At 53.8% G+C, this 54,450-nt stretch carries 46 protein-coding genes and 1 tRNA gene; 26 read left to right on the plus strand and 21 right to left on the minus strand.

All coding sequences use genetic code 11. From position 1 onward, the window contains the following. The coding region (locus X474_RS25800; RefSeq protein ID WP_269433215.1) for a flagellin at positions 1–574 on the plus strand (574 nt) is incomplete at its 5' end. A gap of 276 nt (positions 575–850) precedes the next feature. Further along, on the plus strand, positions 851–2,611 hold the full coding sequence (locus X474_RS27095; protein WP_082464540.1) for a flagellin N-terminal helical domain-containing protein: 1,761 nt from the start codon (positions 851–853) through the stop codon (positions 2,609–2,611). Between the two features lie 101 nt (positions 2,612–2,712). Here X474_RS27095 and selD read toward each other — a convergent pair whose 3' ends face one another. The 3 genes from selD to X474_RS20750 form a co-directional block, all read right to left on the minus strand. Next, entirely contained in the window at positions 2,713–3,756 is a 1,044-nt protein-coding gene (gene selD / locus X474_RS20740) for a selenide, water dikinase SelD (RefSeq protein WP_156360868.1), read from the minus strand. A 26-nt stretch (positions 3,757–3,782) separates the two neighbouring features. Further along, a complete protein-coding gene (locus X474_RS20745) occupies positions 3,783–4,256 on the minus strand; it encodes an HAD family hydrolase (protein ID WP_044351744.1) in 474 nt (157 codons plus the stop codon). Between the two features lie 176 nt (positions 4,257–4,432). Beyond that, positions 4,433–5,146, minus strand: coding sequence for a creatininase family protein (locus X474_RS20750; RefSeq protein WP_044351745.1), 714 nt, complete (start codon positions 5,144–5,146; stop codon positions 4,433–4,435). A 125-nt stretch (positions 5,147–5,271) separates the two neighbouring features. Between X474_RS20750 and X474_RS20755 the strand changes: the two genes are divergently transcribed. Then, positions 5,272–7,764, plus strand: coding sequence for a sensor domain-containing diguanylate cyclase (locus tag X474_RS20755; protein WP_052515469.1), 2,493 nt, complete (start codon positions 5,272–5,274; stop codon positions 7,762–7,764). 148 nt (positions 7,765–7,912) lie between these two features. Here the strand turns inward: X474_RS20755 and X474_RS20760 are convergent, their stop codons facing one another. The 5 genes from X474_RS20760 to radA all read right to left on the minus strand — a co-directional run bounded on the left by X474_RS20760 (position 7,913) and on the right by radA (position 12,829). Then, positions 7,913–8,557 carry a hypothetical protein gene (locus tag X474_RS20760; protein ID WP_044351746.1) on the minus strand — a complete coding sequence of 215 codons (645 nt, stop codon included), beginning with the start codon at positions 8,555–8,557 and terminating at the stop codon, positions 7,913–7,915. A gap of 170 nt (positions 8,558–8,727) precedes the next feature. After that, positions 8,728–10,032 (minus strand): adenylosuccinate lyase, encoded by a 1,305-nt coding sequence (gene purB, locus X474_RS20765; RefSeq protein ID WP_044351792.1) that lies wholly within the window; start codon positions 10,030–10,032, stop codon positions 8,728–8,730. 168 nt (positions 10,033–10,200) lie between these two features. Further along, positions 10,201–10,830 carry a signal peptidase I gene (gene lepB, locus X474_RS20770; protein ID WP_044351793.1) on the minus strand — a complete coding sequence of 210 codons (630 nt, stop codon included), beginning with the start codon at positions 10,828–10,830 and terminating at the stop codon, positions 10,201–10,203. Positions 10,831–10,877: 47 nt separating this feature from the next. Next, positions 10,878–11,483 (minus strand): flavodoxin family protein, encoded by a 606-nt coding sequence (locus X474_RS20775; RefSeq protein WP_044351747.1) that lies wholly within the window; start codon positions 11,481–11,483, stop codon positions 10,878–10,880. 2 nt (positions 11,484–11,485) lie between these two features. Further along, positions 11,486–12,829, minus strand: a complete 1,344-nt coding sequence (gene radA / locus X474_RS20780; protein ID WP_044351749.1) for a DNA repair protein RadA — start codon at positions 12,827–12,829, stop codon at positions 11,486–11,488. Positions 12,830–13,014: 185 nt separating this feature from the next. On the opposite strand from radA, the gene trxA reads away from it, so the two are divergent. The 3 genes from trxA to X474_RS20795 are packed head-to-tail and all read left to right on the plus strand — an operon-like array spanning position 13,015 to position 15,098. Further along, positions 13,015–13,341 (plus strand): thioredoxin, encoded by a 327-nt coding sequence (gene trxA, locus X474_RS20785; protein ID WP_044351751.1) that lies wholly within the window; start codon positions 13,015–13,017, stop codon positions 13,339–13,341. Between the two features lie 30 nt (positions 13,342–13,371). Then, entirely contained in the window at positions 13,372–14,295 is a 924-nt protein-coding gene (gene trxB, locus X474_RS20790) for a thioredoxin-disulfide reductase (RefSeq protein ID WP_044351752.1), read from the plus strand. After that, positions 14,292–15,098 carry an outer membrane protein assembly factor BamD gene (locus X474_RS20795; protein WP_052515471.1) on the plus strand — a complete coding sequence of 269 codons (807 nt, stop codon included), beginning with the start codon at positions 14,292–14,294 and terminating at the stop codon, positions 15,096–15,098. Before trxB ends, X474_RS20795 begins: the two co-directional genes overlap by 4 nt. A gap of 128 nt (positions 15,099–15,226) precedes the next feature. On the opposite strand, the gene alaS is transcribed toward X474_RS20795, so the two are convergent. The 7 genes from alaS to X474_RS20830 form a co-directional block, all read right to left on the minus strand. Beyond that, entirely contained in the window at positions 15,227–17,884 is a 2,658-nt protein-coding gene (alaS, locus tag X474_RS20800) for an alanine--tRNA ligase (RefSeq protein WP_044351754.1), read from the minus strand. 54 nt (positions 17,885–17,938) lie between these two features. Then, positions 17,939–19,006, minus strand: coding sequence for a recombinase RecA (recA, locus tag X474_RS20805; protein ID WP_044351756.1), 1,068 nt, complete (start codon positions 19,004–19,006; stop codon positions 17,939–17,941). 18 nt (positions 19,007–19,024) lie between these two features. After that, a complete protein-coding gene (gene thpR, locus X474_RS20810) occupies positions 19,025–19,600 on the minus strand; it encodes an RNA 2',3'-cyclic phosphodiesterase (RefSeq protein WP_044351758.1) in 576 nt (191 codons plus the stop codon). After that, positions 19,578–20,840 carry a CinA family nicotinamide mononucleotide deamidase-related protein gene (locus X474_RS20815; protein WP_044351759.1) on the minus strand — a complete coding sequence of 421 codons (1,263 nt, stop codon included), beginning with the start codon at positions 20,838–20,840 and terminating at the stop codon, positions 19,578–19,580. Before X474_RS20815 ends, thpR begins: the two co-directional genes overlap by 23 nt. Before the next feature lie 229 nt (positions 20,841–21,069). Beyond that, on the minus strand, positions 21,070–21,522 hold the full coding sequence (locus tag X474_RS20820; RefSeq protein WP_044351760.1) for a DUF1178 family protein: 453 nt from the start codon (positions 21,520–21,522) through the stop codon (positions 21,070–21,072). Between the two features lie 341 nt (positions 21,523–21,863). Further along, entirely contained in the window at positions 21,864–22,667 is an 804-nt protein-coding gene (locus tag X474_RS20825) for a DsbA family protein (RefSeq protein ID WP_044351761.1), read from the minus strand. Positions 22,668–23,059: 392 nt separating this feature from the next. Further along, entirely contained in the window at positions 23,060–25,033 is a 1,974-nt protein-coding gene (locus tag X474_RS20830) for an ASKHA domain-containing protein (protein ID WP_231688365.1), read from the minus strand. 266 nt (positions 25,034–25,299) lie between these two features. Here X474_RS20830 and X474_RS20835 point away from each other — a divergent pair, with 266 nt between their 5' ends. After that, positions 25,300–25,668: a proteasome assembly chaperone 4 family protein gene (locus X474_RS20835; protein ID WP_044351797.1), complete on the plus strand. Its 369-nt coding sequence runs from the start codon at positions 25,300–25,302 to the stop codon at positions 25,666–25,668. Between the two features lie 9 nt (positions 25,669–25,677). On the opposite strand, the gene X474_RS20840 is transcribed toward X474_RS20835, so the two are convergent. The 5 genes from X474_RS20840 to X474_RS20860 all read right to left on the minus strand — a co-directional run bounded on the left by X474_RS20840 (position 25,678) and on the right by X474_RS20860 (position 30,718). After that, positions 25,678–25,914, minus strand: coding sequence for a DUF2080 family transposase-associated protein (locus X474_RS20840; RefSeq protein WP_156360869.1), 237 nt, complete (start codon positions 25,912–25,914; stop codon positions 25,678–25,680). Positions 25,915–26,331: 417 nt separating this feature from the next. Then, entirely contained in the window at positions 26,332–27,111 is a 780-nt protein-coding gene (locus tag X474_RS20845; protein ID WP_044351762.1) for an enoyl-CoA hydratase-related protein, read from the minus strand. A gap of 44 nt (positions 27,112–27,155) precedes the next feature. Next, positions 27,156–28,892 (minus strand): FAD-dependent oxidoreductase, encoded by a 1,737-nt coding sequence (locus X474_RS20850; protein ID WP_044351763.1) that lies wholly within the window; start codon positions 28,890–28,892, stop codon positions 27,156–27,158. Between the two features lie 43 nt (positions 28,893–28,935). After that, positions 28,936–29,631, minus strand: a complete 696-nt coding sequence (locus X474_RS20855) for a LysM peptidoglycan-binding domain-containing protein (protein ID WP_044351764.1) — start codon at positions 29,629–29,631, stop codon at positions 28,936–28,938. A gap of 202 nt (positions 29,632–29,833) precedes the next feature. Further along, positions 29,834–30,718 (minus strand): radical SAM protein, encoded by an 885-nt coding sequence (locus X474_RS20860; RefSeq protein WP_044351765.1) that lies wholly within the window; start codon positions 30,716–30,718, stop codon positions 29,834–29,836. 302 nt (positions 30,719–31,020) lie between these two features. On the opposite strand from X474_RS20860, the gene X474_RS20865 reads away from it, so the two are divergent. The 10 genes from X474_RS20865 to X474_RS20910 all read left to right on the plus strand — a co-directional run bounded on the left by X474_RS20865 (position 31,021) and on the right by X474_RS20910 (position 41,780). Then, positions 31,021–31,527 carry a chemotaxis protein CheW gene (locus tag X474_RS20865; protein WP_044351800.1) on the plus strand — a complete coding sequence of 169 codons (507 nt, stop codon included), beginning with the start codon at positions 31,021–31,023 and terminating at the stop codon, positions 31,525–31,527. A gap of 124 nt (positions 31,528–31,651) precedes the next feature. Next, positions 31,652–31,945 carry a CC/Se motif family (seleno)protein gene (locus tag X474_RS20870; RefSeq protein WP_044351766.1) on the plus strand — a complete coding sequence of 98 codons (294 nt, stop codon included), beginning with the start codon at positions 31,652–31,654 and terminating at the stop codon, positions 31,943–31,945. Positions 31,946–32,510: 565 nt separating this feature from the next. Then, on the plus strand, positions 32,511–34,250 hold the full coding sequence (locus tag X474_RS20875; RefSeq protein ID WP_044351767.1) for a carbon starvation CstA family protein: 1,740 nt from the start codon (positions 32,511–32,513) through the stop codon (positions 34,248–34,250). 370 nt (positions 34,251–34,620) lie between these two features. Continuing rightward, positions 34,621–36,207 (plus strand): ABC transporter substrate-binding protein, encoded by a 1,587-nt coding sequence (locus X474_RS20880; RefSeq protein ID WP_044351768.1) that lies wholly within the window; start codon positions 34,621–34,623, stop codon positions 36,205–36,207. 15 nt (positions 36,208–36,222) lie between these two features. Beyond that, positions 36,223–37,203: an ABC transporter permease gene (locus X474_RS20885; RefSeq protein ID WP_044351769.1), complete on the plus strand. Its 981-nt coding sequence runs from the start codon at positions 36,223–36,225 to the stop codon at positions 37,201–37,203. Beyond that, on the plus strand, positions 37,193–38,047 hold the full coding sequence (locus tag X474_RS20890; protein ID WP_044351771.1) for an ABC transporter permease: 855 nt from the start codon (positions 37,193–37,195) through the stop codon (positions 38,045–38,047). The genes X474_RS20885 and X474_RS20890 overlap by 11 nt, the downstream gene beginning before the upstream one ends. After that, a complete protein-coding gene (locus tag X474_RS20895) occupies positions 38,044–40,014 on the plus strand; it encodes an ABC transporter ATP-binding protein (protein ID WP_082464541.1) in 1,971 nt (656 codons plus the stop codon). The genes X474_RS20890 and X474_RS20895 overlap by 4 nt, the downstream gene beginning before the upstream one ends. After that, the gene (locus tag X474_RS20900; protein ID WP_044351773.1) at positions 40,011–40,625 is read left to right on the plus strand and encodes an FmdE family protein; all 615 of its coding nucleotides are present in this window, start codon (positions 40,011–40,013) and stop codon (positions 40,623–40,625) included. Before X474_RS20895 ends, X474_RS20900 begins: the two co-directional genes overlap by 4 nt. A gap of 152 nt (positions 40,626–40,777) precedes the next feature. Beyond that, positions 40,778–41,416, plus strand: a complete 639-nt coding sequence (locus X474_RS20905) for a DUF3786 domain-containing protein (RefSeq protein ID WP_044351774.1) — start codon at positions 40,778–40,780, stop codon at positions 41,414–41,416. Positions 41,417–41,573: 157 nt separating this feature from the next. Continuing rightward, entirely contained in the window at positions 41,574–41,780 is a 207-nt protein-coding gene (locus X474_RS20910) for an FmdB family zinc ribbon protein (protein ID WP_044351776.1), read from the plus strand. An 86-nt stretch (positions 41,781–41,866) separates the two neighbouring features. On the opposite strand, the gene X474_RS20915 is transcribed toward X474_RS20910, so the two are convergent. Continuing rightward, positions 41,867–42,667 carry an enoyl-CoA hydratase/isomerase family protein gene (locus tag X474_RS20915; RefSeq protein WP_044351777.1) on the minus strand — a complete coding sequence of 267 codons (801 nt, stop codon included), beginning with the start codon at positions 42,665–42,667 and terminating at the stop codon, positions 41,867–41,869. A gap of 135 nt (positions 42,668–42,802) precedes the next feature. Here X474_RS20915 and X474_RS20920 point away from each other — a divergent pair, with 135 nt between their 5' ends. From X474_RS20920 to X474_RS20960, 9 genes are all read left to right on the plus strand, one after another. Continuing rightward, the gene (locus X474_RS20920; RefSeq protein ID WP_044351779.1) at positions 42,803–43,909 is read left to right on the plus strand and encodes a LysM peptidoglycan-binding domain-containing protein; all 1,107 of its coding nucleotides are present in this window, start codon (positions 42,803–42,805) and stop codon (positions 43,907–43,909) included. A 2-nt stretch (positions 43,910–43,911) separates the two neighbouring features. After that, positions 43,912–45,384, plus strand: coding sequence for a CCA tRNA nucleotidyltransferase (locus X474_RS20925; protein WP_044351780.1), 1,473 nt, complete (start codon positions 43,912–43,914; stop codon positions 45,382–45,384). A gap of 13 nt (positions 45,385–45,397) precedes the next feature. Continuing rightward, positions 45,398–45,495, plus strand: a tRNA-Sec gene (locus tag X474_RS20930). Between the two features lie 502 nt (positions 45,496–45,997). Beyond that, the gene (locus X474_RS20935; protein ID WP_044351781.1) at positions 45,998–48,130 is read left to right on the plus strand and encodes a type I restriction-modification system subunit M; all 2,133 of its coding nucleotides are present in this window, start codon (positions 45,998–46,000) and stop codon (positions 48,128–48,130) included. Next, positions 48,130–49,188, plus strand: coding sequence for a virulence RhuM family protein (locus X474_RS20940; protein WP_044351782.1), 1,059 nt, complete (start codon positions 48,130–48,132; stop codon positions 49,186–49,188). Before X474_RS20935 ends, X474_RS20940 begins: the two co-directional genes overlap by 1 nt. Then, complete coding sequence (locus X474_RS20945) at positions 49,185–49,994, plus strand: TIGR02391 family protein (protein WP_044351784.1); 810 nt, start codon at positions 49,185–49,187, stop codon at positions 49,992–49,994. The genes X474_RS20940 and X474_RS20945 overlap by 4 nt, the downstream gene beginning before the upstream one ends. Beyond that, on the plus strand, positions 49,991–50,527 hold the full coding sequence (locus X474_RS26335; protein WP_052515474.1) for a restriction endonuclease subunit S: 537 nt from the start codon (positions 49,991–49,993) through the stop codon (positions 50,525–50,527). Before X474_RS20945 ends, X474_RS26335 begins: the two co-directional genes overlap by 4 nt. 80 nt (positions 50,528–50,607) lie before the next feature. Next, positions 50,608–51,399, plus strand: a complete 792-nt coding sequence (locus tag X474_RS26340) for a restriction endonuclease subunit S (RefSeq protein ID WP_052515475.1) — start codon at positions 50,608–50,610, stop codon at positions 51,397–51,399. Continuing rightward, positions 51,386–54,367, plus strand: coding sequence for a type I restriction endonuclease subunit R (locus X474_RS20960; protein ID WP_044351785.1), 2,982 nt, complete (start codon positions 51,386–51,388; stop codon positions 54,365–54,367). The genes X474_RS26340 and X474_RS20960 overlap by 14 nt, the downstream gene beginning before the upstream one ends. The last annotated feature ends 83 nt before the right edge of the window (positions 54,368–54,450 follow it).

The following is a 54,450-nucleotide window of genomic DNA, read 5'->3' on the forward strand; positions in this document are numbered from 1 at the left end:
CAGCTCGGCCTGGTGGGATGATGATAACGAGGAATACGAGCTGGAGATGAGCATGGATATCGGCGGCGACGCCAATCAGATGCGCATCTTCACCATCACCAGTGTCAACGGCGCCGGTAATGTCATCGACTCCACCGCAACCGTGGGCTTTTTGGGCACCCTTTCCACCCGTTTGACCGGTACATCGGTGGTCGCAAACTACCTGGGCACCGATGAGGACGACGAGTGGGTCGAGGCCCAAAACGGCAGCGGCAACACCGATTGGGACGGCCGGGACATCCGCACCCAGTCCGCAGCCCAGCTCGCCTTGGGTCAGCTGGAACAGGCCATAAACAACAAGGACGTCAAGCGCGCCGAGTTGGGAGCCTTTGCCAACCGGTTGGAGAACACCATCACCAACCTGCAGATCCAGGTGGAGAACCTGCAGGCCTCTGAGAGCCGCATCAGTGACGTGGATGTGGCGCATGAGATGACCGAGTTCACCAAAAACAACATACTCTCCCAGGCAGCCACGGCCATGCTGGCCCAGGCCAACAGCCTGCCCCAGCTCGCCCTGAAGCTCCTGGGTGGATAACAGAAAAAAAGGCGCATAAACACGCCTTGAAAGAATAAACGGGTTTTGAAAGTTACTAACAGTTCAAGGAAAAGCTGGAGACCAGGTTCCGGAACCATGGCCGGTTTCGGTCTCCGGGGTTCCTTGAAGGGCATCGGGCAGGTCTCTATCTTCCCGATGCCCTCCCAAAAAAGGAGCTAATGAATGAAGCAAGTTTTACGGGCCGGTTATCAAGGATAGAACCGACCCATCCCCGCGCCAAGGGATTATGGCGCACACTTTCCAAGGAGGGTTAACATGAGTTTGGTCGTCAACCACAACCTGATGGCCATGAATGCAGCCAGAAACCTGTCGGCCACCTACGGCCGCCTGGCTGAATCAACGCAAAGGCTTTCTTCGGGCATGAGGGTCAACTCGGCGGCGGACGACGCAGCCGGATTGGCGATCCGCGAGATCATGCGGGCCGAAATAGCGGTCCTAAACCAGGGCATCAGAAACGCAAGTGATGCCATCAGCATGATCCAGACGGCTGAAGGAGCCATGAGCGTCATCGACGAAAAGCTGATCCGCATGAAGGAGCTGGCCGAGCAGGCGGCCACCGGCACCTACACCACGGCTCAGCGTGAAATCATCAACTCGGAATATCAGGCCATGGCGGCGGAGATCGATCGTATCGCCACCGCCACGGACTTCAACGGCGTTAAGCTCTTGGATGGCAGCCTGAGGGAGTCCCACGGAGGGTCAGGGCTTAAGATTCACTTTGGCACTGGAAACTCCTCGGATGAGGACTATTACTATGTCCAGATCGGAGATATGAGGGCCACCAAGGGCACCGGCCTCAGGGTGGGAAACTCCGATTTGAGGGACACCCTGCGCACCACGGCCCTTAATGTCAGTTCTCCGGATGACGTGATGCAGGACACGGCAAGCGCCACAGACGGCTTGTTCGGCATCCGTTTTGCCTCGGACTTTGATTCCGAGAGCCCGGGGAACGCAAACTGGGACGTCTACGGCTATGTGAACATAGACGCATCCAGGGACAGTTTGAACTCCATTGTGGCTGACATAAATAAAGGCAGGCAGGCTACCGGCACCTTGACCATGACCCAGCTTACCGGCGGTGGCAGCGCCACAGACGATATCTCCACCCAGAGCCTGACCATAAACGGACAGATATTCACCTTTGCCACCGGTGCGGGCACCGGCACCTATAACGGCACCCTGGGCACCGGCGTGATCAACCTGACCACCACCAACTACTCCGCCACCTCGGTTGCCTGGGATACTGCGGCCTTCTTGAACGCGCACTCGGCCAGCATTGGTGTGCGGGCCGTGAGCGACGGAAGCACCTTGCACATGTTCGCCTCGGAATGGGGCGAGGGTGGAAACACAATTGAAACCGTCAGCGGCACCACGGCCATGGTCATGGGGCAAAAAACGCTGGAACACGGTGGCGAAGAGTTCATGACTTCCTCGGTCTACTATGATGAAAACAACGAGGAATATGAGCTCCAGATTCAGATGAACCACGGTGGTGAAGATTATCAGCTTCAGATATTCAACTTGACCACAATGAACGGCACCTCGGATATTGTGGGCGGCACCATTGCCGGCACCTCAATGGGCGGCACCTGGGGTGGTGTCTTGCCGATCAACGACGACCCCACCAGCGTGCTCTCCACCTACGGCAGTACAGACGAGGAGTCGGAGTGGATTCAGGCCCAGAACGGCAGCGGCAACACCGATTGGGACGGAGCCGATATTTTGACCCAGTCCGCGGCCCAGAAGGCCTTGGCCGGAATTGACCTGGCCATCAGAAAGAAGGACACGGCTCGCGCCAACTTGGGCGCCATCCAGAACCGGCTGGAGAACACCATCACCAACCTGCAGATTCAGGCTGAGAACCTGCAGGCCGCTGAAAGCCGCATCAGTGACGTTGATGTGGCCACGGAAATGACCCAGTTCACCAGAAACAATATCCTGGCCCAGGCTGCCACGGCCATGCTGGCCCAGGCCAACAGCCTGCCCCAGTTGGCTTTACAGCTGCTCGGCGGCTAACCTTTAAACTAAAAAACCGGCCTGATCCCCAAGGGATCGGGCCGGTTTTAAACCGTTGTAAATACCGCCTGGCCGAAAGGTCGGCAGGCAGTCACACCCTATTAAAAAGCCAGGGTGATCTGTCCCGGATGCTCGGTGGTGACGCTTCCTATCACTTCGGCCTTGATTCCCTGATCTTTGAGCCTGACAAGGGCCTTGTCCACCTTGTCCTGATCCACTCCGAACAAGAGCCCGCCGGATGTCTGGGCGTCGGCCAGAAGATCATAGCCGATTGTGTCGACTTCGCCTTTTAAGATAATTGATTTTTCGCAGAACTGACGATTGGCATGGCTGCCCAAAGGCACCAGACCCATGGAAGCCATTTCCTTGGCCTCCTCCAGAACCGGAACCTGGGGCACATTGACCACGAGCCCCAACTTGGAAGCCTTTGCCATCTCCAGGGCATGTCCCAGAAGCCCGAAACCGGTCACATCAGTGGCTCCGCTCACCCCAAAGGCCTGCATCACCTCGGCGGCGGTCCGGTTGAGCTGGGTCATGAGCTCCACCGCCTTGGTCACCGCCTGGGGACTGGCCAGCCCAGCCTTTAGTGCGGTTGCTATCACCCCTGTGCCCAAAGGCTTGGTCAGAATAAGGACCTGATCGGCTTTCAGTCCGGCGTTGGTTGTGATTTTGTCCGGATGGACCAAGCCCGTGACGCTCAAACCGTATTTCAATTCCGGGTCCTCTACGGAATGGCCTCCGGCCAAAACCGCTCCCGCCTCATGGACCTTGTCCAGGCCGCCTTTCAATATTTCGGAAAAGACCTCCGGTTCATATTCCTTGACCGGAAAACAGCATATATTCATAGCCGTTATAGGCAGGCCGCCCATGGCGAAGACGTCACTTAGGGCGTTGGTGGCCGCTATCTGGCCAAAAAGGTAGGGATCATTCACTATGGGGGTGAAAAAATCCAGGGTTTGGATAAGGGCCAGATCGTCTGAAATCTGGTAAACTCCGGCGTCGTCGGCGGTGTCCGCGCCTACTAGAAGTCTGGGGTCTGTTTCAGGTTGCAACCCCACTAAAATTTTTGCTAGGTCACCCGGACCTACTTTTGCCGCTCAACCGGCGGCCCTGGCTTTTTCAGCCAGGTTCACATCTTGGCCCATTTTAGCTTTCCCTGTTTAAACAGTTCTCAGCTTCTTAGTGTAGCCAGAAGGCGTTTGGGGTGCAAAAATAGTTTTAACGCCTGTTCCGGGCTGGTAACCACTATATCAGCCGCATTCAAAAGGGGGGCGTATATTCCTTCCGGTCCCATGACGGCCACTCCCAGGCGGGCTGCTCTAAACATGGCTTGGTCATTGGCCCCGTTTCCCAAAACTGCGGTGTTTCTTCCCCCCAACGACTGGATTAGTTGTTCCTTTGCCTGGTTTTCCCGGCCTTTTGCAATGGTTGTTACCGCTATCTCATCGGAAAACAAAGATTTTGCAGTGCCGTGGGTGTCTGCCGTGACTACATGGCAGTTGAAAAGTCCGCTCAACGCGCCTAAGGCCTTTTCAACACCGGCGGCGAGCGCCCCGTCCACACACAAAGTTCCGTTTAAATCCATAACCAGGTTTGTCAGTTCAAGCCTGCCAAATCCGGGAATATCCAAATTAAGTCCGGCCATGCCAGATCCTGTTTTCCCCGGTCCTTTTTTTAAGCACCAGTAAAGAATACTATACACCCAAGTATTCTGTGTTCAACAGCCTTTGCTTGAGGCATTTGAAAAACCTGGAGCCGGCAAACAGCGTATCTTTCCGACAGTCAGTACGCAAGCGTTACAGTAAGGCGGACCCTTTCCGGTTAGGCGGCTCTTTTTTCCAGGTCCTTTATGACCTTGACCAGGTTTTCGGCTTCCAGTTCAAAAATCTTCTCGCCTTTTTCGCGGCTGGCCTTGGTCGGGTCCCCCCAAACCCCGCCGGGCCAGTGGCCGACCTTATCCCTGACCAGGATAAAACGGGGGTAAGTGGGGTATTCCTCTTTGGCGGAACCCTTGACCAGTTCGGGCCAAAGGTGCATGGCCAGTGAGGTTTCCACTTCTCCGGCATGGGAATCGCCTTTGCACTCCAGAAACTCCGTTGCCTGGTCAAAGAGATCCAACACGCAGATTACCGCTATCTCCAGGTTGGTTTCCTTTAGCACTTCTTCGGCCGAATCCAAAAGAGCCGCCTGGTGGGTGCCCCCGGCGTGACCGGTGAGAATGGTCAGGGTTTTGATTCCTTGACCATAAAACCCTAGTGATATATCATGGATATTCATTTTCAGCGTATTTGCGCTTATGCCAACGGTGCCGGGATGCTGACTGGTGCTGCGGCAAAGGCCGTAGTTCAAAGGTGGTGCGACCAGGCAGGGGTGTAGTTCCGCTGTGCGCCGGGCGAGCATGGTGGCGTGCATGGCGTCAAGGCCCAAGGGCAGGTGGGGGCCATGCTGCTCAAGCACGCCCACCGGCAATATGGCGCTTTGGGTCTTGATCAGCGCCCGGCTGAATTCCGGCATGGTTATATTCTGCAAAAACAAGGCACTTCTCCGTGTTTATAAAAGTTTCGCGCCTTTTGGGCGTGATAGTGTTTTGTTGAAGCCAATAGTAGGCTTGAGCCCTTGGTTCTGTCAAATCAGGATAAAGGGTTTATTAAGGATGCCGCATGAATCGGCTTTTCCCCAGCATTGGCAGCAAAATGAGTTTGGGCGGCAGGTTTATCATGGCCCTTTTGGCGGCCGTGATTGCAGCCTGCCTGGCCTCAGGGGGGATCTATTGGTTTTTGTTGAAAAAGGGGGGGGCGTTCATCCCTTTGGAGCAGCGTCTCGCCAACCTCTCCCGGTTGGAAGAGATGTTGGCCGAGGCTGCCGCTAAAGGCGGCGATGCACTCGGACACCTGAAGTCCTCCCTTGACGCCCTGAAAAAATCTTCCCGGAAATTTCCCTATGATGATTTTCGCTTTTACACCCTGAATCCTGGCCGGAATAAGGATTCCTCAACCGGCTTGCCCGCAGGCCGGCTCAAACGGGAGCTTTTTGCCCGGGGTAAAGGCGTTATGCAGGCCAGGTTGGGGGATAAGGATTATTGGCTTGTATTCACCACCCTGCCGGATACAAAAAATCTGCTGGTGGGGCAGATTTTATGCACGGCTTCAGCCGATGCTTTTTTTATGCATTTTTGGCTGGCTGGCTTGGGCGGAGTTTTCCTGCTTTGCCTGTTGGCCGTTTTTTGGGGCCGGATCTGGTGGCGAAGGCAGTTTGAAACGCCTGTTTACAGGCTTATCGCCCATGGCAGAATGGCGGCTGAGCGTGACCTGGTCTGGAAGGAGGGAGCAGGCCCCATGCCGCCGCCTTTGGACGGCCTGGTCCATGTCATGGCTCAAATGACCCAAAAGGCCAGGCGCATGATCAGCCTGGCCCTGACCAGCCAGGAGAGGTTTCAAAGGCTGTTTTTAGATTCAAGGGATGCGGCCTTTATTATCAATCCCGAGGGGTGTATAGAGGAAATCAATCCCGCCGGTGTTTCCATCTTCGGCTTTGAGAACCAAGAAGAACTTTTTGAACTGAAAAACACCCGTTGCCTGTTTGCCTCTGTCAAGGAGAGACGGGCTTATCTGGATATCTTGTATGAAAAAGGTTTTGTGCAGGACTTGCCGATCAGAATGAAGCGTAAAGACGGTGAATATTTTGATGCCTTGATCACAGCCACGGCTGGAGAAACCGGTGAGTCGCGCCTGGGTTTGGTGAAAGACGTCACCTTGATGAGGCGGGCCAATGAGTCGATCAGGCAAAGTGAAGAAAGATATCGCAGGCTTTTGGCCAATGCGCCGGACATGATCTGCAGGTGGTCTGTAAAAAGAGGCCGCTTTGATTTTGTCAGCGATGCTTCTTTGACAATTTTGGGGTATGCACCTGAAGAAATAACCGCCTCCCCGGATTTGTTAAGAAAGTGCCTGCATCCGGATTGCCGGGATAAGGTGGTGGATCGCTGGAAAAAGGTGAGCAAAGGCCCGATGCATATAACCCATTCCCAAACATATCGGGTTATCCATAAATCAGGCGAGCTCCGTTGGGTCAGTGAGAGGACGACCCTTTTGCCGGATGAAGAGGGAAACGCCGATCTTATGGAAGGTCTGCTTACTGATGTTACCCTGCAGAAACAGATCGAGACCGCTTTGATTGAGGGAAATGTCATGGTGGAGAAGACCCTGGCCGGCCTGCCGGTTCCGGTGATGGTGCTCGACAGGGAACATAAGGTGGTTCATTGGAATCGGGCCATGGCAAGCCTTACCAATGTAAACGCAGACGAGGTGATCGGCACTAACGAGCATTGGAAACCCTTTTATAAAGAACCGAGGCCGGTTTTAGCTGATTTGATAATAGAAAAAAACTGGGACGACATAGAAGAATACTACGGGAAAATGAGCCTCAAGCATTCAGACGTCACTGAAGGCGGGGTGAGTTGCGAGGGTTTTTTCCCGAATATGGGGGGACAAGACAGGCACCTTTATTTTCTGGCCGCCCCAATAAAAGACAACCAGGGCGCCATAGTGCGGGCCGTTGAAACGGTTGTGGATATCAGCGACCGCAAGCGCCTGGAGAATGAGCTGCTGCATCTTTCCATCACAGACGATCTGACCGGGCTTTTTAACCAGAGGTTTTTTTTCGCCACCTTGAACCGGGAGGTGGAATCCGCAGTGCGTTACAGCCAGTCCCTGGCCTTGATCCTTCTGGATCTTGATTTTTTCAAGCAATTTAACGACAGCTTCGGCCACCTGGGAGGTGATCGCGCTTTAAAGAAGGTGGGAGGGGTGCTGCAGAAAATGATCCGCACCACAGATCTGGCCTGCCGGTATGGGGGGGAGGAGTTTGTGATCCTTTTACCCAGGGCTGGTTATGAACAAAGTTTTTCCGTGGCCGAGAGGGTGCGTAAAGGTATTTCCAGGCTTGATTTCAAGTTGGGCGACTCCACGGACAATGCATCGGTCAAGTTGACCGCCAGCTTTGGCATAGCGCTTTTTGAGGATGGAATGACCGGTCTGCAGCTTATGCAGCAGGCAGACGAGGCCATGTACCAGGCTAAAGAAAGAGGGCGTAACCGGATTGTCTTTTGGGGGGTGGGGGATATGCCCATCTTGCCTTTGGATAAAGACGACTAGGAGTCAATGAGCCTGAATTATCCACTGGTTTTTTAATTAAAACGTTTTTGATTCCTGCGGAGCTGTTACTGAATCAAAAGGCCGTATTCTTGGGCATATGCCCGAAAATACGGCCTTTTTGTATCTTGCGTCTATAAGGTGCGGTTTTTTAAGGCAGCAGGATGATGGTCATTTCCTCGCTACCCGGAGGTCCGGCCACCAAAAGCCGGGCCTTGTATTCCTGGTCTGCAAGAAATGGGGTGCCGTCCGGCAGGTTTTTGGCAAAACGCAGGCTGAACAGTTTGTCCCAAGGGCTCCAGAAGGGGTATAAGACCTGGTTCAGGGGGGTGCGCTCCTTTATATAGCGAACATCAATGGGCTCTAAACGATCACCTTTTTTATTGACCAGATAGATTCTCCAGTCTGGTTTTTTTGCGTTCAGATCGTTCCATTCGCGGCTCGGCACATAGGCGCTCACCATCAGTTCAAAGGCCTGGTCAGCGGCCGCCATTTGATCTTGGAGGAGTTTTTCCTCTGCCCGGGCGGAAAGTGCAAAGGCCTGGGCCTGCCTTTTGACCATCGCCTCGCGCACCGCCTTGGTGAGGCTCAAGCTTTTGATCAGGATCTGGGTGGCAGGTCCGTGATAAACCGATCCCTTGCTTATAAAGGGGGTAATCGCCTCTTGGTATGTCTGGTCTTCAGGGCGCTTGGAGGGGTCGAACTCCTTGCCGAGCTCCTTTATTTTTGCGCACCCTGTGATTGCGATCAGGCCCGTCAGAACAAGCAGTAAAATCGGTCTGCAAAGAGGCTTCATGAGCAGGACTCCTTGAACTCTTTTTTGTTTCAGCGTTAAAGGCCCCGGCAAGAGCATTACTTTTGCCAGGGCCTTTTTAACTTCGAAAAAAATTGGTAAGGCCCGTTTTTATACGGAAAAGGCCATGGATAGGGCCAATGCCGCAGCCCTATATCCGCCTCTGATTATGGTTAACCGTTAAAGACCTTGTCAAAGATATAATCCACGTTTTTCAGGTGAGTGCTGGGATCAAACAGTTCATCGAGTTTGGCTTCGGCGTTTTCACCCAACGCGTCCATGACATTTTTTTCTCCGGCCAGGCGCTCCTTGAAGCTGCCTCCCTGTTTCCAGGTTTCCATGGCGTTTTTCTGCACCACCTTGTAGGCGTCCTCTCTGGTCATCCCGGCCTGGGCCAGGGCCAGAAGCACCTGCTGGCTGTGGATAAGGCCGCCGGTAAGGTTCAAGTTCCTTATCATGTGCTCGGGATAGACGGTGAGCTTTTCGATCATGGCGGCCAGGCGATGCAGGCTGTAATGCGCCGCGACGTTGGCGTCCGGTCCTATGGTCCGCTCCACTGAGGAGTGGCTTATATCTCTTTCATGCCACAAAGGCATGTTTTCCAAAGAGGCCATGGCAAAGGAGCGTAACAGTCTGGCCTGGCCGGTCAAGTTCTCGCTGCCCACCGGGTTCCTCTTGTGGGGCATGGCGCTGGAACCCTTTTGTCCGGCGCTGAAGGCCTCTTCGGCTTCCAAAACTTCGGTGCGCTGCAAATGCCTGATCTCCACGGCCAGGCGTTCAATGGTTCCGCCAAGCACAGCCAGGGTGCAGAAATATTCCGCATGTCCGTCTCTGGATACCACCTGGGTGGAGGCCGGGGCGGCTTCCAGGCCCAGATCTTCCATTACCATTTCCTCCAGCTCCGGGGGGAGATGGGCATAGGTCCCCACCGCACCGCTGATCTTGCCCCTGGCCACGGCCTTTTGGGCATTTAAAAGCCTTTTCCTGTCCCTTTTGAATTCAGCATAAAAACCGGCGAGTTTTATACCAAAGGTGACGGGTTCGGCGTGTATGCCGTGGCTGCGTCCCATCATCAGGGTGTGTTTATGCTCTTGGGCCCTTTTTTCCAAGGCGGCCAGCAGGCGGTCCAGGGCGGCTAGGATGAGATCCGCCGAATCTTTCATCGTAAGGGCTAGGGCGGTGTCAAGGACATCGCTGCTGGTGAGCCCCAGGTGCACAAATCGGCTGGCGGGCCCTATGTGTTCGGCCAGGTTGGTCAAAAAGGCTATAACGTCGTGCTTGGTTTCCTTTTCGATCTCATCGATGCGCTCGACTTCAAAGGCGGCCTTTTCCTGAATTTCCTTTAATTCCTGGTCCGGAATGCGGCCCAACTTGTTCCAGGCCCGGCAGGCGGCCAGCTCCACCTTGAGCCAGTTGGCGTAACGGGCCTGATCGGTCCAGAGATTGCCCATTTCGGGCAGGGTGTAACGCTTGATCATTTTTTCTATCCTTTTCGCGCTTCTTTGTCTCAGATGACCACCGGCCATATTCTGCGCGGTTAAAAGCCTGTTCAGCTGGCGTGGTTTGTAAGGTATGGCCTGGGTCTTAAAACCTTTTGCAAACAAAAGGCATATATATGGGAAAATAGGCCGGACCGCCAGTTGGGATTATTTCACGATACCCGGCATTCGCTCCCAGCGGATTGCGTAACTGTCTCCCTTAAAGGCGAAATACCTGAAAAAGGCCTTGCCCTTGATATCACATAAAGGAACGCACATTCCCTTTCCCTGTGCCCAGAAACGGGAATCATATGAATTGTCCCGGTTGTCGCCCATCATAAAGAAGTGCCCGTCAGGCACCTTAAACGGCCCGAAATCCTTTCTCATCAGAGCCCGGCCCGTGAAAAAGCCCCAGGGGTCTTTTATCTTTTTGTGGTTGATATAGATATCCTTACCCCTGACCAAAACGGTTTCCCCGGGCAGGGCCATGATCCTCTTAACAAAAGTCTGGCTTTTGTCTTCCGGATAACGGAAGACGGCAATATCTCCCCGTTCAGGCAACCCCATGGGGAGCAGCTCCAGATTGGTATAGGGCAGCTTAAGGCCATATGCGGTCTTGTTCACCAGGAAATGGTCGCCTATCTGCATGGCTGGCTCCATGGAGCCGCTGGGGACGTGACAGGCCTCAACAATGCCTCCCCGTATTATGCCTGCCAGCAAAACCGCCCAGATAAGCATCAGGGTGTAATCTTTGATGACTTTAAGCGTTTTTTCCGAGCCGCGAGATCTGTCGGCCATGAGGTCCCTCTTTTTGTAAGAAGAGTGATTGGTTTTATTTAACAGGATCACCCTATCAGACGCCGGGCCAGCTTTTCCCCCTGTTCAAATGCCACTTTCATAAGATTATTTTCTGCCTTTACCGAACCCTTGTCAAAAAAACCCATAAAGGGAGGCAATTCGGTGACATTATAGCCAAGGGGGATAAGGGGCATGGCCAATGCCTTGATGGTTACGCCTGCTTCTCTGGGGTCCGGCTGTTCACCCACTGCATACACCAGGGCCTCTCTGCCTTGCCCGGCCAGACGGCTTTTGTATTCCCTGGGCCTGGTGTCGGTGAAATCATAATAACAGTAAAGCCGATCAATGAAGGCCTTGGCCCAGGATGTGAGGTTGTAGTTGTGCACCGGCGAACCCAGTACAAGGCCCCTGGCCTCTTCTAAAAGTGGGTAGATTTGCTGCATGTCGTCCAAGAGCCTGGTGCAGGCCTTTTTTTGACGACAGCGCTCACAGCCCAGGCAGGGGTGAACATGGAGCTTGGCCAGGTTCAGGGCCTTGGTTGCGGCCCCTGCCTGTTCGGCCCCGGCCAGAATCTGCTCCAAGATGATCTCCGTATTGCCGTTATTGCGGGGGCTGGCGCTGAGTCCCAAGATCAGATCTTTTCGGGGTTTCATCTTTAATCCAATACCATTTCCAGGGCGTCTTCCAGGCGCTTGGCCTGTAAAAGGCGAATTTTTTGTGTTTTTTTCTGGCTTTGCGCGGCGCTTAACGCCCTTCCGAACCCCTGTCTGGAGGCCTCGGCCAGGCGGGCTTCGGTCCTGCCCACGGCCCTGAGCTCCCCGGCCAGCCCCACCTCGCCGAAGCAGACCAGGTCCGGCGGCAGGGGGCGGTTTCGCAAGGAACTGGCCATGGCGCAGGCCACGGCCAGGTCTGAGGCGGGTTCGGTTAGTTTCACCCCCCCTGCGACATTTATAAATACATCAGAGGTGCTTAAGTCCAGGCCGGTGTGGATGGAGAGCACTGCGGTTAGCATGTGCAGCCGTCCCTGATCCACGCCAAGGGCCTGCCTGCGGGGCATGGCCAGTCCGGATGGGCTCACCAGGGCCTGAATCTCCACCAAAAGGGGCCTGGTGCCGTTCACCGCAGCGCAGACCGCACTGCCTGGAGCGCCTTCCGGCCGATGCTCCAAGAGCATGGCCGAGGGATTTTTTACGGTGGAAAGGCCGGAGTCGGTCATCTCAAAGACTCCCACCTCGTCGGTGGCGCCAAAACGGTTTTTTACAGCCCTTAAAAGCCTCAGCCGCATGGAAGGTTCACTTTCGAAATAGAGCACCGTGTCAACCAGGTGCTCAAGGAGCCTGGGCCCGGCCAGGGAGCCTTCCTTGGTTACATGTCCCACCAAAAACACTGCCGCCCCGGTCTCCTTGGCCAGGGCTGCCAGTTCAGAGGCGCAGTGACGGACCTGGCCCACGCTTCCCGCCCCACCGGCCAGTTCGCTTGAGCGCACGGTCTGGATGGAGTCGACAATGCAGGCGGTGTAATTGTCTCTGGTGACGGCCTGTTTAATGGTCTCCAGGCCTGTTTCGGCCATGAGCATGACTTCCAGGGCCTCGGCCCCCAGGCGTCTGGCCCTGAGCCCCACCTGGCGCACCGATTCCTCTGCCGATACATAAAGGGCCTTGTGACCGCTTCGCCCCAGCCGGGCGGCCAGTTGCAGCATAAGTGTCGATTTGCCTATCCCCGGCTCGCCCCCCACCAAAACCACCATCCCCTGGACCAGTCCTCCTCCGAGCACCCGATCCAGTTCTGTCAGGCCGCTGGTGGCCCTGGGCTCCGGTGTGGTGAGGGCCTGGACCAGGCTGATCAGTTCAGGGGATTTTGCCTGGGCTCCCGAGGGAGTCTGGGGCGGTTTCTCTTCTTCCAGGGAGTCCCAGGCCCGGCAGGTCGGACAGCGCCCCAACCATTTTGGGGTGACGGCTCCGCATTCTCGACATACAAATACGGTTTTGGGCTTGCTCAAGTGTTTTCTCCTGCATACAAAACTGAAAGGACATGGTACGTTTACTCTAAGCCCCTGTCAATGGAATGTAAATCCGGGTTACGTTGACAAACATATCGCGAAGCATTAATGTTCATTGTAATAGCCATGGGAGCCAGTCAGAGCTTGACTGGCTCGATTTGTAAATTATGCTAAGGAGCGCCGTAATGTCGGAAAATATACTTCATGTCACCGACGACACCTTTGAAACTGAGATTTTGAAGAGCGAGTTGCCGGTATTGGTGGACTTTTGGGCGGCTTGGTGCGGCCCCTGCCGGGCTATTGCCCCGGTGGTGGAAGAGCTGGCCCAGGAATTTACCGGCAAAGTGAAGGTTGCCAAGATGAATGTGGATGAAAACCCCCAGACTCCGGGTAAATTTGGTATTCGCGCCATCCCCACCCTGATCTTCTTCAAGGGCGGAGAAGTGGTGGATCAGATTACCGGTGCGGTCTCCAAATCTCATTTGGAAGAATCGCTTAAGAAGATCGCTTAGCACTCTTGCAGACGGTGAGGGGTTAATCCCATGGAACAACGTGAGTTAGTCATCGTTGGGGGAGGTCCCGCCGGGCTGACCGCCGGTCTTTATGCCGCCAGGGCCAAGCTGGATGTGGTACTCTTGGAAAGCTTGAGCCCCGGCGGCCAGGTTCTGACCACCGACATGATTGAGAACTGGCCCGGGGATGTGGATGGGGTCTCTGGTTTTGACTTGGCTGACCGCATGCGTGATCATGCGCTCAAGTTCGGTCTGGAGATCAGGTCCGCCGAGGTGACCAAACTTGAAGATAAGGGAGATGTGAAAATCATCTCCACGCCCAAAGAAGAGATAAAGGCCAAAACAGTGGTGCTTTGCCCCGGCGCCAGGCCCAGGCAATTGGGCATTCCGGGTGAAGAGGAGCTGACCGGCAAGGGAGTCTCCTACTGCGGCACCTGCGACGGCCCCTTCTACAAAAACGCCACGATTGCCGCCATTGGCGGAGGCAACACGGCTGTTGAAGAGGCGGTTTTTTTGACCAAATTCGCAGACAAGGTCTATCTGCTGCACCGCCGCGATGAGCTGCGGGCCAGGGGGGTCTTGGCTGACAGGGTTTTGGAAAACGATAAGATTGAAGTGCTTTGGTCTCACCAGCCTTTGAAGGTTCAGGGCGGAGATCAGGGGGTTCAGTCACTTTTGATCAAAAACCTTAAAGACGGTAGCGAACGAGAGCTTAAGGTGGATGGGGCTTTTGTTTTCGTAGGCACCATTCCCAACACCGAGTTTTTAAAGGACGCGGTGGATATGACCTCCGGTGGATTTATCAAGGTTGACGCAAGGCAGAAAACCTCTATCCCCGGGGTCTTCGCGGCGGGCGACTGCTGTGATAAGCTGTTGAGGCAGGTTGTGGTTGCCGCTGGTGAAGGCGCAACTGCGGCCTATGCCGCCCAACGCTACCTGGAAGATCATTCATGAACAAAAAAGCATCCCTGCTGATCTTAGGTTTACTTCTGGCGCTGTTTGCGCTGGCTTCGGGCTGCGGCTTTGGCTTTGATTCAGGCGGCTCTCCCGAGGCCTTTGACACTCCGGCCCAGGTTTTGGCCAACGAGGCGGAAACCCTCTACAATGAGGGTGAATTCGACGAGGCCGCCGAGTTGTTCCAACAACTTAAGGACCGTTACCCTTACAGCCGCTACGCCCTATTGGCCGACTTAAGAGTTGCCGACGCCTATGCCAAGGCAGGCAGGGATGAAGAAGCGGTCCTGGCTTATGACGACTTTGTGCGTTTGCACCCCAAAAACGAGGCTGTCCCCTATGCCATTTACAAAATGGGCATGGTTTTCAGACAGCAGATGCTCACTCCGGATCGGGACCCAAGCAACTCCAAAAAGGCGGTGGATGCCTTTGAACGCCTGATAAAGGAGTATCCGAACACCGAATGGGCCGAAAAGGCAAAGCCGCGTTTGCAGGAGACCCTGGAAAACCTGGTTCAACACGAAATGGATGTGGGACTCTTTTACTATCGCACCGACCGTTTTCGGGCGGCCATGAGCAGGTTCAAGAGGGTCATCAGCCATTACCCGGATGTGGGCCTTTATGACGAGGCCATGGACTACATCCAAAAATGCCAGGTGGCCCTGGCTGATCTGGATGAGAGCAGGGATGACGAGTCTTTACTGCAGCAACGCAGGGATCTGAATATCTTTGACCGGGGTGATGACTATGACCAGAATCGCAACCCGGATATGGATGACCCCTTAGACCGCATTGACCGCTGAGCTCGTTTTTAAATTAGGATTTTAAAGGGGCCTTATGTTCTCTGAGCATAAGGCCCCTTGATTTATAGATAAAAACCCCGTCGGGCAAAGCCAGACGGGGTTTTTTATTTCCTGTATGGCAAGCAAAATCAGGCGGTTTGCTGCAACTGCTCCCTCACCAGTTCAGGGGCCTTGGCCATGGCCTGGGGCAGGCCGTCCGGATTCTGGCCGCCTGCCTGGGCCAGGTCCGGTTTGCCGCCGCCGCCGCCGCCCACCATGGGGGCCAGGGCCTTGACCAGGTTTCCGGCATGAACCTTTTTAACCAGGTCCTTGGTGACCAGGACTAAAAGCAGGGCTTTTTTGCCCGCCTTGGCTCCCAGGACAACCACTCCGGAACCAATGCGGTCCCTTAAAGTGTCGCTCAGTTCACGCAGGGATTTGGGGTTGTCCGTGGTTACCTGAGTGGCCAGGACCTTGACCCCGTCTATCTCCACAGCGTCTTCCAAAAGATCTTTGGTGCCTGCGCTGGCCAGCTGGGTCTTGAGTTTCTCCATTTCCCGCTCTGTTTCCTTAAGCTGAGCCTGCAGCTTGGTCAGGCGGGGAACCAGCTCCTGGCGTCCCACTTTAAGGGCCGCGGCGGCCTGGTTCAGCTGGTCTTCCATATCCTGCATGGCCAGGATCGCGCCATGGCCGGTCTGGGCTTCCAAGCGCCTGACACCGGCGGCCACCGAAGTTTCTCCGATGACCTTGACCAGGCCAATATCCCCGGTTCTGTGGGCATGGGTGCCTCCGCAGAGTTCCTTGCTGACTCCCGGAATGGAGACAATGCGCACCTGATCGCCGTAGCGTTCTTCAAAGAGTGCGGTGGCTCCGGATTTCATGGCCTCTTCCAGGCCCATGACCTGGGTGTCCAGGCAGATATTGGCCCTCACCGCCTGGTTGACCTCATTTTCAATAGCCTTGATCTGTTCCGGGGTCACTGCCTCGAAGTGGCTGAAGTCAAAGCGCAGCCGGTCTGGTGAAACCAATGAGCCCGCCTGCTTGACATGGTCGCCCAGGGTGTTGCGCAAAGCCGCATGCAAAAGATGGGTGGCAGTGTGGTTGGCCGCCGTGCGGGCCCTTTGTTCGGCCGAGACTTCCATCGAAAGTTCCTGCCCCTGGCTGAGGCTGCCTTCAAACACCTTGATTTTGTGCACATAAATGCTGCCACCGGGTTTGGTGACGCCTGTGACCTCCGCCTTGCCTTGAGAACCGGTCATCTGCCCGGTGTCTCCCAGCTGGCCGCCTGCGTCGGCGTAGAAGGGGGTCCGGTCGGTCACAACCTCGGCCTCCTGGCCCGTTCCGATTTGGTCGACCCGGTTGCCGTCGACCAGAATCAAAACCGCTTTGCCCTTGGCCTCCAGGGTTTCATAGCCTTTGAATTCCGTAGCAAAACCCTGGGAACTCAGTTCTTCCAGGGCAGGGGGCATTGCTTCCTCGCCGCTCCCTTTCCAGGCTGCGCGGCTGCGGCTGCGCTGGGTCTCCATGGCCCGGTCAAAGCCCGGCTCGTCCACGCTTAATCCCTCTTCTTCCACAATGGTCATGGTGAGATCCAGGGGGAAGCCGTAGGTGTCGTACAATTTAAAGGCGGTGTCTCCGCTTAAGACCGTCTCTCCCTTGGCCTTGGCCTCGCCTGTGGCGTCGTAAAGAATTTTGAGGCCGGTGTCCAGGGTTTCGCCAAAACGTTCTTCTTCCTTGGTAATGACCTTGTCGATAAAGGCGCGGGAATCCACCAGAGAGGGATAGGCGCCTTTCATCTGGTCAATGACCTCCTGGGCCACCTGGTGCAGGAAAACCTCTTTGAGCCCAAGTTTGCGGCCATGGCGGGCAGCCCTGCGCAGAATGCGCCTGAGCACATACCCCCTGCCTTCGTTTTTGGGCAGGATGCCGTCTGAGATCAGGAAGGTGCAGGCCCTGGCATGATCGGCGATCACGCGCAGGCTTACGTCATCCTCTTCGTTTTTACCGTAACTGGTTCCGGCCAGCTGGGCAGCCACATCCATGATGGGAGTGAAAAGGTCTGTATCATAGTTGCTGTATTTACCCTGGACCACGGCACTTATGCGCTCAAGCCCCATGCCTGTGTCAATGCTGGGCTTCGGAAGCGGGGTGAGCTTGCCGCTTTCATCCCTGTTGTACTGCATAAAGACCAGGTTCCACAGCTCCAGGTAACGGTCGCAGTCGCAACCCACGGCACAGTCAGCGCGTCCGCAACCGTGTTCCGGCCCCTGGTCTATGTGAATCTCGGAGCAGGGGCCGCAGGGGCCGGTGTCACCCATGGACCAGAAGTTTTCCTCTTCACCCAGGCGCACAATACGCTCCGGCTTCACCCCGACTTCAGACTGCCAAAGCTCCGCGGCCTCGTCGTCCGTCTCGAATACGCTTACCCATAACTTATCCTTGGGCAAGCCGTAACCCTCTGTGAGAAGTTCCCAGGCAAAACGGATGGCGTCCTGCTTGAAATAGTCGCCAAAACTGAAGTTGCCGAGCATTTCAAAGAAAGTGTGGTGCCTTGGCGTGCGCCCCACATTCTCCAGGTCATTGTGCTTGCCCGATGCGCGGAAACACTTCTGGCTGGTTGTGGCGCGTATATAATCCCGTTTGGCCTGTCCCAAAAACAACTTCTTGAACTGAACCATACCTGCGTTGGTAAACAGAAGCGTGGGGTCATCCTTGGGAACCAAAGGAGAACTGGCCACTATCTTGTGGCCTTGCTTGTTAAAATAATCCAAAAATATTTGGCGGATATCATTACCGCTGGTGCTCATGGGCGCTATCCTTTTGTCTGTTTGGCCTCGGCCGCTTCAAATAGTGGCCGGTAATTATTGTTCGGTTTCTTCCCCGGGTTCCTGTGCCTCCGCCGGCGCCACTTGGGGCAGGTTGTGCAACACCCTGAGCCTGTTTTCAATCTCCAGGGACAGGTCTTTGTGCTCCCGCAGGTAATTGGCCGCATTCTCCCGGCCCTGGCCCAGGCGTTCCTCGCCATAGGAGTACCAGGCTCCGGATTTTTCAACTATATCGGCATCTACACCCAAATCCAATATTTCGCCTGTTTTGTTGATGCCCACTCCGAAGAGAATGTCGAACTCAGTTTGCCTGAAAGGCGGGGCAACCTTGTTTTTGACCACCTTCACCCTGGTCCTGTTTCCGATTTCCGAATCGCCGGATTTGATTTTACCGATCCGCCTGATGTCCAGGCGTAAGGAGGAGTAGAACTTAAGGGCGTTGCCGCCGGTGGTGGTTTCGGGGTTGCCGAACATGACCCCGATTTTCATACGAATCTGGTTGATGAAGATCACCGATGTGCGACTTTTGCTGATTACACTGGTGAGTTTGCGCATGGCCTGGCTCATGAGCCTGGCCTGAAGGCCCACGTGGCTGTCGCCCATTTCGCCTTCCAGCTCGGCCCTGGGCACCAGGGCGGCCACCGAGTCCACCACCAGGATGTCCACACCGCCAGAACGGACCAGGATTTCAGTAATGTCCAAGGCCTGCTCGCCGGTGTCGGGCTGGCTTACCAAAAGCTCATCCACATCCACACCCAGCTTGCGGGCATAGGATACGTCCAGGGCGTGTTCCGCATCCACAAAGGCTGCTACGCCTCCGGCTTTTTGCGCTTCTGCTATTACGTGCAGGGCCAGGGTGGTCTTGCCCGAGGATTCCGGGCCGTAGATCTCGACAATCCTGCCCCTGGGGATTCCTCCCACGCCCACGGCAAGGTCCAAACCCAGGGATCCGGTGGAGATGGAGCTTATGTCCTGGGCCACCTCGGCAGCACCCAGGCGCATGATGGCGCCTTTGCCGAAATTCCTTTCAATCTGCTTGAGGGCCGCGTCAACGGCCTTGTCCCGATCCTGCACCGGGTCTTTTCTGGCGTTTTTTCCAGCCATGTTTTTTTGTCTCCACCCCTAGACTAGGGTTTTTTTGAAAACAGGTTCATATATGGCGCCTTTAGGCGTTAGTGTACTTTTCATAAGGGTAACCCGCTCCGCCAAAAAGGAAGGTCCTTTAAAGGCGGCCAGGGACAAAAGCGCTTCTGCCAGCTCATTTTGCCCGGCCGGAGGTGCGCCCCGTCTGGACCTTCGCATCCTGCCCAAGGTAATGTGGGGTTTGAATCCGCGTTTTTCCGGTTCAAACCCCAGGGGCGCCAGGGCGCCCTCCAGGTCCTTGGCCAGCCGGGCCATGCGGTCCGTTTCTCCGGAAAGCCCCATCCAGATAACCTGGGGACTCCTTCTTTTGGGAAAGGCTCCCACTCCCTCTGCAACCAGGGGGAAGGGCCCCATATCCCGGCAGACCCGGGTCAGCCTTTCCTGGATCTCCGGTAAAAGGTCCTCTCCAACCTCACCCAGGAATTTGAGAGTGATGTGAAGAGAATCGGGTTTAACCCATTTTACCCTACTCTCGGTGCGGGCGAGATTCCTGATTAGCGAATCCGCGGCTTTGCGCACCTTTTCCGGAAGCTCAATGGCTATAAAGGAACGCATGATCCTCTGTAAAGCGGCGAAGCCAGTCCAGGGCCGTGTGGGCGGCCTGGAGTTTAACCTGCTCTCTTGAGCCGCTGAAAAGGTAACCCTTTGTCATGACCTTTTCTTGATGGCATAGGCCGAAGTATACCGTACCAACGGGTTTTTCGGGACTGCCTCCGCCCGGCCCGGCGATGCCGGTGACCGAAAGGCCCAGGTCGGTGCCCGCTCTTGAAGCTGCTCCCAGGGCCATTTCCCTGGCGGTTTCATGGCTCACCGCTCCATGTTCGGCCAGGGTTTGGGAAGAGACTCCAAGGAGTTCTTCCTTGGCCTGGTTGGAATAGACTATATAGCCGCGCATAAAAAAGCTGGATGACCCCGCCACCTCGGTAAGGCTGTGACCGATCAGCCCGCCTGTGCAGGATTCGGCCAAGGCCAGGGTGAGGTTATGATCGGCCAGGGCATGGGCCGTGGTCTGGGCCAGGGTTTGACCGCCTTTTGCCACCACATGACCGTCCAGCCTGCGATAGGCGGCCTTGAGCACTGCCGCAAGGTCTTGGTCGGCTTTTTGGTTTTGTTTTCCGCTAAGGGAAAAAATAACCGCCACCTCCGGGAAACGGGGATAATAACCTAAATTAAGGGAGGGGATGCCAAGCTCCCCGGCAATTCCTTTAAGCCTTTTCTGAACTTCAAGCTCATCTAAGCCGAATATTAAAAGTTCTCCGCTTTTGCGGATCTGATCCGGCTGGAATTGTTCAACCAGTTGGGGGATAACGTGATGTTCAGTTATATGGTGCATCTCCCGCGGCACACCGGGCATAAAATAAACCGGCTTGCCCTGGGGGGCGGTGAGTTTGAATCCCGCACTGGCCCTGCTTAAAACCTCTGCTCCCTGGGGCAGCCAGGTGAGGCGGTCTATGCCCTCGGGAGGTGTTTTACCCATGGACTGGAAAAAATAGCGCAGGTTTTTCACCATGCGTCTGGATTCCGCCAGGGGCAGGGCAAAGACATCGGCCGCGACCTGTGCCGTTATATCGTCTTCCGTGGCTCCCAGACCCCCGCTGACCAAAACAAAGTCGGCTGAATCCAAGGCTTGCTTTAAAGCGGATTTGATAGCCGGGGGATCATCCCCCACTGTGATCATGGCCTTAACGTCAAGCCCCATGGGCCAGAGCCTGGCCGCTGCCCAACGGGCGTTTTCGTCAACCACCTTACCGCTTACCAGCTCGTCGCCTATGCAGATAATAACCCCGTGTGCCATCGGGCTTCCCCCATTTAAGGAGTCTTCGCAAGAGAAAGTGAATTCAAAAGGCAGTTTAAGCCAGTGATTTTAGCTAGCAGCCTGGAACTCGTTTGTCAACCGTGGAGTAAGCCTTAGAAATTGCCCAAAAACAGACTCTGGACAAATAGCGTTTTACATAGGGGCTGTTTGAAGGGCCTTTGGCTCAGGCAGGCCGGATTAGGATAACACTAAAAGGCCTGCGGCCAGGTTAATCATTGTCGTCAAAATCGTCTGTCTCGGTGGTCGGGCTGAGTGGGGGTTCTGGAGCAGCCTCGGCTACTTTGAAAAAATTGACTCCCTCTGAACGCAGCATCTCTTCTTCGGCCGGAGTTGAAACCCCCCTGATATTTCTGGATTCACTGGCGCCGTAATGAATTTTCAACGCTTCGTTGGCAAATTGGGAACCCACGTCTTCAAAATCTTCCTTGATATGCCGCTTCAACGCCTGGCTGAGCATGCGCGCCGCCTCTTCCTGGTTGAAACCGTCTGTCTTGTGACTTTTTGCGATGCCAAAAGAGGAGGGGACCCGCCGCACACAGTCGTCTCCGCAGACAGGGCATACCACCATACCGCGACTGACCTGATCTTCAAGGTCCTCAAGGTTTTCAAACCAGCCTTCAAAAGAATGGCCGGCGGTGCACTGTAAGTCAAATACAACCATCTGCTCTCCTTTAGGGCCTTTTTTTTATCATATCAGGCCGAAGCTTACTAGACCAGTCTGCTCCATAAGAGGCGAGGATACAGGCAATATGTTGATTTTTTGCCGAAAAAACCTTCTAACAGGCATGCGGCAGATTGGCTTTTAAGGGCAAGCTCAAATGGGCGCTCCGGAATCCGCCCCAAGGTGCAGGGAAAACAGTCTTGGGGGAGGGGGGTGCGGGCTAGGTGGATGGATCCGTTTCTTTGTCGGGCGGGCCTGAAAATGAAGTCATCCGGCCAGGCCGGGCCACACTTCTCTTTTCGGGAAACGCTTGAACAAGAAGGTATATTTTTAAAATAAACTCAATTTTTCTTATTTTTGGCCTGATGCTCCCTCCAAAGGGATATTATTTCTTCAAAAACCGAAATTGGGGCGGCTCCGTCAATCGCCACTCCATTAATTATATAAGAGGGGGTTGATTGAAGCTGGAAAAGGGCTGCCTCCTCAGAATCCCTTTTCAGGCGTTCAGCCAGGGAAGGGTCGGCCAGATCCCTGGCCAGTCGGGCCCGGTCAATTTTCATTTCTTTGACCATGCGGTCCACCCAGGCCATTTTGTTCTTTTTTAGGTTTTCTTGATCAGCCATGGCCTTTTTATAAAAATCCCACGCCTTTTTCTGAGATTGTCTGGCAATGGCCTCAAAGTGAAGGGCCAGGTCTTTGGCAAACTCGTCGGCAGTCAGGTGACGCAGGTGAAATTTTACTTCACCGGGATGTTTTTTTTGCAGATAGGCCACAGTATCCGCACCTTGGGCGCAGGCCGGGCAAAGGAAATTGGAAAAGCCCACCACGTCCACTTCTGCCTTGGGACTGCCCAGGCAAGGCCTGGCAGGGTCCATATCCGGCATTAAAGGAGAATCCAGATAGGCCATTACATTCTGACGCTGCCTGGCTTTTTGTTCTTCCAGATTGGCCTGCATGACTATATCCAACAGTTGCTTTTTGTTCTGCCTCAGGACTTCCAGAACCAGCTGGGGATTGGCTTTGAGGTATTCGGCTATTGCCTGTTTATCCGGTGGGGAGTCGGTGGGCGTGGGCTGGGTGCAAAGATGTTGGCAGCCACTTAGCAACAAAAATGCAAGCGGTATGAGCCAGACGGGTTTTAGCATGATGAGTCCTTAGATATAGTTTGCTTGAGTTATTTGCCTTTATCGGATAAAGCCTTGGATCCCGGCAAATCTCTCCGGGGGAGCGGATGCCGTTTGATGAACCGCAGACTTTGGCCAAGTGTTAAAGATCCTTCACCTTAAAAAATAGCGTAATTGAGCGAGACTGTCATTTAAAAGGCTTCATGCTCGTCAACAGTCTGAATGCGGACTATGCCCCCCGAATCAAAACCATTGGGAAAATTTTAAGTGTGCCGGGGATCCCGAATGGCGGCTCAACGAATCGTGAGCTTTTCCCAAGGAGATTAATTCGAGCCAATCGGCATCAGAGAAATTCCGGGAGGAGTTTACCCGCAAGTTAAAGGCGGAGCCTTAAAAAGGCCCCGCCTTAATTATCAGCTTGTTTGGCTGACCGCTTCCTTGACCTTTCGCATGCGCTCAAGGGTCTCGGGGAACAGCCTCTTGGCCTCGGTGTGCGGGAAAAAGAGGCTGCCTGTGTAATTGTCCATATAACTTGGGGCGACCGAAAGTTCGAAATTTGTCATTTTGTCTACAATATCTCCAACTTCCGCCCTCAACGGGTTGCTTAGCGCCACCAAGCGGGCGCCCAGCATGGAGCCGTTGCCCACAAAGGTGAAACGGTCCACAGGCAATTCCGGCAAAAGACCTATCAAAATGGCGCGTTCAATATTAATGGACTGGCCGAAACCGCCTGCCAGAATTACCCGGTCCAGGTCGCCTATGCTGAGCCCCACTCCCTCCAACAGGGTCATATAGGCCGAATACATGGCTCCCTTGGCGCGCATCAGGTTGTCGATATCCATCTCGGTCAGGGTGATATCCCGGTCAAGCTGGTTGTCCTTCGACCAGGCCAGGACATATTCGGGCCCGTCTTCACCAACCCGCACCCGATCGCTGACATGGTCCAGATCATACCTGCCGCGTTCATCGATTATGCCGGTGAGTAAAAGCGAGGCCACCAGGGCGATCAGGCCGGAGCCGCAGATGCCTTTGGGCAGCGCCTTGCCCACCGTCACCAGGGCCGGTTCACCGGTGGCCGGGTTGATCATAACGTTTTCCACCGCGCCCTTGCTGGCCCTCATGCCGAACTTGATGCCGCCGCCTTCAAAAGCCGGTCCGGCGCTGGCCGCGGCGCAAACCATCCAGTCTTGATTGCCCACCACGACTTCACCGTTGGTGCCAAGGTCGATGAAAAGGCTCAGCCTGGGGTCTTTGTGCATGCCAACACCCATGACGCCGGAGATGACGTCACCGCCCACATAGGAGGCCACCGAGGGGAAGACCAGCAGAGAGGCATGGTCGGGCAAGGCCAGGCCAAAACGGCTGGCCCTTACCGGCGGATAATAGGCCGCGGCCGGTACGTAGGGGTCCAGCCTTATGTACTTGGGCTCCACCCCCAAGAACAGCTGGGTCATGGTTGTGTTGCCTGCCAGGGTGGCCAGGTTGACTTCGCTCAAGTCCACTTTGGTTTTGCTGGCCAGGGCTTTCAATACGTCGTTTATGGAGCCCGTGGCTGTTTCCTGCAGTCGTTTTAGGCCGCCGGGCTTGCCAGCATATACAATACGGCTGATTACGTCTTCGCCATAGCTTATCTGGGCGTTGAAATTACCCTCTGACCCCAACACCTGGCCCGTGGTGAGGTCGATCATTTCGGCCCATACGGTTGTGGTGCCAAGGTCGATCGCTACGGCCAGGTTGCGGGCCGTGGTGTCGCCGGGTTCAACCCGGATAACATGGTTGCGGCTGGTTTTGGTGTCCACCGGCCGCATGATGGTGGTGGTGAGGTTCCAGTTGCCCTGGCGCCAGGCCTCGGGCAGATCGCGAATGGCTTCAAAGTCAAAGACAAAGTGCCTTTCACCCGCCTTTTTAAGGGAAGCAAGCAGGCGGGCTACATCGTTTCTGGCGTCGTCTAAAGTCGGAGGCTCGGCGCTGACCGCCAACTTGGTGAGGGCAGGGTCAAACCTGCCTTCCGCTTTGAGTTCCTTGGAGCCTATGGCCTGGGCCTGCTGGCTGCTGCCTGTGGCGAGCGCCTTTAAGGCCGCTTTGTCCAAGGCGGATTCAGTGGGGATGCGCACCACTATATCTTCGGTGACTTTGGAGGTGCAGGCCTGACGGATGCCCTTGGCGGCATCCTCTTCGCTGATTTTTTCGCTGAGTCCGCCTTCAACCGCCCCGGATTCAACTATCACCCGGCATTTACCGCAGACTCCTTTTCCTCCACAAGAGGCGTTGATGTGAACCCCCGCTTCCAAGGCGGCGTCCAGAAGGAAAGTCCCAGGTTCCACTTGCATTTCGATCTCATAAGGCTCGAAACGCACTGTTACACGGCTTATGGATTCTTCACTCACTAGTAATCCTCTTTGTTTGGGTTGCGCCCTCGGCAAAGGTGTATATCACCTTTGTCCTGAAGGTGGACCGGCGCTGGGCCGGGCGCAGCCACACCTTCCCCGCATTGATGGGATGATAACCCTTTTTTTAAAGGCCTTCAATTAAGTTTAGGCTAAAACCCTTATCTTTGCGGGGATAACCCCCTCGAAGAGAAGGTGGGCAGGGGGGGCGGGATTTGTATATATTGAGCTATGAGCTTGGGTTTTTGAGAAAGGGAAAGGTGAAAATGCCGCTTGTTCGCACCGGCTCGGTGGATTTTGGTTTGAGCGCTCAAATTGAAGAAATTGGGCCGGATCTTTTAGTGATTGTAACGGGCGGCCCCTTGCCTCATATCGGCGCTGTGGCGGCGGCCACGCCAAGGAAAAGCCTTGCCGATCCGGCCAAGACAAGCGCTTCAACCAGTGTTTTTTGCTATGTGGGGCATAAAGAAGATGAGATAGCCCGTTTTCTGGCCCAGAATCTGGCTGCTCGCCTGAAAAGAAAAGTGCTGGTAACCGCAGGCATGCATTGGGAAAACCTTACGCCTGAGGGGATAAGCCAGGTGGAGGCCCAGACAGGAGAGCTGTTGACCGCCATATTAAACTCACTGACGTAATTGAAACTTTCAATCCACCCGGATGATTTTCACCCTTTTACCCACCCAATGTGGGGGCAGATAAATGCGCCCTGAGTTGCCGCTTTGTTTTACCTGTTTGTCCAGCATTTCAAGGCCGTGGACCTCGAATTTTACTGACCCTAACTGGTTTTCGGCAAAGGCTTCCTGGTTTTTATCTTTAATGGTCTGGTCCGCATCCCGATTTTGGGTTTTGGGATAGGCCACTACGTTGTTATCTGGTTTCATTTTTTCCGTGCGCGATTTAAAGTTCAAGTTTTCGGCAAGGCGGGACCGGGCAGCGCCTGGCCTGTGTGAGCATCCGGTAAGATTTATATCTTACCGGAGACTATAGCTTGCAGACAAAGTCCTCCTGGACTTTGTCTGATGCCGATTGCAAAAACGTGGTTTTGCAATCGGCGCGAATTACTCGCCTTAGGAAAGCCTCGTAATTCGGCGGGCCATCCTTAGGCCCGCGTTCAGGCTGTTAATAAACAGCCTGAAGCATCCGGTAAGATTTACATCTTACCGGATGCTATTGGATTCTCAAGTAAGGCCAACATCCCTTTTAAGTACGGAAACACCCCGTATTTGCCTGGGAACTTGAGGCCAGGCCCTGATCAGGGCATGGTCATGCCTGATTTAAGGCCCGGTCTCCTGGTTCTTTCAGCGTCCCTTCCATTGAGGAGCGCGTTTTTCCAAAAAGGCGCTGACTCCTTCTGTGGCGTCTTCTGTGGTGCACAGCCTGGCAAAAGCCTCGTTCATATAATCAAAGGCCTTGGTGTATTCCATATCGGCCATACCGTAAAAGGCTTTTTTGCCTATCTGCACCGCTGTGGGGCTTCTTCGGGCCAGTTCAGCGGCCCATTCCCTGGCCTCTTCCTCTAATTGGGAGAGGGGAACAGCGCGGTTGATCAGGCCAATCTCAAGGGCCGTGTCAGCGGTAATCAAATCCCCGTACATCAACATCTCAAGGGCCTTTTTACGCCCCACCGCCCTGACCAGGGGAACCGCCGGCCCCAGGCAGAAAAGCCCGACTTTGACAGCGGTAAAACCAAATCGCGCGGAATCAGCTGATATGCAAAGGTCAGAGGCTGAAACCAGCCCGGCCCCGTTGGCCGCAGCCACCCCGTGGACCTGGGTCATCACAGGCTTGTTCATGGCGGCCATGACGCACAACGGGTTTTCCATTTTTTCAACCCACTGTTTGAATTCATGGCCTGTTTTGCCGTTAAATTCGTTTATGTCAATGCCAGCGCAAAAGGCCTTGCCTGCGCCTTTAATAAGAACCACCCGGACTTCCGGGTCCTGGTCCATGGTTTTAAGGGCCAGGGAAAGTTCCTCCGCAGTGCCGGAATTAAAGGTGTTCATGCTTTCAGGGCGGTTTATGGTGATCACCCCGACATGATCCCGGCCTGTCTCCAGTAAGAGGTGTCTAAACTCCAACTTAGCGGCCTCCTCGCAAAAATCAGCGTGACTGTGAGAACCTTTTATTCTTTATCCCCAGAGGGCAAGACCGAACCGGCCCAGCGGTTCATGGTGGCCATGCCGCCGCCCAGGTTGACGGTGTTTGTGTAGCCCTTGGCTTTCAATATCAGCTGTGACTCGTAGGAGCGCACGCCCGAGTTGCAGACCAGGACCACGTTTTTGTCTTTGGGCACCTCCTGCCAGCGTTCGCGCAGGGTTTCCTGGGGGATGTTCACCCAATCGTCTCCAAAGGCCTCGAGGAAGGGCTCTGCATTGGCAAAGGCGCGGGTGTCGATAAAGACGGTGTTTGAACCTTGCGGGTCGCGCAGGCGTTTTATGAATTCTTCCGGAGCCAAAGGCTCCAGCCTGCCTTCCAAGAGGTTTTCGGCTGCGTTGGCCGCACTGTTTAAAACGTCCACAGCGGCTCCCAGAGGCGGCGAGTAGGCCAGCTCCAGGTTCGAGAGGTCTTCCAGGGTGGCTTTAGCCGCCAAAAGACCGGCCACTGCATTGACCCTGCCGACCACTGCGTCGCCGTTTTCGCCAACCGCGGTAAGCCCCAGTATGCGGCGGTCTGTCTCGTTGACCACCAGCTTCAAGAACATCATTTTCTGATCAGGATGGAAATGGGCCCTGTCGGCCTGGGCCACGATCACGGCCCGGGCTGCAAAACCGGCTTCTTTTGCCTGAAGCTCGTTTAAGCCGGTGCGGGCCAGGCTCAAGCCAAAAAGCTTGATGCAGAAGCTGCCCGAGGCTCCGGGGAAACGGGCGTCTCCGCCTGCGATATTGGTTCCGATCACCCTGCCTTCCCGGTTGGCTAAAGAGCCTGCGGGCATGAAGATGCCTTCACCGGTGATCATGCTTTTGATCGATACGCAGTCGCCTCCGGCATAGATGTCCGGATCCGAGGTGCACATATGATCGTCGACTAAGATGGCTCCCCTCTGGTTCAGGTCCAGTGAGGCTTCGGCCGCCAAACTTGTGTTGGGGCGCACCCCGCAACCCATGATGACGACGTCGGATTCTATTTTTTCACCACCGGCGATTACGCCGCAGGCATTTCCCTGGCCGTCATCCAGCACCTCCTCCAGGCTGGCGCCTAGATGCAGATGGATGTCTTCCTGCTCGGCCATGCGGATTTCCAGCATGCGGGCCATCTGGGGATCGGCCAGTCCCGGCAAAAACTGGGGGGCGGCCTCCACAATGTGCACCTCGATGCCCCATAGGTCGGCCATGGCCTCGGCCATTTCCAGACCCGTGGCTCCGGCGCCTACGATAACGGCTGTTCCCACCTGTCCTTGAGAGACCATCTCTTTAATAGTCTTGGCGTGGTGCAAATTCGCCACAGGCACCACATTGTTGAGATCCTTGCCGGGAACAGGCGGAATAAAGGGAATGGAGCCTGTGGCCAGAACCAGCTTGTCATAGGGCAGGCTCATTTCCTCGCCCGTATCCAGGTTGCAGGCCCAGACTTCCTTGGCCTGGGGATCCACCCTGGTGACCTCTGTTCTGGTCAGCACTTCAAGGCCCTTTACCTTGGTGAAGAAGTTTGCGTCTCTGACCATATGAAAACTGGTGGACAAAAGTCCTTCCAGATCAGCCACATCGCCCCCAACGTAATAGGGGATTCCGCAGCCGCCATAGGAAATCAGGCTGTCACGGTCCACCATGGTTACCTTGGCTTCAGGCATCAATCTTTTTATGCGGCACGCGGCCTTGGGGCCAGCGGCAACACCACCAACAATAACTACGCGCATACTCATCAAAATACTCCCAACAAAACCTACCCGGCCCTTATTCGTACAACTACTTGTAGATGATCAGTTTTTCGTTCACCTTAAGTACATGGCCGCGCTTCAAGTTGTTCCACTCTTTCAGCTGGTTCATTCGAACCTTGTATCTGCGGGCAACAGTGAATAAAGTGTCACCCTTGCGGACAGTATATACAAACTTTTTACTATTGTTATTAGGTTTTTCCTTTGCTTGCTTGGCTACGTTTTTAGTGGTTTTTGGGCTGGAAACAACTTTCGGGGCGCTTGGGGTGGTCTTTTTTGCCTCCCGGGAGAGCTTTTCCAGCCTGTCCTGCAGGGCCGCCACCCGGGCGGAGAGTTTGGTGAGTTGGTTGACGGAACCCGCCCGGCTTTTAAGGGCCTCCAGTTCCTTTTCCAGTGATACCAGCCGGAGCATAAGGCCGCTGACGTCTTTTTCCAGCTTTGCCACCCGTTCGGCGGCGCCCCCGGGAACCACCTCGGGAGAGGGCGGAGGGCCCATCACCGGTTGGGGCGGGAATAAAAATACCCACAGACCAAAAGCCAGGGCGATTAACGCCACCACCAGGCTGAATATACCGAGCACCCCTGAGGAGCCTTTAGTCTTTGGCTTGGGTCCGGTTTGCGGCCGCTGGGTGTTCTTAAGTGGTGGGGTCTGGTTTAAGTCTGTTTCTTGAGGGGCGGGGCCCAAGTCTATTTTGGGGCCCAAGTCGTTATACCCGCTTGTGGTCATTCTTTTTTCTCTCCAGATTCGAAGATATATGGCGATCTGCCCTTTACCGTTCGAAAAAAAGCAGCGGATTCCCGGGTGTGAAACCAGGTGCAAGCTGTGAAAATACTTGCCCTTCAGTATATAGCATTCCCTATGGAGGGCTACAATAGAGCTTTTTACCTGGCTTTGGGCTCAACTTGCGGTCGCCTTCTATCACTGCATGCTATTGGGTTCCTATAAAGTCTCCCCTGAAGGTGCACAAAGGCCTTTTCAACGCCGTCTCAATCTGGGCTAGAAGAGGTTTTCGGTCTTTAGGCATCTTGCCGTTTAAACTGAGATAATTGGTGTAGTGATCACTGAAAAGGTCAAATGGGCCGGTTACATTTTCAAGTAGATATTGAAGCTCCAGAAGGACCTCGTGGGCGTTTAAAAGTTTAAAACTCCCCTTTTTTATCTGATGCAGTAAAAGGGTGTTTATCTTGGGAACCAAGGTTCTTATGCGAACGGTAAAAAGACCTGCCCGGTTGATTTCATTCAATACAAAGGCGGTTTCCGCAGCCGCTTTCAGGGAGCGCTCTTTTCCGGCTATGCCTGCCAGTACATAGAGGCTTAAGTTAAAACCGGCTTCAAGGGCCATTTGTCCGGCCTGTATCTGTTCCCGCGGTAGAACCCCTTTTTTGATTAACTTTAAGGTTTCGCCGTCCCCTGTTTCCAGCCCCACATGCAGACGACTCAAGCCCGCGTCTTTAAGCTCTTTAAGCCCGTCAGGGCCGTGGGATAAAATTGAGGGCATGGAGGCATACACCGTTATCCTCTCCACATTGGGAAACAGCTCCCTGGCTCTGCTGCTTATCCTGGCCAAATCCCTGGTCGGCATGGCCATGGAGTTGCCGGCGGGAAAAAATACACTTTTTACCCTTCCCCCAGTGAGGCGGGCGGCTTCTTCAAGGTCGGCGATTATCTCTGAAGTGGACCGGATATGGAACCTGGGTCCCTTTTTATAGACCATGCAGAAACTGCACTTGTTGTGGGGGCAGCCCACTGTGGCCTGGACTAAAAGGCTGTCCGCCTCGGAAGGGGGGCGATAGATGGGACCTTCATAATACATGGGTGAAAAGTACTCCTGGTCTTTGCCCGGGTCAAGAATCTCTTGTTTTTGTCTTTTTCTGCGGGTAATAGTTGGAAGCTGGCCGCGTAGGTGATAAAGATAACTGATAATGAATAAAAATAACTCAAATGAACAGTTAATTTGGTTTAAAAAAGTTTCATAAATAAGTTTTGATGTTATTTTTTCTTCGATTAAGAGGCGGTTACATGTGATAATGAATATTTGATAGCATGTTGCCCAATTCAGGATTTTTTGCCATACTTCATATAAAGATGAAGCTTACGCATTTCCGGAGGAAAAAAATGGCCAACGCCGTCGCAGTAGATGAAGGCGCGTCTCAAGCTGAACGCATGGCTGGGAAATATTTGACCTTTGACCTGGCCGAAGAGGAATACGGGCTGGAGATTCTCCGCGTGCGCGAGATTATCGGCATGATGGAGATAACCCCAGTGCCCAGAACACCGGAATTTGTGCGAGGCGTGATCAATCTGCGCGGCAAGGTTATCCCGGTGGTGGATCTGAGGCTTAAATTCGGCCTTCCTTTCAGGGAGCCGGATGAGCGCACCTGCGTTATTGTGGTGGAAGTGCAGAACCCCGAGGGCACGGTCCAGATGGGAATCGTGGTGGACAGGGTGAACGAGGTGGTGGATGTCAAACCCACCGACTTGGAACCCACCCCCAGCTTTGGCGTAACCCTGGATACGTCCTTTATTCTGGGCATGGCCAAGGTTGGTGAAAAAGTAAAAATTCTCCTGGATATTGACCGCGTTTTGACTACGCAGGAAGTGGCGGCGCTTTCCAGTTTTTAAGGCTGACCGGAAAGAGCCTATGGATTTATAGTTAAGTCGGGTCGTTCCTTTAAAACGACAGTAAAACGGTCATGGCGTGGCATTCCCCGCTATGACCGTTTTTTGTTAAATTGGAGATAAAACCTTGCGCATAACAGTAACCCCGGAAGCACGGGAATTTGCCAAGAAAAACGGAATAAGCGATATCTCTTTCGTTCATCACGCCCCGGATGTGGCCTGTTGTCTTGGTGTGGCCCATGAAGTTCTGGTGGCCTATGAAAAACCGCCCAATGCAGTTAAATATCACTACCACCTGGTGGATGGTCTTAACCTGTATATAGACAAGGACCTTTTACATAGTGAAGACCTCACCTTAAAGGTCAGAGGTATTTTTAATAAACGCCTGGATTTGGACGGCCTTATCTGTAAGGCCATTTAAAATGCCCCGGATAGGTGGCTTGATTTTTCAAAACTAAAGTGATCTTTGCGCCTTTTGAAAGGGTTAAATTAACCCCCCTCTAAGGCTGAGGCCCGCTCTTTCCCTCATACTTCCCCCACCTTGCATTAAAGTATATGTAAATGCTAATATATCAAACCAGTTATAGGGATTTTTCTTTTTAAACGGGTTGCTGTTTTCCCGTATGCCCTTTGTTCTCTTTTGGACATGCTCTATTTTCTCTATATGTAAAGCAGGTTGGCTTCCTGTTAATCTCCGAAATGGTAATTATGATCGATTATCACTAGTTATTGATAGTTCTAGTGTTGTATAATCCCAACCTGAAGCAGGCGGAGACTGCTTGGGCCCTTATCAAAAGGGGGAAAAGGAATCCACCCTGGAGATGGGTACAGGGACTGACTCCCGGGGCGTAGTGAGATGAACAGGTTCAGGGTGAAAAAGCCTGTTTGTTTCTGGCCCGCAATACGCTTTGCGGAATTGGCCTATTCGCGCAGTTTCCCGCGCAATGAATTCCTAACCATAACACGTGCAGGCAGGAGGTATAAGTATGAACTCTTTGCTGCTGGCGGTCGTATGCTTTGTAGGTTATATCGTGGCCTACAACACATACGGCAAATTTTTGGCACGCAAGATATTCCAAGTGGATGTCAATGCGGTCTGCCCCAGTACTGCGCTACAGGACGGGAAAGACTTTGTGCCGACTCCTCGAGAAGTTCTTTTTGGACACCATTTCACCTCCATCGCCGGTTTGGGCCCGATTGTCGGTCCGGCCATCGCCATTATCTGGGGATGGGTGCCGGCCATAATCTGGGTCTTTTTTGGCTCAATCTTCATGGGTGCGGTGCATGACTTCGGTTCCCTGGTGGCTTCCTTGCGCAACCAGGGCCGCAGTGTCGGCGATATGGCCTCCGGCCTTATCAACAACCGGGTGCGCACCCTTTTCCTTTTGATTATCTTTTTTGAATTGTGGATTGTGATCGCGGTCTTTGCCCTGATCATCGGCATTTTGTTTAACATGTACCCGGCTGCGGTTATCCCGGTCTGGCTGGAAGTCCCCATCGCGGTTTTCCTGGGCTACATGATCTACAAAAAGAGAGTGAATCATCATTTCTGGGGCATAATGGCGGTCATCGTCATGTATATCACCGTGATCATCGGGGCCTATGTGCCCCTTAAGATGCCCTCCATAATGGGATTGAACCCCATTGTGATTTGGGTCTTGATCATGTTCATATACTCCTACATCGCCTCAACCCTGCCGGTGACCACGCTTTTGCAGCCCAGGGACTATATCAATGCTCACCAACTTTATGTGGCCCTGGCCCTTTTGGTTATAGGTGTAATCGTCTCCAGGCCCGAGTTTGTGGCTCCCACCTATAATCCGGCACCCGAGGGAGCGCCGCCCTTGTGGCCCTTCCTTTTCGTGGTGATCGCCTGCGGGGCGATCAGCGGGTTCCATTCCCTGGTCAGCTCCGGCACCAGCGCCAAGCAGTGCGAGAGTGAGCGGGATTCCCTGTTCATCGGCTACGGCTCCATGCTTCTGGAAGCCGGCCTTTCCACCCTGGTGATCGTGGCTGTGGGCGCGGGCATTGGCATGGGTATCGCGGAGAAAGGCGGTGAGATTTTAACCGGAACCACTGCCTTTACCACCCATTACGCCTCCTGGGCCACCGCCGCCGGACTGGGGGCCAAGCTCAAAGCCTTTGTGGTGGGCTCGGCAAATATGATGGAGTCCTACGGCATCCCTGTTCAGATCGCTTTGACGATCATGGGCGTGTTCCTGGTTAGTTTTGCGGCCACAACTCTGGACAGCGCCACCCGTATCCAGCGCTATGTGGTGGGCGAGCTGTTTACGGCTTACAAGATGCCTGCCATGGCAAAGGCGCATCCCGCTACCTTTGTGGCTGTGGCAACGGCGTTTATCCTGGCCTTTAACCAGGGCTTTGGCCTGAAGGAAGTGACCAAGGGCGCGCTTTTGCTTTGGCCGCTTTTCGGAACCGTGAACCAGTTGATGGCCGCCCTGGCCCTTTTGGTGGTTACCGTGTTCCTTGCCAGGAGAAAGGTGCCGGCTGTCTACACCTTTATTCCAATGGTCTTCATGGTTTTAATGACCGGCTGGGCCATGATCATCAACCTGGATAAATTCTCAGCCAAAGGCGACTGGCTTTTGTTCAGCATCGGATTGGCAGTGTTTTTACTTGAGATATGGATGATCATAGAATCACTGATTGTGCTGAAACAGGTCTATGGTGGTCCTTTAGCTGAAACAGAGGCCAAAAAAGCCTGACCTGTTCTTTTAGGCGGAAAGTCCAATTAGACTGTCGGCAAGGCCTTTATAAGGGCCTTGCCGACCTCGATTCCCCCTGTGCGCCTTAGGCGTCCAGGGGGTGTTTCTTTTGCATATTAAAAGGTTAGCTAAAAGATCAAGTGCTTGGGGCCGTAATGGAAAAAGATTGACCGGAAAGGCGCAGCTTGCAAATTCCTCTAAAGGATAGTAATTAAAGGGTAGTCAATCGGGGCCAAGAAGGTCCTAAAAAATAACTGCTCAAGGTATAAAAAACGGCCGGGGTAAGGCTTAATTTGTCAGGCCAGGAAGGCTTGGTTGGACCAGTAGGTCTCCATGGCTTTCTCGGCTTTTTCATTTTGGGAGGCCCGGCATGCGGCGCTTTATTTTTGGCTTTGTTTTGGCTGTTCTCCTTGCGGCATTTGTTTTGCCGGGCCTGACCGCTCCGGCCCTGGCCCTGGATGAGCTTCGCATCTCAGACGGAAAAGGGGACTGGGGATATCCCAACCCTTATAATCACTATCCCCGAGGGCCTGGTTATCTGCGCATGGCTCTCGTCTATGACACCCTGATCTGGAAAGACAAGAACGGTTATATTCCGGCCCTGGCCGATAAATGGAGTTTTCTGCCCCAGGAGCAGGCTTTTTCATTTGAGTTGAACCCCAAGGCCAAATGGCATGACGGCAAACCGGTGACAGCCGAGGACGTGGCCTTCACCATCTCATATTTCAGAAAACACCCCTATCCCTGGGTCTCCGTGGCCAACTTGGGTGAAGTCAAGGTTCTGGGCCCGCATAAGTTGAAAATCCCCCTTAAAAAGCCCTATGCCCCCTTTATTTCGGATATCGGCGGCACCATGCCGGTTCTTCCCAAGCATGTTTGGGAAAAGGTGAAAGACCCCAAGGCCTATAGAGGGCCGGGGGCCTTTACCGGTTCCGGGCCTTATCTGTTCAAGGATTTCAACAAGGCCAAGGGTAGCTATCTTTTTGAAGCCTTTGACGGCTATTACCTGGGCAAGCCCAAGGTAGAACGTCTGATTTTTGTGAAAGGCAAAAATCCCATCATGGCTCTCACCACCAAGGCCGCTTCATTCAGCAGCATCAAACCGGATATGGCCCCCATCTTGGAGAAAAAGGGCTTTGTGGTGCTTAAAGGCGGCCGCGGTTGGAATAAGAAGCTCATGATCAACCATAGAATAGCCCCGTTTAACGACCGCCGGTTCAGAAGGGCCCTGGTCCACGCCATTAATCGGCAGGAGATAATAGACAAGGCGCACAGGGGGCTCGGCACTGTGGCTTCTCTGGGGCTTTTGTCCAAGGATCACCCCATGTACAACCCCGATACCCCGGATTATGCCTATGATCCGGCTAAGGCGGAGGAGATTCTCAAGTCTCTGGGCTACAGTAAAGATAAAGACGGTTTTTTTGCCAAAGACGGAAAGCCCCTTGAGCTGACCTTGCTGGCTTCAAATATCACCGTGGCCGGTGAACGTGTTCCGGATCGCGACGGCGAGATCATTAAACTTCAGCTCGGAAAAGTGGGGATAAAGGTAAAACTGATCAACCTGGAGCAGGGCACCACCGACGCCAAGGTGAAAAATTGGGACTTCCAATTGGCCGTTTCCGGTCACGGCGGCATAATGGGTGATCCCAAGATATTGAATGAGTTGATTTATTCCAAAATTGGCGCTGGTTCGGTAAACTGTGCCCGCTTTGACGATAATAAAGAACTCAACCGGCTTTTGGATGAATCCCTTGACTGTATGGACCCTGCGAAGCGTAAAAAAATGGTGCAGGAGATCCAGCGAATATACGCCGAGGAATTGCCTGCCATAAGCCTTTTTTATCCGGAGAACGTGTGCGCCTATGACGCATCCAAGGGCGTGGAGTGGTATTTCACCCCCGGAGGCATCAGCAAGGGCATCCCCATTGCCCAGAATAAAATGTCCTTGATCCGTTAGGATTGCCCGCCTGAAATGAAAAGACTATTTTTCTCCAAAAAAAACAAGCGGTCAGGGCATATTGCAGCCTTTGCCCTGGCCGCTCTGGCCATGATTTTTTTGAGCTATGCCCTGCCCAGGCTGCTGCCCGGCGACTTTGTCACCGCCATGTACAGCAGCAGCCATGTGGTGCTTGACCCGGGGCAGGAGGCCCAGTTAAAGGCCTATTACAGCCAGGATCAGGGTTTTGGCACTTATCTTATTAAGTTTTTAACCTTTGAGTGGGGCTATTCCTATGCCTTCATGGACCCGGTTTCCTCTTTGATCATGGAAGCCCTGCCCTGGACTCTTTTGCTGTTGGGTTTGGCCAATTTACTCGGCATGGCCCTGGGCTTTTACAGCGGGGTGGAGGCGGCCTGGCGACAGGGGCCTCTGGAAAGGGGACTGGTGAGTCTGGCCACTGTGCTGGAAGGGGTGCCCGAGATAGCGACCTCTGTGGTTTTACTGGCTGTTTTTGCCCTTAAGCTGGGCTGGCTGCCTGCCCAGGGTGCGGAGACCGCCTATGCCCAGGTCGGTCTTTGGCAAAGGCTGGGTGATATTTTCCTGCATATGATTCTTCCCTTAACCACTCTGACCCTGGCCTATGCGCCGGGCAACTTTTTGCTCACCAGAAACAGCATGATCATGGTTCTGGGAGAACCCTACATCACCACAGCCAAAGCCAAGGGACTGCCGCCTGCCCGGGTGCGCTATGCCCACAGCGCCAGAAACGCGCTTCTGCCCCTGGTGACCCGCCTGGGGCTCCGGATGGCCTTTATGATCACCGGAGCCTTGGTGGTTGAGACGATTTTTGCCTACCCCGGCTTGGGCACCTTGCTTTACAACGCCATCAGCAACCGGGACCTGCCCTTGATTCAAGGTGTGGTTCTGGTTTCGGCATTGGTCTTTTTGGGCCTTAACTTGGCGCTTGAGATGACTTACCGCCGTTTGGATCCAAGGATCAAAGATGCATCTTGAAACAGGAAAAAAAGTACTCTCCGATCCCGGATTCAGAGTGGGCGTTATGCTCGCCTTTTTGGTTCTACTTACAACCATACTGGGGCCTGTTTTCAGCCCTTATGATCCCTGGGATATATCCTTTATCCCTTTTGATCAGCCTTCGGCCGAGCATATTCTCGGTGTAAACGACGGTGGGCAGGACATATTGAGCGAACTTTTGCTGGCGATCAGAAACAGCCTGTCCTTCGGGCTGGTGGCCGGAACAATCGGGCTTTTTTTGGGGGTGGGGCTGGGCCTGGTTTCGGGCTGGTACGGAGGCTTGACCGACCAGGTGATCATGCGGGTGGCCGATGTTATTCTGGCTATCCCCCATATCATGATTCTGATCCTGGTGGCCGCGCTTTTCATGCCTTCGCCCTGGCTATTGGCCTGTATCCTGGCCTTGATGGTCTGGCCCACAACAGCCAAGGCCATTCGGGCCCAGACCTTGGGAATCCGGGGCGGGCTGCATGTCAAGGCGGCTGTGAATATGGGGGCCGGGGGCTTTTACATACTTGTGCGTCACCTTTTGCCGGAGATGTTTCCCCTTTATTTGATAGGTTTCGCGGCCAAGGTCAGGATGGCGGTCTTCATGGAAGCCACCCTGGCAATATTAGGGTTGATGCCGCCGGACCATAAATCCCTGGGCATGATGATAAATATGGCGATGAAACATTATTACATGGACGTGTGGTGGAATTGGCTGGCCCCGCCCGTGGTCTTTCTCTCCCTTATCATCATGTCGGTTACTTTTTTGGCCATCAGCATGGAAAAGGTTCTGGATCCGCGCCTGGCCAATGCCTTGCCTGGAGGGCGCACGTGAGCCTTTTGGTTAAAAAACTTAGTGTTAGCTATGAAGACAACGGCCATGCCCTGCAGGCCCTGGAGTGCGTTGATTTTGTTGCCCAAAAAGGGCGTATAACCGCGCTGGTCGGTGAGTCCGGTTCAGGCAAGACCACCCTGGGCAAGGCCTGTATGGGACTTTTGCCTAAAAATGCAACGGTGGAGGGCGGTATAACCCTTGGGGATAAGCCTCTTTTGGGTATGACCGAAGAAGATTTGAACAAGGTGCGCTGGTCCGAGCTGGCCATGGTTTTTCAAAACGGGGCCGCCAATTTTAATCCGGTCTATACTATCTTGGACCAGGTGGCTGAACCTCTTATTCAGCATAGAGACATGCCCAAACCCCAAGCCCTTGAACTGGCGGGCCAGGCTCTTTTGGAAATGGGGCTTAAACCCGAGGAACACACCCGCTATCCCCACCAGCTAAGCGGCGGCCAGGTGCAAAGGGCGCTTTTGGCCATGGCCCAGATCTTAGACCCCGGGGTTCTGATTCTGGACGAGCCCACAGCCTCCTTGGACGCCATGTCCAAGGGGTTTGTTTCCCGGGCCATGGTGCAGAACAAGGAAAAGGGCAAGGCGATTTTTTTGATCACCCATGACCTGGAGCTGGCCTCCCAGCTGGCCGACGACCTGTATGTGCTTTACCTGGGCCAGGTAATGGAGAAAATGGCGGGCAGTGAGCTTTTTTCAGAGCCCAGGCACCCATATTCCCTGGCCTTGGCCAGGTCGTTTCCCAGCATGGAGACAGCCAGGGATCTCGGTGGCATAAGGGGAGACGCCTTTTACCGGCTCTTGCACCAGCACGGCCATCGGAATGGAACACCGCACCGCCATGCCCATATAGCCTCATCCGAGGCCGGGCACGAACCGGGGCATGCCCCGCCAAGCGGTTGTCTTTTTCATGATCGATGCACCCAGGCCCGGGAGGACTGTAGAAAGGGCTTGGTGCCCCTTACCGGAAGCAACGGCCGCAAGGTGCGCTGCCTGCGCGGCGGAATTGTGGATCTGCTTGATCTTAAAGGCATAGCTCACAGCTATGATGACCAAAAAGCCCTTCAGCCAACGGATTTGACCTTAAAAGCCGGTGAGATATTTTGCCTGGTGGGCGAGACCGGCTCGGGCAAGACCACCCTGGCCATGGCAGCGGCCGGGGCCTTGCAGCCTAAAGAGGGCAAGCGGATTTTTCAGGACCGGGACATGGATGAGTGGCTTAAAACAGACCGGCGCGCCCTGGCCAGAAAGGTGGGGTTGGTTTATCAAAACCCGGCTGAATCAGTCAGTCATCGCCTTAATGTGGCCGAGATCGTGGCCGAGCCCTTGCGCATTCAGCATTTGGACCAGGATTCGGTAAAGGTGCAAGAACTGGTTAAAAAAAACCTAAGTGAGGTGCATCTTTCCACTGACCAGAGTTTTTTAAAGAGGTATCCCCATGAGCTTAACATGGGGGCCATTCAAAGGGTCTGCCTGGCCAGGGCTCTGGTTTTGAATCCTTCCTTTTTAGTGGCAGATGAACCCACCAGCTCCCTTGATCCCAGTGTACAGGCCAAGGTTATGAAACTGCTCCTGGACCTTCAGATCAACCGGGGCATCACCATGCTTTTTGTCACCCATGATATTGGCCTGGCCCGCAAGGTGGGTGACCGCATGGGCGTTATGCTGAACGGACGCATGGTGGAGAGCGGGCCTGCCTGGCAGGTGATAGCCCACCCGGCCCACCCCTATACCAGGATGCTTATTCAAAGCGCAAGCGCCTGGCAGGGCATGGCCGATCCCCATCTGGGGGAAGAGACAGGGGATGCGGGCTGCGCCTTTGCCTTAAGATGCCCCCACAGCACTGATGTATGTTTTAATCAAGACCCGGGCCTTAGACAATCCGGACCCAGGAGGGTTCTCTGTCATATTCCCTTAACTGATGAAAATAACGAGATTAATTGGGAGGTAATATGAGCGGTTGCACTATTTCTCAGGACAAAATCGACCAGGCCATTAGTTTTCACGGACATTGGTGCCCCGGCCTGGCTATTGGCATTAGGGCCTCTGAATTGGCCCTCAGGGAGCTGGGTAAGGATGGTGATGAGGATATTGTGGTGGTGGCGGAGAACGACACCTGCGCAGTGGACGGCATCCAGTATTTGACCGGTTGCACCATGGGCAAGGGTAACCTGCTTTTCAAGGACTTGGGTAAAATGGCCTTTTCATTTTATCGTCGTTCCGACGGCAAGGCCTTGCGTCTTTTCTTTACTCCGCCGGCCGAGGGCTCATACGAAGAGGAATTTTACGTTTTGCAGAAAAAGAGTGCCACCGAAGGCCTGACCCAAGAGGAAAAACAGCAGATGCAGGCTATAAAGGACCGCCGCAGCGATAAGATCATGGAGGCGGATTTGGAGGCGATCTTTACGGTGACGGAGCCTGACAACCCGGAGCCCAGAAGAGCTCGCATTCTGCAGAGTGTCTGTTGTGACAAATGCGGGGAGACCATGATGGAAACCCGGTCCCGCCGTTTGGGGGGCAAAGTTTTATGCATCCCCTGTTTTGATGCCATGGATTCCTGGCAATAGGCGAAATTACGCCGGTGAAGTTGTGTTGATGGGTAAATAACCGCATATCACCCGCTTGGGTGATATGCGGTTTTCATTTTGCTGCTTAAATGCGCCTTAAGCCGTGCGGATTTTTAAGACCAGGCGGGGGAACTATTTAGAAGGAGCGAAAAATGTCCAATGATGCCGATGTTTTTAAGGATATAAGAAAAGACTATCAAAAACAGCTGGCCGAAGTTGATTATAGGCCCCTGGCCCGGGTTCTGGGTATTGAGCCGGATGCAAAAGGGGCCTGGGTGCGGTTTTTCGGCCAAAAATACCATGTTTCAGACCAAGGAGTGTTTGATCAAGACGGGAACGAGCCCTGGCACGGGGTGAGTGTCATTCTGTTTAAGTATATTCTGTTGGCCAAAGGCTCCAATGGAGAGAGGCCTTCCTTGCCGACGGAGTTTGACTGGGTTTCCTATCGCGAATTTCCGGACGCAGCGCCCTATAACCAGGGCTTCAAGGACACGGTGGAGAACAACCTGGTTAAATATTTTTCCGGTGACCCAAAAGGGCTGGAGGCCTTTTGCCAAATGTGGGAGGGGCGAGACCCTGAGATGGGCCTTTCCTATCAACTGGTCCGCAAGTTCGATGCCTTGCCCAAGTTGCCGCTTTTGTTGCTTTTTAATGACGCAGATGATGAGTTTCCAGCCCAGGCCAGCCTTTTGTTCCCGGATTATGCGGCTGATTACCTGGATATGGAATGCCTGGCCATACTGGGACAGTCCATGTTGCTGGGCTGGAAAAAACAGCATGAAAGAGCCTGACCAAGGTCTTGACTTGTGTAGTTTGTGAATTAACTTTTGTAATACAGGATAAGTTAACCGGAACTTTTGCCTGTGGTTTTTTGTGCGCCTTGCCTGGGACAAGTAACTGGCTTGGGAAGAGGCTTTTTGGAAACACAAGTCAAGCGGAGGTTGGGTCATGCCGATCTTTGAATTTAAATGTTCTGCTTGTGGCCATGAGTTTGAGATTTTGGTCATGAAGTCTGATGAAAAAGTGAACTGTCCCAAGTGCCAGTCCGACAAGGTGGAGAAAAAACTTTCTTCTTTTGCCACCCAGGGGCTTGGCTCTTTGGACTCCCTTTCTTCCGGCTCTTCGGGATGCGGCTCTTCCGGAGGTTTTTCCTGAGCTGGATAATCCTGAGCGCAACGTTGTTGCGCTGGGTCAAGGCAAGGGGCCCCAAGGTTTAATTAAATCCTTGGGGCCCTTTGTTTTTAGTCTTTGAAAATAGGCTTTCTCTTTTCAAAAAAAGCGGTTATGCCTTCCTTGAAATCTGGTTGGTCTGCCTGATGTTCAATGGTTTTCCGCTCGTCTTCCAGCCTTTCGGCCAAATCGCCCAAGTTCGCCTGGTTTAAAAGCCTCTTGGTCTGAGCAAGGGCCTCGGCAGGCCCCTGGGCCAGTTTTTGAGCCAGGGCCAGGGCCGTTTCCAAAACCTTATCCGGCTTTGCGGTCTGATTGATCACACCCAGTTCAAGGGCTTTGGCGGCATTCATGGGCTTGCCCAGCAAAAAGAACTCACTGGCCTTTTTAAGGCCGATCAGGCGGGTGATAAAGGTGGAAGTCCCGCCGTCCGGGGTAAGGGCAATGCGTACATAGCCGGGATCAAAGACGGAGTTTTCCGCCGCCACCACCAGATCACAGGCCAGGGCCCATCCTATGCCCCCGCCTGCGGCCACTCCGGTCATGGCGCAGACCACGGGTTTGGGCAACTTTCGCAAGGCCAGGATGCTTTGGTTAAGAAGCACCGCCACTTCCCGGAAAAAATTGCTGGGCCTGATTCCCTGGGACAGGCCTTGGGCCATGAGGCGTACATTGCCGCCCGCGCTAAAGGCCTTGCCTTTTCCTGTGAGCACCAATGCCCTGATTTTTTGAGATTTTTCGGCCATGTCCAGGGCCTTGATCAACTCAGAGCCGGATTCCACATCAAGTGGGTTCAACAGGTCGGGGCGGTTGAAGGTGATAATGCGCACCGCTCCCTGGTCGCTTGTGAGCAAGGTCTTGAACTCTTGTGACATTTTGTCTCCTGTTTCTTTGCCAAAGCCTGCCTAGGATAGGCCTGTTTGAGGTCTCAGTCAAGGCTGTATAGGTTGTCTTGACCAAGGGCTGCCCCTCTGATAAGTTGACCATGAACAAATCCTTAGCGAGGTTTCATGACAGCCGACAAAAAATTAACCTTGCAGGGCAGGCGAAATTTCCGCCTGGCCCCGCTCGAGCTCCTGGTGCTCTCCCTTATTGTGGTGGGCATAATATATTTGATGACCATGTGGTTCTCCGGTTCCGGACATACCGCGCCTCAAACGGTTTCTCCCGTGCAGGCCCCGGCCAAGCAACTGGAAAAGACCTTGATGGCCTATGAAAAGGTTCAGGCCCGCCTGGGCGAACTTGAAAAACGGCTTAGCAATATTGACAGCAAGCTGAATAAACTGGCCAAGGCCGAGAATCCCACGACCAAAGACGGAAAGCCCATAAAACTGGACAAGAGCGGTAAATACCTCTCCCGCCGCATGGCCGAGCTGGAGGGCAAGGTTGAAAACCTGGCCAAGGGCAAAGATGCGTCCAAGGATCTGGCTGTGCTTAAAGGGTCTTTGAACAAGCTTCATAAAGACCAGGAAAAGGCGGACAAGGCCTTGCAGGCCAAGCTTGCCAAAATTGAAAAGGCCATGAACAGCCAAGTTATAGCGGCTGAGAACGGCCTGGAAAAACGGCTGGCCAAGCTGGAAAAACAGGCCAAAGAGCAAAAGGCCGGTAATTTTGTAAAGGCTCCCATGCCTGATGACGAAATGATGGCCAGGCTCGAAAAACTGGAAAAGAATCTGGCTGAAACGGGCGGTAAACCAAATGACCTGGAAAAACGCCTTACCGCGCTGGACGGAAAGATGTCCGGCCTGGTCAAGAAGCTGGAGAGCTTGGGCAGCCAAAAGATAGGTGACAAGAAACAGGTTGAGGAAACCCCTGAAGAGGCCAAACCTGTTGAGCCTGAGGCTGAAAAGCCCGTGCCGGTAGAGAAAAAGGCCCAGGCAGAGTCCCCGACCCCGGCCAAGGTGACGCCAAAGATCACCACAGAGCCGCCCAAGCCCCAGGCCAGGGCAGGCACGGGGGCCAGGAAGATTCACACCATTCGAAGAGGTGACACCCTCTTTGCCCTGGCCCGAAAATACAAAGTGACAGTTAACGACCTGAGAAGCTGGAACCCTCAACTGAAAAGACGCCGCTACCTTTGGATTGGCGAAAAGGTGGTTGTTAATCCAGGGAGTTGATTTTGCTCCTGCCTGGAACTTCAAATCTGGATAAAGCCAGGCCCATCTTAAAGGCCCTGGACGGGCTGGCCCGCAAAGAAGGTCAAAGAATTTGGCTGGTGGGCGGAACCCTGCGCGACCTTCTGACTAATACCGAACCTCCCGACTTAGACCTCACTACATCTTCCAATGCAATCTCTTTGGGCAAAAAAGCCGCTCAAAAGCTGAGAGCCCATTTTATTCTTTTAAAAGCTGAATTCGAGACCTGCCGCCTGGTTAAAGACGAAGTGCAGGTGGATATCGCCGGTCTGCGCGCCCCTGACCTGATGGGTGATTTAAGGGCCCGGGATTTTACCGTAAATGCCCTGGCCTGGGATCTGGGCGATTATCTGAGGGGGTGGCCCAATATCATAGACCCCACCGGCGGTCTGGAAGACCTGGAGAACAGGGTCCTGCGCCTGGCCGGGCCCAATGTGCTGGCAGACGATCCCTTAAGGGTGCTGAGGGCCTTTCGCTTTATCGCAACCCTGGGGCTCAGAACCGCGCCCGGGGTGATTTCCGCCCTGGAAAAGGCCGGGCCGGACCTGGCCAAGGTGGCCAGGGAGAGAATCGCCCATGAGTGGCTTTTGGGCATGGCGGGCCGCCAGGTGGACCAGGCAGTGCGCGCCATGCAGGCCAGCGGGGTTCTGACCCTCTTGGTGCCTGATCTGGAGCAGGGCAGGGGGATTGACCAGAATCCTTATCACCACCTGGATGTGCTCGAGCATAACCTGGCCTGTCTGGAAGGGCTGGCCATGATCCAAAAAGAGCCGGAAGAGTTCATGGGCAAACACGGCCAGGCAACCGCCGAGTATCTGGCCCAAAACGACAGACAAAGGGCGCTTTTGTTCACGGCCGCCCTTTTGCACGATATTGGCAAACCCGCCACCAGGAAAGAGACCGGCCCGGGTTGGGCCACTTTTTATTATCACGATAAAGCCGGAGCCAAACTGGCCGCTCCGGCCTGCCGGGCCTTGGGGCTCAGCAAGGCGGACACCGGCTATATCTCCCATATGATCAGCGAGCATATGCGCCCCTTCCAGCTCATGGGCGCGGCATTGAACGGAAAGCTCACCGACAGGGGCATCAGGCGGCTTTTAAGCGCCCTGGGCGATGATCTGCCGGGCCTTTTCGCCCTGGCCATGGCAGACACCATGGCAGGCAAGGGCCCGGAGCGCCCGCCCGAGGCCGAACAAAGGCTCCTGGATCTTTACGACCACACCATAGAGCTGAGGGACAAATACCTGGCACAGGCCCTGGCCGCCCCGCCCTTGGTAAACGGACATGATGTAATGGATCACCTGGGCATGCCGCCGGGCCGAAAATTGGGCCATATCCTGACCACCCTGCGCGAGGCCCAATTGGACGGTCGGATCAAAACCAAGGACCAAGCCCTTTCCCTGGCCAAAGAGCTTTATGCAAGCAGCCTTGATGTTGACTCGCCCTTAAATGCCTGATAGATTTCTGTGTGGAAGTGGAAAGCTCACTGGTGGGGCTCCCGGACTTCAAATCCGGTGTACCGTCTGAGGAAGGCGGTAGGTGGGTTCGATTCCCATGCACTTCCGCCAAAGTGATAACAAGGGGTTAGCCGAAAGGCTGGCCCCTTTTTTGCTTGTGACTGAAATCTGGTTTCATATTAACTTGTTTAAAATTTCAAAATACCTTTTTGGTAAAAAGTCTCACAACTCGATAGAGTAGAGATAAAAAAACAGCACCGACTTAATGGGTTGCTAATTTAAACCGTTTTGATTAGAGTTTGTTATTCATTTATTAGATTGCGGAAGCAAGTGAGCCCGCTTGCTCTTTATAAGACGACAACCATAATATAACGGCTTGTTTATTAAAGTATATTTTGTACTATTTAGATGAATTTTAAATTTACCGTGTTTAGGTTTAATAAAAAAATAGCGGTTGAGATAGAAAAATATCCAATGGGAATTGCTTGATTTAAGTAAATAGTGGATTTGCAATTTATTGATTTACAAACTAGTCTTTTTAATTTGATTGTTGATCGAATATGGTAGCAAACTCTTTTATGAGTAAAAGGATTGTTGGGAGCGACTTCTGATTATGAATTATGTGATCCACAATGGTATTGTAAATTTTATCTGGGGAATCGCAGACGATGTTCTGCGGGATGTATATGTGCGCGGCAAATACCGCGATGTGATCCTGCCCATGACCGTTATACGGCGTTTAGACGCTATTTTGGAGCCCAGCAAGCAGGCCGTGTTACAAATGAAAGAACAACTGGACGCGGCTGGCATTGTCAACCAGCATGCTGCACTTTGTCAGGCAGCTAAAGAGGCCTTTTATAACGATTCTCCCTATACTTTGGGTGACTTGAAATCGCGGGCCAAGTTGCAACAACTCAAAGCCGACTTCGAAGCCTACTTGGACGGATTTTCTCCCAATGTCCAGGAAATTCTGGACAAGTTCAAATTTCGCAATCAGATTCCCACACTCATTGAAGCTGATATTCTTGGCGATCTGATTGAAAAATACCTGGATAAAAAGATTAACCTTGCTCCTAAGCCGGTGCTGGATATGGAAGGAAATGAGCTACTGCCGGCGTTGGATAACCATGCCATGGGCACCATTTTCGAAGAATTGATCAGGCGCTTCAACGAAGAGAACAATGAAGAGGCTGGCGAGCACTTCACACCACGCGATGTGGTCAAACTCATGGCTAACCTCATCTTTCTGCCCATAGCCAATGAAATTGAATCCGGCACCTATCTGGTTTATGACGGCGCCTGCGGAACTGGGGGCATGCTCACGGTGGCGGAGGAACGCCTCAAGGAGTTGGCTAAGGGACTTGGCAAGGAAGTCTCCATTCACTTATTTGGCCAGGAGGTACAGCCGGAGACCTATGCCATTTCCAAGGCCGACTTGCTTTTGAAGGGCGAGGGCGCAGAGGCCGAGAACATGAAATACGGCTCCACCCTCTCCAGCGACGCCTTCCCCTCCCAAGAGTTCGACTTCATGCTCTCCAATCCACCCTACGGCAAAAGTTACAAGATAGATTTGGAACGCCTGGGCGGCAAGAAGCATATGCAGGACCCGCGCTTTCTGCTTCAGCATAATGGCGACCCCGAATACCAGATGATTACCCGTTCCAGCGACGGGCAGCTCATGTTCCTGGTGAACAAGCTCTCCAAAATGAAGCACTCAACCAAGTTGGGCAGCCGTATAGCCGAAGTGCACAACGGCTCATCGCTGTTTACCGGGGACGCAGGCGGTGGTGAAAGCAACATTCGCCGCTGGATTATGGAGAACGACTGGCTAGAGGCCATCATCGCCTTGCCGGAAAACATGTTCTACAACACCGGCATTGCCACTTACATTTGGCTTTTGAGCAACCGCAAGGCGGCCAACCGCAAAGGCAAGGTGCAATTGATCGATGCCACCCAGTGGTATCTGCCCCTGCGCAAAAATCTGGGCAAAAAAAACTGCGAATTCACTGAAGAGCACATCAACAAGATATGCGAGCTGATTCTCACCCCTAAAGAGACCCAGCAGTCCAAGATTTTCCCCAATGAGGCTTTTGGCTATTGGAAGGTGGTGGTGGAGCGCCCCTTACGCCTTGCCGTGGACCTGAGCCCCGCCAGGCTTGATAAATTCGCGGAGGCCTGCGTCAAGGCCAAGGATAAAGGCAGCGCAGGGCTAGCCAAGCGGGTGGCCGGCTCCTTGGGGCCTGGCCCGCACCTGGACTACAACCTGTTCATGGATAGATGCTCGGTATTCGCCAAGCTGGATGCCGTGAAGTTAACAGCCAAACGAAAGACCTGGCTGCGGGACAACCTCTGCGATCACCACGAGCAGGCTGAACCAGTCATCAAAAAAGTGCACAAACCAGGCAAGGTCCAGGCTGACCCGCTGTATGGGCTCTATGACTGCGAGGTGGAGGGCAAGCCCCGTGTGGTTGAATATGAGCCGGACTCCTCCTTGCGCGACACCGAGCAGGTGCCCTTGCTTGAGGAAGGGGGCGTCAAGGCCTTTATCGAACGTGAAGTGCTGCCCTATACCCCTGACGCCTGGGTGGATGACGCCAAGACCAAAATCGGTTACGAGGTCTCCTTCACCCGCCATTTCTACAAGCCTGCTTCCATGCGCACCCTGGAAGAGATCAAGGCCGACATCTATGCCCTGGAGCAGGAAACAGAAGGGCTGCTGGAGCAAATCGTGGGAGAAGCCAACTAATGGGTAAGAAGGAAAACAACGCGTCCGGCGGCGGCGAGATCATTGTCTACCCGGCTGAAGACGGGCGCATCAAGTTGGATGTGCGGCTGCAAGATGAGAACGTTTGGCTTACCCAGCAGCTCATGGCCGAGCTCTTCCAAACCACTCAACAGAACATAAGCCTGCATATTCACAGCGTTTATGATGAAGGTGAACTTGCCCGGGAGGCAACTCACAAGAAATACTTGTCAGTTCGCCAGGAAGGCAACCGTCAGGTACGCCGCAACCTGGACTATTACAACCTGGACATGATCATCTCTGTTGGCTACCGGGTGAAAAGCCCCATCGCCACCCGTTTCCGTATCTGGGCCACCCAGCGCCTGAAGGAATACATCATCAAGGGCTTTGTCATGGATGACGAACGCCTGAAGAACCCTCCTGTGGAGGGCTCGGTTGTTCCCGACTATTTCGACGAGATGCTGGAGCGCATCCGGGATATCCGGGCCAGCGAGCGGCGCATGTATCTGCGGGTCAGGGAAATCTTCGCCATGGCCGGTGACTATGACCCGTCCAGCAGCGAGACCCGCAAGTTCTTCAGCATCATCCAAAACAAGCTGCATTATGCCGCCACCGGAATGACGGCGGCTGAGCTTATCAAATCCCGCGCCGACCATCTGTTGCCCAATATGGGGCTCACAAACTGGAAGAACGATGAAGTACGCAAGGGAGACGTGACCACGGCCAAGAACTATCTCTCTTCAGAGGAAATTGACGAGCTTAACCGCATTGTGGTCATGTGGCTGGACTTTGCCGATGATCAGGCCAGACGCCGCAAGCAGGTATTCATGAAGGACTGGGAGCAGAAGCTGGATGAATTCCTGCGCTTCAACGACCGTGAGGTTCTGCCCAATGCCGGAAAAATGAGCAAAAAGCAAGCCGATGAATATGCAAAAGCCGAATATGACGAGTTCGAAATCCGCCGCAGAGAATACAAGGAGGTAAGGGCGGAAGAGGACTATGTGAAGGAGCTAGAGGAAGCAGTCAAAAGCCTGCCTCCTGGCAAAAAGGGAGGGGAATGATGAATACGGTCCCACCCTTTCCAGAAGGTAGCGTCGAGGGCCTAGCTAAGGTTCTTGGGGAATGTGGCTCTGGTTCGGATATAAGTCGCGTATTGGCCGACCGTGGCCTTGAAGACAATTCTGGTCAGTCAACCAAGTGGCGCAGGCTGTATTGGATTTTCCTACAAGCGCAAAAAGAGCACAGGTGTGCAAATCGCATTTTAGATTTTATTCAGCCTTTTTTAATACCTGCACGATTTGTAGGCCGAAACGAACAATTTGAGGAGCACCGCGTTGAGCTAAACGCTATTTTGGCCTTTTCTGGTCTTGAGTATGGGAAAGATGGCCAATTCAGATCCTGCAAAGCTGCGAATACTCTTGATGAAGCTGAGCAACGGGTTAGCACTATACGCCAAAAGTTTCAAGGTCGCCCAATGCATTCTGAAGTCAGCAAGTATTGCCGCAAGGAACTCATGCAGGACAATTACTTTCATGCGGTTTTTGAAGCAACCAAGGGGCTTGCCGAAAGAATCCGCGAAATATCGGGCGTTGATGCAGACGGAGCCCAATTGATTGATCAGGTGTTTTCTGTGGATAGGCCGATATTGGCTATTAACACCCTCCAAACCGAAACCGAACGATCTGAACATAAAGGCTTTGCCGCATTGTTGAAAGGTTGCTTCGCGGCAGTGCGTAATCCACTGGCGCATCAGCCTAAGATTCTATGGAGCGGTGAAGACGATGCTGCGGATTACCTGACGCTGGTTTCACTACTACATCGAAAGTTGGACAACTGTGTGCACACCGGTCTTGGTAGGGCATCATGAATTTGCTGCCATATCCAAACTACAAATACTCAGGCAAACCCTGGGCCGGTGATATCCCCGAACACTGGGAGTTGTGGCGCAATGGGCGTCTCTTGTCCCAGCGCAACCAAACTGGATACGGCGATCTTCCCATCTTGGAGGTGTCCCTAAGAACCGGAGTGCGCGTGCGGGATATGGACAACATGAAGCGTAAGCAGATGATGTCCGACCGCGAGAAATACAAACGGGCGGCCAAGGGCGACATTGCCTACAACATGATGCGCATGTGGCAGGGGGCGGTGGGTGTGGCGTCGGTTGATGGCCTGGTCAGTCCTGCCTATGTGGTGGCCCGGCCTTTTCCGGAAGTAGATTGCCGTTACTATTCATACCTATTTCGCACTCAGGCTTATATGGACGAAGTGGATGGTTATTCCAGGGGTATCGTCAAAGACCGTAACCGGCTCTATTGGCCTGACTTTAAAAGCATGCCATCCGTTGTGCCTCCATACGAGGAGCAGCGCCAAATCGCAAAATACCTTGATGCCATGGGGTAAAGATACAGCAGTTCATCCGCAACAAGCGGCGGCTTATCGAGCTGCTCAATGAGCAGAAGCAGAACATCATCAACCAGGCCGTGACGCGGGGCATTAACCCTGATGCGCGGCTCAAGCCCAGCGGCGTGGAATGGATCGGGGATATTCCGGAGCATTGGGAGGTTTCAAAGCTTAAACGAGTTGCTCTATTCAATCCGTCTAAATCAGAAACGCGCTTATCCTCTTCTGACAATTGCGAAATTGTTTTCCTGCCAATGGAGAAAATTTCAGTTAGTGGAGAAATTGATAACAGCGAAAAGAGACCTGTCGCTGAAGTTTGGAACGGATTTACCTATTTCAAGCGAGGAGATGTTGTCATAGCCAAAATTACCCCATGCTTTGAAAATGGCAAGGGGGCCTTTCTTGGAGCGCTCGAATCAGAATTTGGCTTTGGCACAACAGAATTGATTGTTCTGCGACCACTTAAGGGCATAGACGGGCAATATCTCAGATTCATCACTTCAACCAACCAATTTTTGCTACTTGGTGAACAGTACATGACCGGTGCTGCTGGACAACAACGAATACCATCTAGCTTTGTTCGAAACTATCAAGTTGCTCTTCCTCCCGCTGAGGAGCAAACGACTATTCTCAATTATATTTCTGAAAGCTCTGCTTCAATTGACCAAGCCATTTCCCGCGCCCAACGCGAGATAGAACTGATCCGCGAATACCGAACCCGCTTGATATCCGATGTGGTCACTGGCAAGCTGGACGTGCGCGGCGTAGAGGTGCCGGACGTTTCCGAAGGCGAATTGTTGGAGGAAGAACAAGATATCGATGAGCCTGTTGATATGATGGATGAGGGGGAAAGCCTGGATGAAGACTACTGACACCAGCGAAAAGGGCCTGGAAACCCTGATTGTCGCCTCTTTGGTGAATGAGGCTGGCTATGTGCAGGGCAACCCGCAGGACTACGACCGCGAGCACGCGGTTGATTTGGCCAAGCTGCTTGAGTTTCTGGAGATCACCCAGCCGGAGACCCTGGAGCAGCTTGGCATAGGCCGGGAAGGCCCCAAACGGACCAAGTTCCTGCATCGGCTACAAGGCGAGATCGCCAAACGCGGCGTGATAGAGGTTCTGCGGGGCGGCATCAAGCACGACTCCGCTTCCATAGACCTTTTCTACGGCACTCCCTCTCCCGGCAACAAGAAGGCCGCCGAGTTTTTTGACAAAAATATCTTCAGCGTTACTCGGCAGATCCACTACAGCCGTAATGAAACCCAGCTATCCCTGGACCTGGCCGTGTTCATCAACGGTCTGCCCATCGCCACCTTTGAGCTGAAAAACAAGCTGACCAAGCAATCGGTGGAAGATGCGGTTCAGCAGTATAAGAACGACCGCGACCCCAAGGAGTTGCTTTTCCAGTTTGGCCGTTGCGCGGTCCACTTCGCGGTGGATGATCACGAAGTACGCATGTGCACCCACCTCAAGGGTAAGCAGTCCTGGTTCCTTCCCTTTAACAAGGGCCACAATGACGGCGCGGGCAACCCACCCAACCCGCACGGATTGGCCACCGATTACCTGTGGAAGACCATCCTCACCAAAGAGCGGCTCACCGATATCCTGGAAAACTACGCTCAGATCGTGGTGGAGAAAGACCCCAAGACCGGCAAGAGGACCTACAAGCAGATATTCCCCCGCTACCATCAACTCAAGGTGGTTCGCATGCTCCTGGCTGATGCCGAGCAAAGCGGCCCCGGCAAGAAGTATCTCATTCAGCATTCGGCGGGCAGTGGTAAAAGCAACTCCATCGCCTGGCTGGCCCATCAGCTCATCGGGCTGGAGAACGGGGGCAGCCCGGTTTTTGATTCCGTCATCGTGGTCACCGACCGGCTGGTGCTGGACAAGCAGATCAAAGACACCATCAAACAGTTTTCCCAAGTCAAGTCCACGGTTGGACACGCCGAGCACTCTGGAGACCTGCGAGGCTTTCTGCAGTCCGGCAAAAAGATCATCATCACCACGGTCTTCAAATTCCCCATCATCCTGGATGACATCGGCAACCAGCATCGGGGCAACAAATTCGCCATACTGATTGACGAGGCCCATTCCAGCCAGGGCGGCCAGACCGCCGGAAAAATGAATATCGCTCTTGCCGAGGTTCAGGAGACTGCCGAAGACGAACAGGAGACCACGGAAGACAAGATCAACAAGATCATGGAAGGGCGAAAAATGCTGTCCAACGCCAGCTATTTCGCCTTTACGGCCACGCCCAAAAATAAAACCCTGGAGATATTCGGCACGGAAGACCCGCAAGCCGACGACAACGTCAAGCATCATCCCTTCCACAGCTACACCATGAAGCAGGCCATCCAGGAGGGATTCATCCTGGATGTGCTGAAGAACTACACCCCAGTGGAAAGCTATTACCGCCTGACCAAGACCGTGGAGGACGACCCCCTATTCGACACCAAGCGGGCTCAGAAAAAGCTTCGGGGCTATGTGGAGGGGCACCAAAAGGCCATAAGCGACAAGACCGAAATCATGGTGGACCATTTCCATGCCCAGGTCATTGGCCATCGCAAAATCGGCGGAATGGCCCGCGCCATGGTAATCACCAGCGGTATCAAGCGGGCTATACAGTATTTCAAGGCTTTCCAAAGCTACTTGAAAACGCGTAAAAGCCCTTATCAGGCCATTGTGGCCTTTTCCGGAAAGCAAGAGTACAACGGGGATAAAGTCACCGAAGCCACCATGAACGGCTTTCCCAGCAATCAGATACCAGAGATGATCCGCAAAGACCCCTACCGTTTCCTGATAGTGGCCGACAAATTCCAAACCGGCTACGATGAGCCGCTTTTGCACACCATGTACGTAGACAAAGCCCTGTCCGGGGTCAAGGCTGTGCAGACCTTGTCGCGCCTGAACCGCGCCCACCCCCAAAAGCGGGACACCTTTGTTTTAGACTTCTACAATGACATCGACACCATCCAGAAGTCCTTTGATCCCTATTACCGCACCACCATTTTAAGCGGCCAAACAGACCCCAACAAACTGCACGACCTGAAGTTTGACTTGGACAATTACCAGGTCTATTCCCAGGAGCAGATTGACGAGTTTGTGGAACTGTACCTGAACGAAGCGGACCGGGACCAGCTCGACATATACTTGGATGCCTGCAAGGATACCTATGAAAACGAGTTGGACGAGGACGGCCAGGTAGACTTCAAGGGTAAGGCCAAGGCTTTTGTTCGCACCTATGGGTTCCTGGCCTCAATCCTTTCTTACACCAATGCGGACTGGGAAAAGCTGTCCATCTTTCTCAATTTCCTCATACCCAAGTTACCGGCACCCAAGACGGATGACCTCTCGGAAGGTATCCTGCAAACCGTGGACATGGACAGCTACCGGGTTGAAGTCCAGGCCAAGCTGGATATTGCACTGGCAGATGAAGACAGCGAAGTCGAACCGGTTCCAACCAGTGGCGGTGGGCGCAAGCCAGAGCCTGAACTGGACCAACTGAGCAATATAATAAAGGCCTTCAACGATCAGTTTGGTAATATCGAATGGAAGGACCACGACAAGATTCAAAAAGTAATAGCCGAAGAACTCCCGGCCAAGGTTGGCGCGGACCCTGCCTACCAAAACGCCATGAAGAACAATGACAAGAAAACTGCCCGCATCGAGCACGATGCCGCACTTCAACGCGAGATGATAAAACTCCTGGCTGACCACACAGAACTGTACAGGCAGTTCAGCGACAACCCGTCGTTTAAAAAATGGCTGAGCGACACAAATTTTGGTGCTACTTATAAGACGCCCGCAGGTGGCGATACTACACATAGCAAACAAGCCTAACTGCCCATTGGGGGGCTGACTAAATGCCTTGGAGTTCTAAACACGTTGATTGGTTCGTTGATACTAGATGTTGTTGTCAAACA

It is taken from the genome of Dethiosulfatarculus sandiegensis (genome assembly GCF_000931935.2).
Lineage (GTDB): Bacteria > Desulfobacterota > Desulfarculia > Desulfarculales > Desulfarculaceae > Dethiosulfatarculus > Dethiosulfatarculus sandiegensis.

Coding starts and splice junctions, on each gene's coding strand:
- X474_RS20900 (WP_044351773.1), top strand. CDS start 40,011: ATGAGCGGTTGCACTATTTCTCAGGACAAAATCGACCAGGCCATTAGT.
- X474_RS20880 (WP_044351768.1), top strand. CDS start 34,621: ATGCGGCGCTTTATTTTTGGCTTTGTTTTGGCTGTTCTCCTTGCGGCA.
- X474_RS20850 (WP_044351763.1), bottom strand. CDS start 28,892: ATGAGTATGCGCGTAGTTATTGTTGGTGGTGTTGCCGCTGGCCCCAAG.
- X474_RS20940 (WP_044351782.1), top strand. CDS start 48,130: ATGGGTAAGAAGGAAAACAACGCGTCCGGCGGCGGCGAGATCATTGTC.
- X474_RS20890 (WP_044351771.1), top strand. CDS start 37,193: ATGCATCTTGAAACAGGAAAAAAAGTACTCTCCGATCCCGGATTCAGA.
- trxB (WP_044351752.1), top strand. CDS start 13,372: ATGGAACAACGTGAGTTAGTCATCGTTGGGGGAGGTCCCGCCGGGCTG.
- purB (WP_044351792.1), bottom strand. CDS start 10,032: ATGATCAAGCGTTACACCCTGCCCGAAATGGGCAATCTCTGGACCGAT.
- X474_RS20910 (WP_044351776.1), top strand. CDS start 41,574: ATGCCGATCTTTGAATTTAAATGTTCTGCTTGTGGCCATGAGTTTGAG.
- X474_RS20905 (WP_044351774.1), top strand. CDS start 40,778: ATGTCCAATGATGCCGATGTTTTTAAGGATATAAGAAAAGACTATCAA.
- X474_RS20855 (WP_044351764.1), bottom strand. CDS start 29,631: ATGACCACAAGCGGGTATAACGACTTGGGCCCCAAAATAGACTTGGGC.
- X474_RS20960 (WP_044351785.1), top strand. CDS start 51,386: ATGAAGACTACTGACACCAGCGAAAAGGGCCTGGAAACCCTGATTGTC.
- trxA (WP_044351751.1), top strand. CDS start 13,015: ATGTCGGAAAATATACTTCATGTCACCGACGACACCTTTGAAACTGAG.
- X474_RS20755 (WP_052515469.1), top strand. CDS start 5,272: ATGAATCGGCTTTTCCCCAGCATTGGCAGCAAAATGAGTTTGGGCGGC.
- X474_RS20915 (WP_044351777.1), bottom strand. CDS start 42,667: ATGTCACAAGAGTTCAAGACCTTGCTCACAAGCGACCAGGGAGCGGTG.
- X474_RS20795 (WP_052515471.1), top strand. CDS start 14,292: ATGAACAAAAAAGCATCCCTGCTGATCTTAGGTTTACTTCTGGCGCTG.
- X474_RS20815 (WP_044351759.1), bottom strand. CDS start 20,840: ATGGCACACGGGGTTATTATCTGCATAGGCGACGAGCTGGTAAGCGGT.
- X474_RS20820 (WP_044351760.1), bottom strand. CDS start 21,522: ATGGTTGTATTTGACTTACAGTGCACCGCCGGCCATTCTTTTGAAGGC.
- X474_RS20920 (WP_044351779.1), top strand. CDS start 42,803: ATGACAGCCGACAAAAAATTAACCTTGCAGGGCAGGCGAAATTTCCGC.
- X474_RS27095 (WP_082464540.1), top strand. CDS start 851: ATGAGTTTGGTCGTCAACCACAACCTGATGGCCATGAATGCAGCCAGA.
- X474_RS20835 (WP_044351797.1), top strand. CDS start 25,300: ATGCCGCTTGTTCGCACCGGCTCGGTGGATTTTGGTTTGAGCGCTCAA.
- lepB (WP_044351793.1), bottom strand. CDS start 10,830: ATGGCCGACAGATCTCGCGGCTCGGAAAAAACGCTTAAAGTCATCAAA.
- thpR (WP_044351758.1), bottom strand. CDS start 19,600: ATGCGTTCCTTTATAGCCATTGAGCTTCCGGAAAAGGTGCGCAAAGCC.
- X474_RS20745 (WP_044351744.1), bottom strand. CDS start 4,256: ATGGCCGGACTTAATTTGGATATTCCCGGATTTGGCAGGCTTGAACTG.
- alaS (WP_044351754.1), bottom strand. CDS start 17,884: ATGAGCACCAGCGGTAATGATATCCGCCAAATATTTTTGGATTATTTT.
- X474_RS20865 (WP_044351800.1), top strand. CDS start 31,021: ATGGCCAACGCCGTCGCAGTAGATGAAGGCGCGTCTCAAGCTGAACGC.
- X474_RS20885 (WP_044351769.1), top strand. CDS start 36,223: ATGAAAAGACTATTTTTCTCCAAAAAAAACAAGCGGTCAGGGCATATT.
- X474_RS20875 (WP_044351767.1), top strand. CDS start 32,511: ATGAACTCTTTGCTGCTGGCGGTCGTATGCTTTGTAGGTTATATCGTG.
- X474_RS20945 (WP_044351784.1), top strand. CDS start 49,185: ATGATGAATACGGTCCCACCCTTTCCAGAAGGTAGCGTCGAGGGCCTA.
- X474_RS20760 (WP_044351746.1), bottom strand. CDS start 8,557: ATGAAGCCTCTTTGCAGACCGATTTTACTGCTTGTTCTGACGGGCCTG.
- X474_RS20860 (WP_044351765.1), bottom strand. CDS start 30,718: ATGTATTATGAAGGTCCCATCTATCGCCCCCCTTCCGAGGCGGACAGC.
- recA (WP_044351756.1), bottom strand. CDS start 19,006: ATGGCTGGAAAAAACGCCAGAAAAGACCCGGTGCAGGATCGGGACAAG.
- X474_RS26335 (WP_052515474.1), top strand. CDS start 49,991: ATGAATTTGCTGCCATATCCAAACTACAAATACTCAGGCAAACCCTGG.
- X474_RS20840 (WP_156360869.1), bottom strand. CDS start 25,914: ATGAAACCAGATAACAACGTAGTGGCCTATCCCAAAACCCAAAATCGG.
- X474_RS20775 (WP_044351747.1), bottom strand. CDS start 11,483: ATGAAACCCCGAAAAGATCTGATCTTGGGACTCAGCGCCAGCCCCCGC.
- X474_RS20935 (WP_044351781.1), top strand. CDS start 45,998: ATGAATTATGTGATCCACAATGGTATTGTAAATTTTATCTGGGGAATC.
- X474_RS20825 (WP_044351761.1), bottom strand. CDS start 22,667: ATGCTAAAACCCGTCTGGCTCATACCGCTTGCATTTTTGTTGCTAAGT.